We start from the raw sequence: 57,428 nt of genomic DNA on the forward strand, positions 1-57,428 counted from the left end.
CGTGCCGGCCTCCAAAGCAAGGCGCACCGTTGTCTCTTCCAGCGCCTTGCGGATCAGGATCGCCTCGAAGAGCACGCGCACCGGAATGCGCGAGACGAAGGTGCCTGACTGAGGAAAGATGTCCACGAGCTTCTCGTCTGCGAGACGCAGGATGGCTTCGCGGATCGGCGTGCGGCTGACCCCGAAACGCGTCTCGAGTTCGCGATCGTGGAGCGGCTCTCCAGGCTTCAGGCAGAGCGAAACGATGTCGGCGTGGAGCGCGCGGTAGACGAGGGTGGCAGCTCTAGGAGCGACGGCACGTAGTGCCGCGTCCCCGGTCCCTGCAATGCGAGCCATACGCTGCCTTGCCATTCGTTACCCTCGCTCTTCGCCCAGCAATCAAACCGTACGGTCGAACTCATCAACGCGGCGATACTAGTATATTAGTATTTATATTGCAATCGTTCGGTATGCACGAGTGCGAAAGTCGGTGCAGCAAGAGATCGGGCCGATCGGTGTCCGCGGCCGCATCGGTGGATTCAATCGACGTGTTGGGTCGGCCGCATTCCTTCCCCGGGGGCAGCGAAACCGCCTGCATCGCCCCCCGCAGTCCGTCCGAGACGGTTCACAGTTTGCTCGAACCGGTGGCGTTGCCGGCCTCACCATCGAAAGCTCAACGCTCGCTGCTCGACGAACTCCTCGGCGGAGGAACCTTCCCTCGCCGAAAGCCAGGATCATCGTCGAGGGCTGGCGCCGCCACTACAGCACCGTCTGCGCATTCCTCGCTCGGATACAGGCCATCGGCGCCCGAGGACTGAGGACCGGCACCTCCCGAAACGGCGCTGTTCACCGCTACTACGCCTGCTCAGCTTGTGCTCGCTCCGACAATGCCTCTTGCAAAGGCCGCTCGGTGCGCGCGGACTCCCTCGACGATTTCGTCGTCGAGCATCTACCGGAACAGCTGTTCACAACGGATCCTGCGGAAGTGCATCGGTGTTTTTCGCCTCGACCGTGAGCGCGCTTGGGCCGCACTCGATCGCGTCCGTACAAGGGTCATTCCCGCGATGCAGCTTCCGCCGGAAATCGTCGAGCGGTTCGGACGGCCCATGCGCGAGAACATCGCGACAGGGGGGATCCTGTCCCGGAAGGCTTATCTGACGCTCTGTCATCGAGCGCGTGGAAGTTGACGACTATGCCGTTCGCATAACAGGCGACAAGGCGACGCTGGAGCAGGCCATAGCCGTAAAGGCTGCACCATCGGCGTGCACGGTGTTCGCAGTTATGTATGAAAATGGCGCGCCCGAAAGGATTCGAACCTCTGACCCCCAGATTCGTAGTCTGGTATCACCGATACTGATTGACGTCCCTCTGCCGCCCTATTAACCCTGAAAGCCCTTAGTTAAAAGGGGTTTTCCTCCTAGGGGGACGTTAGGTGCATGTCGATATGGTCGCTACGACGTCCCTGTGAGCTAGGTACAATCTAGGTACAGGTGCAATCCAATGGCATCGAAGTCCGTAACTCTTGCTGGCCGCCATGTGGTCGAGGCGCTAGCGCTGGCCGACGTCGGAACCACATCTCTTATGGACTGGACCGATACGCGCGAAGTCGGTCTGCGCATCCGGGTCAGGGGGCGACGGGCCGTGTGGCTGCTGAAATTTCGGACGTCATCGCTCACACTTGGTCCGGCAAGTCGGTGGAACGTGCGGGAGGCGCGCGAGCTTGCATCCCAAGCGCGAGGAATGCTTCGCTCGGATATCGATCCTCGGCCTTGGCTCGACGCCCGCATGGCCGGAGCGGAAGCCGAGGAGGCGGAAGCTGTGGTTCTTCGTCGGCGGGGACGCGAGGCGAGCGAATGGACTGTTAAGGAGGTTGTCCGGCGATACGTTGACGAGCACCTGAAAGCCGGCCGCGTCGTCCGGGGAGAGCGTCGCCCCCCGTCCTCCCGGTCTGTGAGGGACGTCGAGACTTCGGTGCTCGGTGCCGACACGTTCGCCCCGATCGCGGAGCTTCTCGCTCGCGAATTCGATGCGCGGGACCTCGAACGCTATCGGGATGATGTTCTAGCCCGCAACGGCGGCTCGACCTCCCGCCGGACGCTTGCCAACGTCAAGGCTGCGCTGTCATGGGCGAAGAGACACCACGGCTCCGCATCCGGCCTCGGCGACGTGACTGGATGGTGGCGTGACGTCAACGCTACCTATACGGAGCGAGTACGATCGCGAATGCCATCCGTGCGCGACATCGGTCTCACGCTTGCGATCGCCGACGCGTTCGAGCGCATGCCCGGTCGCGCGATCGCTGCACGTGCCGGTCGCATGCACGTCCTAGCCCTGAAATTCCTCGTCCTGACTGCGCAGCGTCGGGAGACGGTCTGCACGATACGCCGCGAACAGGTTATCGCCGACGAGCGCGGCGACCGGGAGGGGTGGGGCATCCTCTACGTCCCTCCGGCGCGCATGAAGGGGCGTCGGGCGCATACGATTCCATTGTCCCCTGACGCGATGTCCGTCGTCTGGGAAGCGATCGAACTTGGGGGAGATTCCGAACACCTGTTTCCAGCTCGGCGTTCTGCGCAAGACGGCGCGGATGTTCCTATCGCACCGGCAGCGCTCAACCGACGACTCGCGCAACTTCGGGGTGCCGATCCGTTCGGGCGGAAGCTCAAGAGCCCGAATCTGCTGCGAGAGGTCGGTGTCCGAACTGAGGACTGGTCTCCTCACGACATTCGGCGGACGTTCGCGACGGAGATCGAGGACGCGACGACCCGCGGAGACGCCGTGTCCGCAGTTCTGGATCACTCGCAGAGCGGTGCGCGTTTCGTGGACGGGGTCAGCGTTCCGGACGCGGCGGCGATCACGCGTATCGCGTATTCGCAGGCGCAGCGCCTGCCGCTGAAGCGGATTGCGCTTGAGCCGTGGTCTCACCTCGTCACCCGTGCAATCGGGGATGCGGCTCCAGACGTTTTCAGGTTACAGCGTCAGATCGGCTACGGACCTCGGAGCTGAGTTGATCAGGTTTCGCCTACGCCGGAACCCTTCGCGCGTGTTCGTGGCCTGGATGCAAGTGGATCGCGTTCGAGCACCTGAATCATTCCCACCCACGCATGGCCGGGGCTGCAAGGACTAGAAGCGTGAAAACCCAAGCCGCAACGCAGAATGCCTTGCGCGTGTATCGTCGCGTCTCGTTGTATAGTCGCACTGCTTCAATCACAGGGGACATCGCGAGGGTTCGGTAATCTGCGCGTGTGAGGCTTTGGTGCAGCCGTGCGTGCCATCGCCGGAGGTGCCGCAGATCGGCGATCAACGAGCGCGTAGCGACGACTTCGTTCATCTTCAATCCGCACCACGTGACGAACAGAACTACCGTGCAGAAGGCGAGGGTGGCGATCGCCGAGCCCTCCGTACCAGCCAGAGTGGCGACGCGAACACCCAGCCCAGCGGCGAGCACTCCAAGCCCTCCAATGAATGCCTGAGACATTCGGTTGGTGCGCGCAACGATCTTGTCCACGTCCTCCGCAACGCCCTTCCGCACCTCAGTCATCGTCTTTAGAAGCTCTGCGGATTTCGATGTGACGAAAACGCGGTACTCGGTCCTGGCGCCGATCAACGCTTCCTTCAGATGCGGTGAGATCGCTCTCCACCAGCTCGTATCGTCTTGGTCGGAGACCAGCGGTTCCAAGCGGCGCACAAGCATCTGATGACGAGCTTCGGCATCGCGCGAAGGGATAAGAAGCCATCCTACGGTCTCCCGCAGCATTTCGAACTGAGCGGTGGTGACCCCTTCTGGCGTAGGTGCTTTGAAGACCCGCTTCCGGAGGCCATTCAGGACGACGCGGAGGGCTCCGATCGAATCGGTTTCTACCTCGCTTGCCACCGCAAGCATGAGGCGGGCTGCGGCGGCATCCATCCAAGCGATCGTGAAGTCGCTGCCTGCTGGGGCTGTGTTCGGCAGCCACCTGTAGAGGTCGCGCGGCATCTTGCCGCCCGAAAGATCGCGGACCAAACCCCGACGGATGTCGATGACGGCATCAGAGTGGGTGACCTCGTAGGATGCGTCCGTACTTGGGACGGCACCATCCCAAGAGCGAATCCAACGGTCGCCCGCCTGGAAGTCATCGAAGTCAGCCAGCACGAACACCACGTCAGCGTGGTCGACCGGCTCCTTCTCGAAGTTCTCGATCGCAGCAAGAGCACTTAGGAAGAATACTCTCCTTCCCGCGTTCGGCTTCCGAAGTTGGATATTGATATCATTCGGTAGCGGTCGCTCCGCGGAATCTTCGAACGGAACGAGTTCATACTCGCCATCCCGAATTTCGATGGACCATCCAGCGTCTGTCGCGAACGCATGCGCCTCTCTTAGAGCCTCGAATTCACCGCGAAGAGAGGCGCCGGCGTAGCGCCAGATCGAAGCGTCCTCGAACGTACCCTCACCGGCCGGGTGGAGATCAGCCAGTGACCTTAGGGAGGGTCTCGGTCTCATCATCCTGCACCAGCTTCGTCGTCTTCAGCGTGATCGTTGCCGACCCGTTATCAGCGCGTACGACATTCACGATCCCATCCTTCTCATGCTCCTCACGAAACCAAAGCGCGAAGCCTTCCTTTGCAACGAGCCGCTTATATTCTCTCTTCGGTAACGCCTTCCTGTCGAATTCAAACGACTCTGTTGCGATTGCGCGGTTGGCTAGTTCGCGGCCGAAGGTTTTCAACACGGCGTCTCTCCCAAGGCCGTCGATACCGCCTGCGATCGCCCCCCATAGCTCTTCCGGGTTGTCACTATCGAACCCATTCAGTCGTTCGAAGGTCTCACGCAGGCATCGGGTAGGAGCTCTGGCTACCTCAAGAGGCATGAGTTCCTTGTGCTTCTCGATCGTAGCCTTCGCTGCGGCAAAGAGCTTTCCGGTCAAGTCCTCTTTCGCGAACGTTCGACGGATATCGAGGAAATTCTCGAAATGCTGGGTAGCGTCTCGATATCTCGAAGAGGATCGGTCGATCACCAGGACACGATGACGGCGCCGATCAGGGTCGGTATGCGTGGGGTCCCCTAAGCGGATCACGACGGACTTCTGCATTGCCTTCCGGTCCTGCGAGAAGTTCTGCATCACGCTTTCCATAAGCGGCTTAGGGTCCGCGCCGTCTTTGGCCTCCAGGCTGTATGTGATCACAGCGTGATGGTCGAACTTGATCAACGCTGCAAGGGTGGTTTCGCTGGTTCTCATGGCGAGCAGCATGAGCGCGCCGGCCGCCATACGGTTGTCTCCCTTCACCTTGTCCTTGAAGCGCCGTGCTAAGCTCCGAGAGGTCTCGAGGAAGCCGTCTACGCCGCCGGGCTCAGGCTTCGCTAAAGCTGATGCAACCAGCGTCGGAATCCCGGACCCATCACTGAAGTCGTAGGAAGCACCTCGAAGGGTGTCTCGCACCCGCTTCACGAAGAACTCGGGGAACTGTGGCGGAACTGCCTCCGCCAGGAACAGCGGGTCGGGGCTATCAGGGCGGACTACATGGAAGATCATACGGTCGATCGAAAGGGTGTCGATCTCGTCAGCGCTCAGCATGAATCCTCCGACCTGAGTTGCGTAGAATCGTGTAGCAAGCGGTAGTTGAAACTCCAAACGCGGAAGGTTCGGTCGTCAGTGAAGTCTCCTCACGGTGCACCTGAAAGCTGCTGACGCTGTGGCACGCCGGGCCCCCCGGACTGCCATTGGCATCGGGATGTTGCGGCAAGCGCAGTGCATGGAAGCAGCTCGCCATGACTTCACCGAGCCGCAGGCCGTCCAGGGGCGGGGCGAGCGACCCGACCCGGCGCTCCGGGCGTCGTTCCGGGATAGGCGAGGGAAACCCCGCGCGGCCTCTCCGGGTGACCGAAACCCTGCCGGGAGGTCGCGACCGCGCTGAAAACGTCTCCGTGTTTGCCCGTACAGCGCGTCCAGCGACCTTCCCCGATACAAAGGTCGCCAGGAAAAGAGGATCACGAGAGAGGACGCTAGAGCCCTTGGAGAGAACGCCGGCCGTCCCCTCGACGGGCAAACCGGGCGGCGAGAGGGATGTCGGTCGGCACCGCCCCCTTGCTGACTGCAGACCGAATGCGACGTCCCTTCCGGGTCCACGTGTCCAGCGTCCGGGAAGGGTGCCGGTGCACATCCAGCCGCAGGCGCGACCACGCCGACAGGTCGTCCCCGACCGTCACGAAGTACGCCTGCAGGTCCCGGTCGGAGGCGATGCGGAGGTCGCGGCCGAGCCATCGACACCACGGCTCGCCGTCCGTCCGGAGTTGGCGAGCCTGTTTCGTCGCAGCGGCTTCGACGGCACCGGCCTCGCGCCACCATGCAGCGGAGTTGCCAGCCTCGTCCTCCGGCTCGATGTAGGCGACGACAGCCCACTCGGCAGCCGGCCGGCCAGCGGCCCGCCGGCGAGCGTACCGCTTGAGCGCGCGGACGAAATCGGGGTCGGCGGTCATGCCGTCAGCCCCGGTGCCGGTGCGACGGGAGCCGGGGCGGCTTCTGGCGTCGGCGAGGTCGGCTTGAGTGTCGCCGCAGTCGGGTCGCGGGCGAGATCATCGGCACCCATGCGCCGGAACGCGGGCAGCGCCGACAGCACCTCGTCGCGGTCGGCACGTAGGAGGTCGGCTCGCTGCTCGTCATCTAGGTGCCCGCTGACGAAAGCGCGGAGATCGTCGGGGAGCCGGCCGAGCGCGGCTACGTCGCCGGCAGCAGCCGCCAGCACGTCGTCGGCATCCAGCGCAGCGGATCGGACAGCGCGCAGGACGTCGGCCTCGCAGGCGGCGAGCGCGTTCGCAGCCTGCCAGGCGGCGAGCGCGGCCGGTGACGGCTCGACGCCATCCAGCGTCACGCCCTGTCGCTGGCACTCGGCCCACAGGCGGTCGGTCACTTCCTGCGACCAAGGGCCGTCGAGCGCGAGGCGTCCGCCCCAGTCCTCACGCGCCTTCGACGCGAGGGCGCGCAGGGTCTCGTCGGAGACAGGTCCGTGCACGTCGAGAGAGTCGCCGCGATCGACGATCCGGGAAGCGCCCACGCCGACGACGATGCCGGCCGGGGACTCCGTGACAGCCTCGTAGCCTCGACGCCGCCAGCGGTCGGCGAGGCTGATGGCCTCGGCCTCGGGAAGCGCAGCGGATCGGCGGGGAGCGCCTGGGCGACGGGAGGCGGCGCGGCGCTCTAGGCGTTCGATCGCGTGGCCGGTGTCGTCGCCAAGCGACGTCGCCAGCGCGTCGGCGACATCGGAGCGCGGCCCCCATGTCCTCACGAGCCGAGCGCGCGGGTCGTGCTCGACCCACGAGCCGTCTCGCAGCAAGACGCGCGTCCGGAACCGGTCGCGGACATCAACCATGTAGACCGATGCGGCAAGGGACGTCGGCAGGGCCGAGTCTGGGTATCGATCGCGCAAGAGCCCGAGCCTGTAGTCCTGCTGTCGGGTGGAGGAGGTCGTGCGCGGGAATCCGCGGGCGGTCAGGGCCATGTGCATCTCCAGGTTGGTCAGTTCTGTTTCGGCTTTCCGTGCCTCACGCTGGCGGATCACGGCCTCGGTTCGACGATCGTGCCGGCGACGCCGGGAAGCTGCAGCTTTGCGATCCTCGCCGATAGGCGGTTCCGGCGTCCGGGGGTCGCCGCGCGCGAGGTACGATCGGTGGTCGGCGCGGCGGCGGCTACCAGCCGCGCGGAGGTGTGCGTTCATCACCGTTGCGACCCGCTCGCGCTCGCGCTTGAGGGCGTCGCCGCGCGCGCCGCCGCCGTGGCTTCCGCCAGACGTCAGGAGCGCAGCGACGGCGGCGTTCCGGGTCGCGGCGAAACCGTTCTCCGTTTGACGGTCAAACCTGCGTGTCGTGATCAGGAGGTGAGCGTGGGGCTGCTCGCCGCCGTCGCCGGCCTTCGGCGTATGCACAGCGACGTCTACGGCTGCACCGGCCGCGAGGTACGGTGCGGCGACGTCAGCAAGGAACGCCCCCCATCGATCGCGCGGAAGATCGCGGGGAATGGCAACCTGGAGTTCGCGGGCGGTTTGCGCGTCGCGCCGTTTCTCGGCGAGCTCGACGCGCGACCAAAGGGCCTCGCGATCCTGCGCCCAGTCGGGGGCGCCGATCGGAAGCATCACGAAGGAATCCGTTACGTGGCGCTTGCGCGAATAGTCCCATGTCTGGCCGGTGCGAGCGTCGGTCAGGCGCGCTGCGGCACGATAGGCTGCGGCGGCGACAGCGGACTTGCCGCGGCTGCGCTGGATAACCGACGCGCGGACATGGCATAGCGCCTCATGGTCCGGGAGGGACGTCACGCAGTGCGGTCGTCCGTGTCAGAGCCAGCCGCAAGCCGCGCTTCTGCCCAAGCGAGACACGCTGCGTGGAAGTAGCGATCGATCGCAGCGCGCTCGACCGGGTGAGTGCGCCGACACGAAGCGTCTTCGCGGACCACGTAGGCGTCCCTCGCCGCTCGCCACGCAGCACGCTCGGCCATGGCCAGTGTACCCATGCTGATCTCTCCCTGCCTCAGGCGGGAGGCCCCGCAGGGAGCGATGTCACGCAGTGACATATAATCGCGCCCTTCGGGGAGGCTCCGCCGATCTCGATATGTTCCGCCGGTCGTTTGCGGGCCGCAAGCCGGTGACGGACACTGTTTGTTCCGGGGCCGGCTGTCGGCTCCGCCGGGGCCGCGATCGATCGCCCCCGGAAGCGGAGGGAGGCACACCGTGGACCTGACCAAACTCGAACAGCGGCGCGCTTCGCTGGAGGGGAAGCTCGCGAGCGCGAACGCGGCGCTCAAGCAGGCGCAACGGCGCGACGACACGCGGCGGAAAGTGGTCGTCGGTGCCGCGCTACTCGCGGCCGTCCAGAGCGGCCGGTTGGACGCGAAGATTATCGCGTTCCTCGCCGCCCGGATGCCCGAGCGGGACCGGGCGCTCGTCGCCGATCTCCTGCCACCGGTCGCGGCCGGTGAGACCGACCGGGAGCCACGCGCATGAGGCCCGCCGACCTTCTCGCTACGCCTCCCGATACGGACGTCGCGTGGCAACTTCTGACGACGCTCCTGCCGACCGACGACGGCGCGACCCCTTTCGCATCGGTGATCGGCACCCTCTCGACGGCGCTGGTTTTCGCTGCCGCTGTATGGCTCGGATTCCAGATCGTCCAAGCATTGGTCACCGCCGCCCGGACGGGCGAGCCGCTGACGCGCGAGCAGGCCGGCGCGAGCGCGATCGTCCGCGTCGTCGTCGGGATCGGACTACTCGTACCGGTCACGTCGGCGGGGCTCTCGACGGCCCACTATCTGCTGCGCGACTGGGTAGCGCTGCCAGGCATCAACATCGCCAACCTCGCCGCCGAGGGCGCAGCGACACTGGTCGTTCGTGACGGCCAGCCGCTTGCACCGGTGTCCGCCGGCGGACGGGACGTCGCACTCGCTATCCTTGAGTCCGAGGTCTGCGTCCGGGCGCACGATGTCGCGCGCGCGTGGCGGCACGTCGCGGCGAGCAACGTAGCGGTGCTTCCTCCGGTCGCGGGAACGCCGGTCGTGAGCCCTGCGCGATCGTCGTGGCTTCCGTGGGGCGAGGACACCCCCGAGAGCGTGACCGGATTCGCGTGGTCATGGGGTCCCGCCTGCGGCTCACTGACGGTCTCGGCCGCGACCGATTTCGGCGGCGGCGCATTCGGTGAGGCTCGCCGCGGGGCGGTCGGAGCGATCGTCGCCGGGGTCCGGGAGGCCGAATGGCTGAATGCCTTGGCGGAGGAGTTGCGGTCGGTCTCGTTAGTGCGAGGGCACGGTCCCGAGTACGCGGAGGTGCTGCGGGAAGCGGGCGCGCTGCCGACCGATCTCGCCGCCGATCTCCGTGCGGCAGGAGAGGCATACGACCGGGCGCTGTCGGCGGATGCGGTGCGGCTGACGGCGGCGGACGCTTCGACGGCGGACATGCGAGCCCTCGTCCTCGAGGACGTGCGGGAGCGCGGATGGTACGCCCTCGGTTCGTACTACCGCGTTATGGCGCACACCTCCCTCTCGGCAACGTCGGCGGTCGCCGAACGGGCGGAGCGCATGCGACCGAACCCGGATGCGTGGGAAACCCTGGCCGGGCCGGTCGGCTCGGCGCTCGCCGTGGTCGAGGCATACGGCGGCCGGTCGTCCGCTGCGGCGCGGCTCGCGCAGGGCGATGCCCTGACGGGACAGGCGGAGGCGGAGTCCGTGCTCGCGTCTGTAGTACAGACGGTCACGCTACCTGTCCTCGACTGGCTCACCGCTCACGAGGCCCCGCGTGTCGATCCGGTCTCGGATCTGATGTCGCTTGGGGCGATCCTGCTCGTCGGCGCGCAAGCCGCGTGGGCGGTGGCGCTCGCGGCCTACGGCGGAAGCGCACTCTTCGCCGGCGTCGGTGGCGGGCTGATCGATTTCCTCATGGTCGCCGGCTGGCCCTTGATCGGGCTCGCGTGGTTGGGTGGGGCGGTCCTCGCGTACCTTCTCCCCCTGCTCCCCTTCCTGTTCGCAACCTTCGCCTTGGCGGCATGGGCGTGGGAAGTGATCAAGGCGGCGATCGCCGTGGTCGTGTGGGCCTTCCTGCACGTTCGGCTGAATGGAACCGACTTCGTGGGCAAGGAGCAACGTCAGGGCTATGTGTCGCTGGTCATCGGCATTCTCCTGCGACCGGTCGTGACCGTTGCCGCTTTCGTCGCGATGAACGCCGTCAACGTCGCGGTCCTGAATGGCTTCCTCTTCGGCTACAACTCGGCGTTCAAGGCATCTCAGGTCGGCTACTCCATCGGGGTGACCGGCGTCGTGATCGCGGTCGCTGTCATGATCTACGTCCAATGGACTATCATCGTGTGGAGCTTCCGCATGGTCACCGAAATGCCGCAGAAGGTCGCCGAGTTCTTGGGCTACAGCGCGTCTGCATGGGGTGACGGGGACGCCGGCCGAGCCGTCGTCGGCGGGGTCGTGGGCGGTGGCAAAGGGACGCCGGTTCCCGGTGCCGGCCTCAAGAGCAAGGCGGAGACCGGTGGCGGAGGCGGCAGTGGCCTGCGAGCAACACCGGGCGCGGTCGCCGGGAAGCTCGTTGCGAAAGCTGGGAAGGGAGGTTGACGAGTCGGCGGCTCCGGGCGACCTTCTTCTCACGGCCTTCGGGTCGCATCCCTGAGGGATGTGGATTGAAGTACCGATACCGTCGAATAGATGGTGTTCACCGCCGAGCAGGCGGCTCTGAAGCATCGTGAGCGCGATCTTGTATCGCTCGCACAGTCATTATCGTGAACGCGATCCGTCGCCGAGCGTATAGTCACCCGCCGAACAGGCGGTTCAGAGAACGGAAAGGGTGTCCTCTCGGGGGCACCCTTTTCCGTTTCCGGAGTGGCCTGCGGGCGACGCCGGGCGCGGTCGCTGGGGGCATCGCGAAAGCTGGGAAAGGCAGTTGACGGTAGGCCGGTTTCTGGCGACCTTCCCCTTCGTCGGCGGTAACGCTGGCATGGTCTAGTTCCCCTTGAGGGTGGGGATTGCCGCTAGCAGCCGCGGCAATCCCTCAGTTCCGGTTCCCCCGTGTGGATACCTCAACGAGCTTCAAGGACGCCTGATGCGTATCATCAACACCCCCCACCCCCTCAATTCGTCGATGACGGTTAAGCGTGTTGAGGGCGCCCCCATTCGGGGCCTGGCCCCTTCCGAGGATTTCGGGACGGACTGGTACTATCACCGCATTCGCGGCGTCACCTCGCTCAGCGAATACGCCTACGTTTGCCAGCCGGATCACCCGAACGCCGACCCCGTGCTGGGGCTTCGCGAAATCATCATCAACGAGTTGGACAGCCTCCCGGAAGATCATCCCGCTCTCGCGACTGAGGCGATGCGCGACGTGTGTCGGCGTATACGAGCCGACGTTGAGCGTCGCCTACCCGACGACTTCTGAGCCGAGCATTCCTGGTCTAGAGAAGAAGGGGCATCCTCCGGGACGCCCCTTCTTCGTTTCCGGACAGCCTCACATGCCAGCCCGCCAGATGGCGACGACTACGAGCGGGGAGCCGAGGATGAGGAGAACCGGGCTCGCCCGGAGGAGGACTACGCCGATGAAAAGGGCGGTGGCGCGGAAGAAGCGAAACATGGTGACCTCCTGTGTGCGGTTCGTGGGCTCGAACATCGTCCCAGCCGCAGCGACAGTCCAGGCTCCCCACAGGGGACGCGATAGCGCTTGGCCATGGACGGTCGGTGGGCCGGGACGTAGAGGCCAACTACGAACCGCTGCGGTGGTCACACGCTGCGTGCTGCGGTGCGCCTCTGATGCTCGGCCGTCGCCATCATCAGCCCGATGCCGCCGACGAGCGGAAGGCCCGTCAGCAGCACCTGCTCCTGCGATAGGTCGGGGAGCCAGAAAAGGTACGTGCCGTAGCCCGCAAGGGCTGCGCCCCCGACGTAGCCTGCGGCGAGGGTGAGGAATCGGCTCACGCCGGTTAGTGCAGTCATCGGTGCCCCCTTTCGAGACAGTGCGGCTAGCGCGGTCGGTAGGCGCTCCGTAGGCGGAGCCGCGCATAGCGGAGCCGTAGGAGCGCCGGGTCCAGCATGGCCCGAGCGGGCGAGGTCCGACCAGCATCACCCGGCGGGGTGGATCACCTCAAGCGGCCGGTACGCCTCGCGCGCCGGCCACAGATCGATATCCCACACGCCCGGATCGATCTCCTCGACCTCGACCTCATCCACGCACCCGCGGCAGGCCGATAGCGCCAGCAGCTCGAATTCATCGGTTGTCGGAGCCGTGATCTCCGCCAGCCGCATCGCGTGGCCTGCCAACCCCTGCGCGATAGGGCATGTCTGGCACTTCCCTCCGCCGAGGATCGTCACCCATACGTCGGTTACGCTGTTCACTTCGCTCATTGCCGTTCCCCTCCGGAGGCTCCATCAGCCTCGGCTGGGTGCACATCGCAGATCGGCTCGCCGTTTCCCGGTGCAGCAGCGCCACACCGATGCAGCGTTCGTCCGAGGGACGTCGATCCAATCCGGTTGCCCCATCCGCCAAGGTCGAATAGACCACTGTAGTCTACGCGAAGGAGATAGCATGAGAGAGCTTCAACTGAAAGAGGCCAAGGCCACGCTGTCGGCGGTGGTCGAAGGGCTGACGGCCGGCGGCGAGGCCGTCACCATAACGCGCCACGGCCGGCCCGCCGCCGTCGTGCTGGGGTACGAAGAGTGGCGTCGGCTGGCGACCGTCCCGAGCCTCGGACGCCTACTCATGTCCGCCCCGGAGGGGATCGAGGAGCTTCCGGAGCGCAGCAAGGCGCCGCTGCGCGAACTGGACCTCTGACCCGTGTTCCTCGCCGACACCAACATCATCTCCGTCGCCTCGCCGTCCTCGAAGGCCGCGCCAGTGCATCTCGTCGCGTGGATGGATTCGGTGGGGCAAGCCGGGCGGCTCTACCTGTCGGCGGTCACCGCTGCCGAGGTCCGGGCCGGGGTTGCGAAGCTGCAACGGAAGGGCGCTACGCGGAAGGCTGCGGTCCTGCTCGACTGGTGGTCGGCGATCGAACACCTCTACGCCGACCGAATCCTCCCCTTCGATCTGAAGGCCGCTCATCATGCCGCCGTCATGGCCGACCGGGCGCTGGCGGCAGGCATCGAGCCCGGCTTCGCAGACGTCGCAATCGGATCGACGGCCGAGGCTCATGGTCTCGTCTGCCTGACGCGGAACGCGCGGCACTTCGCTCCGATGGGCGGTCGATGGCTGGACCCGTACACCGACCCTCTGCCTGAGGTTGTCTGAGAGCATCGTCTGGGGAGGGAGCGGTCTGTGAGTTCGGGGTTGGCCGGGAAGCATTGCTGCTTTTTTACTATACACTGAATTCCCCACCCTCATCCGATCGGTTCGGCCTCCGGCCAGTTTGCCCGAACCGTCTTGCGGTCCTTGCCAACGCGGCGCGCGATGCCGGATACGGTGACGGCCTCTCCTGCTGCTCGTGCGGCCTCGATCGCTTCCCGGATCGCATCGGCGGACCGGGAGCGTCGAACGGCGGCAGCGTAGCGTGCACCGACCGCCTGACGGGCAGCGACACCCTGCACGTCCTCGACGGCATCGGCGCAGGCCCCGCGATCGCGGGACCCGTCGCGGGAGGCGCGGGACGGGTCCCAGTGATCCGCAGCGTAGGAGGCCACTCGGTAGAGAATGGCCTGCGCCTGGCGCGGGTTGTCGGCAGCGGCGCTCAAGCGTCCGACCAGCGTCCCGAACAGCCGCTCCGCGAGCGCGTCACGATCTCGACGCAGGACCGCGCCCTTGTAGTCGGCGTCGTTCTCCCGGTGCCATTCCCCTAGCAACTGGAATGCCAGCGTCTGCGCTGCGGTGAACAAGGCGTTGGAGGCAGTGCGCTTCATACCGGACAAGGCGACGGCGGACTCCCGTATCATCCGATCGCGAGAGGTGGACGTATCCACCCAGCCGGCCCACTCCGATAGGGACGGGAACAAGCTCTCGTTCCACACCCTGAACGACCAGAAAGGGCTCAAGGGGTTCTTGATCTTGTCGGGGTTCGAGAGCGCGCCGGGGTCCGCTCCGAGCGGCATCAGGACGTTCGTCAGGCCGGCATGGACACCCCGCCAGAGGTTCATGATGTCTCGCCGGCAGCGCTGGTCCTTGTCCGAGAACCAGACGCCCTGATTGTACGGGAGGAGCCAGAGGAGGTGCGGGCGTTCGACACGACCGGTCTCGTCCTCGTAGCCGACAGCGATCGACGGCAGGCACGGCAGGGCGAGCTCGGCGAGTTCCTGACGAAGCGCCCCCCAGGACGGGAAGCAATGATCGAGGTCGATCCGGAACACGGATCGCACGACGGGGTTCAGGTGCACGTAGGGCTCGTCCAGCCCGAGCGTTTTCGAGTCCACCCCATACACCACGCCCTTGTCGCGTCCGACGAGCATTCCTCGCGCCCGAGGAACGGCATGCACGATGCGTCTCAACATGTGGCTTCTCGTCGATCGGAAGCCCGACTCGGTGAACGGTGCATGGTGCCGCCCAGCAACTGTCCCCCCGAAATGCTCGAACCCCTTCCAGAACCGGCGGTGGATGAGGTCGCGGCGGCTCGCCGCAGCGGCTACGAAAAGCTCCGATCCGGGCTTCATCGGCCGGCGCTTGGGCTGGGTCCCGTCGTTGAGGGCCGACCGCAGCCATGCCTCTTCCTTCCAGCGTGTCTCGAACTCGCGCACGGAGGCGGGGAGCGGCACGAGGGACGCGGACTCGTTGACATGATGGGGGCTGGCAGGCACGCTGGACCTCGTTCACACAGAGACCCCCGGGAGCGCCTGGCAGCGCGAAGATCGGGGGTCTTTCTGCGTTTAGGGTCCGGCGGATATCCGCGGGCGGCAATCGCAACAGGATGTGAACAAGGGTGACCGTTGCACCTCAGGATCATGTCTCCCGGGTGATCTGGCCGGCTCCGCCCCCCAGGGGGATCACGCCGCCTCGCGGGGCGACGGCGTTTCGTCTGGATCGCCGCACCTGCGGCGCACCGATCCGTTCGCGGGACGGAAGTTGGGCCCGAGAGGGACGTCGATCGAAGTGAGAGAGGGACGTCAGGTCCGAGCCGAGAGGGACGTCAACCTCGATTCGGAGGGACGTGCGGCACCTGGGGTAGGTACAGAGTAGGTACGAAAGCTGAAAACGGGCAAAACACCACTCGGCGCCATATCGGCACCGGACGAAAAGCCTATCCATTTCAGTGATTTAGTTGGCGCGCCCGAAAGGATTCGAACCTCTGACCCCCAGATTCGTAGTCTGGTGCTCTATCCAGCTGAGCTACGGGCGCCACCGGCGAGAACGGCTCGTCGGCGTCTCGCGAGGGGGTTCCTAGCCGCTCGCCTTCGTGATTGCAAGCGGCGTTCACGCACAATGTGCTCCTTCTCCCGGACCGCTCGAGCGGCTCAGGCGTCGCGAGCGGCGGAGTAGGGAATCTCGATCTCGAAGCGGGCGCCGGGGAAGATGTCGTCGCGGTAGCGGATACGCCCGCCGTGCGCCTCGACGATCTCGGCCGCGATCGCGAGACCGAGGCCCGTACCGCCAGCGCGCGTCGATCCGCGAAAAGCCTGGAAGAGGGTCGCGCGCGCCTGTTCGCTCAGGCCGGGCCCCGTGTCCTCGACGCCGATCGTCACGAAGCTCGACGCAAGGGTCGCCGAGATTTCCACCCGTCGCACCAACGCATCGCTGTCGTTCGATTCGACGGCCTCCATCGCATTTCGCACGAGGTTGGAGAGGGCGCGGTGGAATTGATCGGGATCGACATCGACTTCGAGAGTATCAGGCACCGCGTTGACGAGTTCGATTCGCGAATCGCCGCGCGTGGCCGCGGTGTCGAAAATCTCCTCGACGAGTAAGAACAGTCGCAGGCGTCGCTTCACCGGCGTCTCCTCCACCGCCCGTCCGTAGTTGAGGACCGAGCGGGTGTAGAAGAGCGCGCGGTCGAGCGAACGAATCAATGTCGGCGCGAAGCGCTGGACCTGCGGGTCCGGAATGTCGGACATGCGATCGGAAACGAGCTGTGCGGACGCCAGCGTGTTGCGAAGGTCGTGGTTGATCTTGGAGACCGCGAGGCCGAGATCGGCGAGATGTCGGCGCTCACGAAGGGTGCGTGCAAGGATCGCCTGCATGCGTGCAAGTTCCGCTTCCGCGATCCCGATCTCGTCGTCTCGCCCGCTCGTGGGGACGATGCGCGTCGGGTCTTCGGGCTGTTCAGCGAAGCGGATCATGGCCTGCGTCAGCCCGCGGATGGGCCGTAGCAGGAAGTGGTTGATCGCGATGTTCATCAACAGTCCGACGAAGCCGGCGATCAGCAGCGAGATGACGAGGAGCTCACGCGCATAGGCCAACATGTCCCGGCGCAGCGGGCGCTCCGAGATCACGGCCTCGGCACGCATCGAACCGTCGCCGATATCGCCGAGCACGCGCAGTGCCCGTCTCTCGCCGAAGGCCAGCGTGTCGAAGGCCTGCGCGATCGAGCCGAGAACGCTCTCGCGCTCGAGATCGACTTCGCGGTCGACCGTGCTGACCTCTGGCGAGCGCGCGAGAAGGCGCGAGGTGCCGCCCGCGTCCACCGCGATCAGTTCCGCATCGAGCGCACGCAGGAGTTGGGCTTCGCCTTCGGGCGTCAGCATGACGCCGTCTTCGTCGCCCTGGCCGGCCGCGAAGCTAGCGACCGCGACGGTCTCGATCTTGGAATGCAGCCATTCTTTGCGGAAATTCGCCAGAGAGGGAACGAAGATAAGGACCTCCGCGATCATGACGGAGATCATCGTGGCCCAGACGAGACGGGTCGACAGCCGCCGGGGCAGCTTCGGGCGCGTCTTCGCGGCCGCTTTGGCGGGCAGGCCACCAGCGTTCGAACCAGTTCTGTCTGCGTGCTGCGCCAATGCCCCGATCCGGCCTCTCGCCCTTCCGTCCAGAGCGCGCCATGCGTCCGTCCAAACGGCCCACATGGAGCATCCGGCCCATCGTTCCACGGATCGCAGCCATCGAAAGGTCGGATCCGCGCGCTGGTGCGATCTACGAGAACGCACGATCACACCTTTGCGATGCACGCGCGCGATGAAAAGCCTCGCGGCGGCGCGAACGCTCCTGCGGATTGACTTTTCGCAGTTTCCTTTCCTATAAGCGCGCGATCAGAGCGGAAGCACCCGCCCGGTACCGATGGTCCGTGGCCGGGTTTCGCCCGCTCTTCGTTCTTATCGTCACCCGATCCGAGGGATCCGTGGCCGGTCCGCGGAAGAGGCATCATGAAGCGCACTTATCAGCCGTCCAAGCTCGTCCGCAAACGCCGCCATGGCTTCCGCGCGCGCATGGAAACCACCGGTGGCCGCCGCGTGCTCGCCGCACGTCGCGCCAAGGGCCGCAAGCGCCTCTCCGCCTAGGGGCTTGAAGCCGGCCACGGGGGTCGGGCGGCTCACGGAGCGCGCTCAGTTCCTCGCCGCCCGGCGAGGCCGGCGCCTCAACGGGCCGCTCTTCTTCGTCGAGGCCCTGGACCGGGGTGATGACGGGATGCCGCGCATCGGCTTCACCATCACGCGCAAGGTCGGCAACGCGGTGGAACGCAACCGTATCCGCCGCCGTCTCCGCGAGGCTGTCCGACTGAACGCCGGGGCGGACATGACACGCGGCTTCGATTATGTCGTCGTGGCGCGGCGCGAGCTCCTCGAGGCGCCGTTCGAGACGATCGGCAAGGAACTTTCCCGGCGGTTCCGAAAGACCGCCGCTTCGAACGAAGGGCGAGGGGCGATCCCCCCGCGCTGAGGGCAAGCGAGACGTCATGGAAAACAACCGCAACTTCCTCCTCGCGATGGCCCTGTCGATCGCCGTGCTGGTCGGCTGGCAGTTCTTCGTCGTCAATCCGCGCGTGGACGCGCAGAACGGGGCGACGGTCGCCGAGCCCGGTTCGCTGCAGACGCCGACCGTACCGGCCGGCGAGCCGCAGGAGGAGGCGTTCGTGCCCTCGGGCACCGAGAGCGTCCCTCTGGCGGGAGAGACACCGCAAGACACTGCGCAACAGGAGGAGACCCCGGAGGCGGGCCGCCTGACGATCGAAACGCCGGAGCTTTCCGGCTCGATCAACCTTCAGGGCGCGCGGCTCGACGACCTTCACCTCAAGGGCTACCACGAGACGGTAGACGACAGTTCGCCAACGATCGTCCTTCTTTCACCCGAGGCGAACGCCAACGGCTATTTCGCCGAGTTCGGCTATTCGGGCCAGAACGTCGGCACGTTGCCGGGGCCCGCGACTGTCTGGGAAGCCGCCGAAGGGCAGACGCTGACGCCCGAGACGCCGGTCGAGCTGACCTACACCAACGAGCAGGGCATCACCTTCGCGCGCGAGATCTCGGTCGACGCGAACTATATGTTCCAAGTGCGCGACAGCGTCACCAACACGGGCGCCGCGCCGGTCTCGATCACGCCCTACGGCCGCGTCACGCGCTTCTCCAAGCCCGAAGTCGCCGCCGCCTTCGTGGTTTTCGAGGGGCTCATCGGCGTTCTGGGTGAAGACGGGCTGAACGAGATCAGCTACTCCTCGATCGAGGATGACGGCAGGGTCGCGCCGCCGGCATCGCAGTCCGGCTGGCTCGGTATCACGGACAAGTACTGGGCGACGGCGCTTATCCCGGGCGAGGGCAACGGCACCTTCCAGCCGAACTTCCGCTACGCCTCACAAGGCCGCGCCTTCTACCAGTCGGACTATCTCAGCCAGGCGGTCACGCTGGAGCCGGGCGCGACGAGCGAGGTGACGAGCCGTCTCTTCGCCGGCGCCAAGGTCGTCAGCCTCGTGCGCGGCTACGAGGAGGCCGGCATCGACCGGTTCACCCAGCTCATCGACTGGGGCTGGTTCTTCTTCATCACCCGGCCGATGTTCACGGTGATCGACTGGCTCTACGTCCTCACCGGCAATTTCGGCGTGGCGATCCTGCTCGTCACGGTCCTCGTGAAGCTCATCTTCTTCCCGCTCGCCAACAAGTCGTACAAATCGATGGCGAACATGAAGCGCGTGCAACCGCGCCTCATGGAGCTGCGCGAGAAGTATGCCGACGACCGGATGAAGCAGCAGCAGGAAATGATGCGCATCTACAAGGAGGAAAAGATCAACCCCGCCGCCGGCTGCTGGCCGGTACTGGTGCAGATCCCCGTCTTCTTCGCGCTCTACAAGGTGCTCTACGTCACGATCGAGATGCGGCACGCGCCGTTCTTCGGCTGGATCCAAGATCTCGCCGCGCCCGATCCGACCTCGATCTTCAATCTCTTCGGCCTCATCCCGATCGATCTCCCGATGTTCCTGATGATCGGTGTGTGGCCGATCCTGATGGGCATCTCGATGTTCATTCAGATGAAGCTGAATCCGCTGCCGCCGGACCCGACGCAGCAGATGATCTTCACCTGGATGCCGGTGATCTTCACGTTCATGCTGGCGACGTTCCCGGCTGGTCTCGTCATCTACTGGACCTGGAACAACACGCTTTCAATCATCCAGCAGAGCGTTATCATGAAGCGCCACGGCGCCAAGATCGAGCTGTTCGACAACATCCGAGCGATGTTCAAGCGAAAGAAAAAGGAGGCCTGAGCCTCCTCCGCCCTCGGGCGATTGGATAGAGGGCGAGCCGTCGGCTCGCCCTTTCTCGTTCGGGCTCACGCAAGAAGGACACCGCCATGCTCGGACCGGACCCCAAGGCCATTCATCCGTTGCCGCATCTCCCGCGCCTCGTCTTCCTCAAGCCGCTGGTCACGCGGCCGAACATCGAGGTGGGCGAGTACACCTATTACGACGATCCGGCAGACGCGCTCGCTTTCGAGAATCGCAACGTCACCCATCACTATGAGTTTCTCGGCGACCGGCTGGTGATCGGACGCTTCTGTGCCATCGCGGCCGGTGCGACCTTCGTGATGAACGGAGCGAACCACGTCATGGGCGGGCTCTCGACCTTCCCGTTCAATATCTTCGGCAATGGCTGGGAGGAGGGGTTCGACGTCGACAGTGTGCTCGGGCAGACGCGCGGCGACACGGTGATCGGCAGCGACGTCTGGATCGGCGAAGGCGCGACGATCCTGCCGGGCGTCACGATCGGGTCAGGTGCGGTGATTGGAGCGCGCGCGGTCGTCGCGCGCGACGTGCCGCCCTACGCGATCGTCGCGGGCAATCCCGCTCGCCTGAAGCGCTCCCGTTTCGAGGCGCAGCAAGTCGAGCGTCTCCTCGCCCTTGCGTGGTGGGACTGGAGCGCCGAAAAGATCGGCCGGAACATCGCCGCCATTCGCGGCGCGGACGTCGAGACACTGGAGCAGGCGGCATGAGCGGAGCGATCGATCCCATCGCAGGCGAGGAGACGCGGCTTTTCTTCGCGCGGCCCTGGGTCTTCATCCGCGGTGTGCCGGCGATGAAGTTCCTGCCGCCCGAAGGTCCGCCGGAGATCGCCTTCGCGGGGCGCTCGAATGTCGGCAAGTCCTCGCTGATCAACGCGGTGGTCTCGCAGAAGGGTCTCGCACGCACCTCGAATACGCCGGGCCGCACGCAGGAGCTGAATTACTTCGTGCCGGACGGATTCTCGGGCGAGGGCGGCGATCTGCCGCCGATCGCGGTGGTGGACATGCCTGGCTACGGTTACGCGAAGGCTCCGAAGGAACAGGTGGACGCGTGGACGAAGCTCGTCTTCGACTATCTGCGCGGCCGCTCGACGCTGAAGCGCGTCTTCGTCCTGATCGATGCCCGCCACGGCATCAAGAAGAACGACGCCGACGTCCTGTCGTTGCTGGACAAGGCGGCGGTCTCCTACCAGATCGTTCTGACCAAGGCCGACAAGATTTCCGAGCTGGCTCTGCCCAAGCTCGAGGCCGCGACGCTGGAGGCGATCCGCAAGCGCCCGGCCGCCTATCCGCAGATCATCTCGACGTCGTCGGAGAAGGGCAGGGGGGTGGACGATCTGAGAACCGCCATCGCCACGCTGTCGGACTGAGGGATCGGCCCCAATCCAGAATCGGTTTCGGAAAAGTTTCGGGCGAGGATTGAACGGCCGCTCTGCCTTTAGCGCGCCTTCAGTTCCTCGATCTTCTCCTCGATGCGACGATAGACGTCGCGATAGGCGTCGAGGATCTGTCCTCGCGAACCGGCGACGACGGACGGGTCGGGCATCGGCCAGAACTCCACCGCTACCGAATCGGTGCCGGTGCGGTCGAGCGCCACGTGATGCGCCTCCGGTGACATGGTCACGATGAGGTCGAAATAGCCGTCGGCAAGCTCTTCCAGCGCGCGGGGCCGGAAGTCGCCGAGCGACAGGCCGTTCTCGGCGAGGATCACGTCCACGAACGGATCGCGCTCGCCGCATTTCACGCCGGCGGAGGCGACGTAGACGGACGGCGGCAGGATGGAGTGGGCGATGGCCTCGGCCATCGGCGAGCGGATGGCGTTCATGCCGCAGACGAAGAGGACGGAGCCCGGCCGCGCGCCGTTCTGGCCGACCACCGCTTCGCCCGCGCCGCTCAAGGGCGCACCGTGGACGGCCGGGCGGCGGCGGTGGCAGGCTTGAGCGGCTTTGCGAAGCGCGTCATCGTCTCAGTTCCGCCAGTGGAGGGCGCAGATGAGGGTAAACAGCCGGCGCGCGGTGTCCTGGTCGATGCTGATCTTGCCGGCCAGACGCTCGCGCAGGAGCTGCGAGCCGTCGTTGTGGACGCCGCGCCGTCCCATGTCGATCGCCTCGATCTGCGAGGGCGTCGCCGAGCGGATGGCGGCATAGTAGCTGTCGCAGATGAGGAAATAGTCTCGGATGATCCGCCGGAAGGGCGTCAGCGACAGGATGTGCGTCGCCACGGCGCCGCCGGCCTCGTCGGTGATCTCGAAGACGAGCCGCTTGTCCGCGAGCAGAAGGCGCAGCTTGAAGCGTCCCCCTTCGGCCCCGACCGGGTCGAAGGAGTTCTCCTCGATCAGATCGAAGATCGCGACGGCGCGCTCATGCTCGATGTCGCTCGTCGCGCGCCCGATCGTCTCGTCGAGATCGATGGCGACGAGGCGCCCGTGCTCGCTCATGCCGCCTCGCTGCGACGGTCGAGCCGCACCCCGACCGAGCGGGCGTGGGCGCCAAGGCCCTCGGCCTCAGCGATCGTGATCGCGGCCGGGCCGAGCGCGGCCAGGCCCTCCGGCGTCAGCTTCAGGACCGAGGTGCGCTTGACGAAATCCAGCACCGAAAGCCCGGACGAGAAGCGCGCCGAGCGTGCGGTCGGCAGGACGTGGTTCGAGCCGCCGACATAGTCACCGATCACCTCCGGCGTGTGGCGGCCGAGGAAGGCCGCGCCCGCGTCGCGAATGCGTGAAAAGAGCACCTCGGGCTCGTCCGTGGCGATCTCCAGATGTTCGGCCGCGATGCGGTCGGCGAGCGGCGGCGCCTGCTCTAGAAGGTTCTCGACAAGGACGATCGCGCCGAAGTCGCTCCAGCTCGCGCGGGCAGTCTCTTCGCGCGGCAGCGTACGAAGCTGGCGTTCGACGGCCTCCTCCACCGCATCCGCGAAGCCCGCATCGTCTGTGATGAGGATCGACTGCGCCGCCGCGTCGTGTTCGGCCTGGGCAAGGAGATCGGCTGCGATCCAGTCCGGGTCGTTGGCGCCGTCCGCGATGACCAGAACCTCGGACGGGCCTGCGATCATGTCGATGCCGACCGTACCGAACACCTGGCGCTTGGCCGCCGCGACATAGGCGTTGCCGGGGCCGACGATTTTGGCGACGGGCGCGATGGTCTGTGTGCCGAAGGCGAGGGCGGCCACGGCCTGCGCCCCGCCGATACGCCAGATCTCATCGACGCCGGCGATCCGGGCCGCCGCCAGGACTAGCGGATTGAGCTTGCCCGCGCGGGCGGGTACGGCCATGGCGATGCGCGGCACGCCCGCGACCTTGGCCGGCACCGCGTTCATCAGGACGGAAGAGGGATAGCTCGCCGCGCCGCCGGGCACGTAGAGACCGACCGCGCCGATCGCCGTCCAGCGGTGGCCGAGCTCGGCGCCGGCGCCGTCGTCGTAGCGCTCGTCCATCGGGCGCTGGCGCTCGTGGTGGCGCAGAATGCGGTCGTGCGCGAACTGCAGGGCATCGCGGATTTCGGCGGGCGCTCCCTCGTAGGCGGCCTCGATAGCATCCTGCGGAACGCGCAGCGTCTCGGGCGTCAACTCCAGCGCGTCGAAGCGCGCGGTCAGCTCGACGAGCGCCGTGTCGCCTTCGGCTCGCACCTTCGCGACGATCGCACGCACGGCGTCGTCGACGTCTTGGGAGACTTCACGTTTGGCGGCGAGGAGGTCGCGAAAGCCGGCCTCGAAGCCTTCGTCCCTGATGTCGAGCCTGACGGGCAAAATACGCTGTCCTCTTCCCCGCCACCGTGGCGTCTCACTCGATGAGGCCCGGCTCCTCCCGGTCGTGGTCCGGCCGGTTCTGCGTGCTCCAGGCGGCGCCGAGGTCGGTGAGCTGGGCCTCGATGCATTCCACGTCGAGCCTTATCGCGGAGCCCCCGGCAAAGACAAGCTCGACGGTGCCGGAGGGCGCCTCGTCCTCCGCGAAACGCAGGGCCAGAAGCGCCAAGACCTGGTCGGGGTCGCCGATGAGGACCCCCGTCTGGCGCACGGCGCGGACGCGATCGAAATGCAGGACGGCGCGGCGGCGCTCGTAGTCGCGCCTGCGCGTGAAGGCGAAGCGGCGCCCCTTGCCGGCTTCTTCCCAGGCGAAGCGATTCATCACCAGGACGAACCGGCCTTCGGCGGGAAGGAAGGAAATCTCGGCCGTGCGCACCACCGCGTCCTGACAATGCGCCGAGACTATCGCCAGATCCTCTTCGTCTATCGCCAGAAGTCTCAATTCGCTCATCTCAGACCGCCTTCCGAATCGCCTCTGCCTACCTAGCGCATCGGCGCGAAAGGCGAGAGGGGCTTATGGGCCGGTGGCGCTCAGCCCGTGGCGCCCCTGCAGTCGCAGGCCCACGACCGCCATCCACAGGGTCACCCAGATCGGGTTGGCGCGCTCGAACAGGAAGCTTTCGAGGAAGGCGTTGAGAAGCCCGAAGGCGAGAATCATCAGGAAAAGGTCGGCGAGCCGACGGCTTTCGTCGTCGCGCCCGCTGCGCAGGAAGTCGGCGAAGGGAAGGACGACGAGGATCAGCACCACAAGGGCGAGGCCCGGCCAGCCCGTGGCGATGGCAATGTCGAGATAGCCGTTGTGCGCGTTCGTGGCTCCGCGCGGGTCCCAGGCAAGTTCGCGGCTCGCCTCCACCGAGGTGACGAAGCCGTCGCGCCAGAAGGATTCAAAACCGAAGCCGGTCGACAGATGCCCGTCTGCGGCCGCAAGCGCGAAGCGCCACAGATCGGTGCGGCCGGTGAAGGTCGTGCCCGGCATGACGAGCTGCAGGAGGTCGTTGATGGCGGGGATCATCACCGAGCCCAGCGTGGCGAGCGCGGTCACGATCAGCGCCAGCGACAGGACGAGGACCGGGACGATCCGCCCGCCGATAAGGCGCCCGCCCATGACGAGGAGGACGACGGCCGGAAGCAGGGCGGCGGCCGTCTTCGAGCCCGTCTGGAGGACGAAGACCAGTGAGAGCGCGGCGAGCGCGCCACCGATGAGCCACTGGCGGGCGCGCATCAGGTAGATGCCGATGAAGAAGAAGGACGCCATCACCGCGCCGGCCACGTTCTTGTGGCTGTAGACGCCGCGCCACAGGCCGACATGCATGCCCTCCGGCCCGGCATCGGAGTGAATGGCGCCAGCAGGCATGAAGACGATGCCGAAATAGGAAAGCGCCACCGCGATGCAGGCGGCCGCGCCCAGCGCGAAGCGGAAGGCGCGCACGTTCGGCGGCAGGCAGAGTGCGCCCGTGGCCGCGACCATCGCGAACAGCGTGAAGGCGAGAGCGCGTGCCGCATTGCCGGCGTCGAGCGACTGCGCCGTGGAGAAGAAGATCCACAGCAGCGTCACGATCCACGCCGGGCGCAGGAGCGAAAGCGCCACCCGGCGCTCGGTGAAGGCCAAATGGCAGAGAAGCGCGATTCCAGCAAGGACGGTGTAGCCGAGCTGGTTGACGAGGTTGCCCGCGTCGACGTTGCCCTCGAAGCTCGCCTGGAAGGGCGTCAGCGTGACGAAAAGAGCGGTGAGGACGAGGGTCGCAAGGACGGTGCGGACGAACGCGACGAATTCGGCGCGCGCGCCTGCGTCAATTGCCTTCGGGGCGGCGGTACTGCTCATTGGCGCCTCCGAGATGGCCCTGGAGCCGGCCGAGCGCGACCTGCACCGGATAAAGGCCGATCACCGCCGAGCGCGAGCGGGCGGCGAGCGCGGCGCCCCGCAGCGGCGAAGCCGCGAGAAGCGCGACGCTCTTGGCCAGCGATTTCACCCGGCCCGCCGCAGTCGTGGCGCGGCGTTGCTCGATGATCGTGGAGATCGCGCCGTTGCGCAAGGCGCGTGCGTTGACCCACGAAAATTCCGTGCGCCGTGCAGGCGTCGTCTCGTCGACGCGCGCCTCGGCACACCAGCCGAAACGGAAGCCCCGCAACCGGCAGCGCGAATAGAAGTCGCTGTCGCCGCCGCCGAGGAAGTTGAACATCGGATCCAGGAACGGGAAGGGCATCGCCTCCAGCACGTCGCGCCGGATCGCGACGTTGCCGGACGAGTAGAGGATCGGCACGCGACCCGTCTCGGCGTAATGTGGGGTGAAGACCGGATGGCGGCGGTAGTGCTCGCCGTTCTCGCCCTCGAACACCGGCACCTGCGGGCCGCCGACGAGATCGGCGGGCAGGACCTCGGCGGTGTCGACCAGAGCCTGCGCCCAGCCGGGCGCGGCGAGTTCGTCGTCGTCGATGACGATGATGAAGCGTGCGTTCGGAAACTCGGCGAGCGCGCTGCGCCAGCCGGAATTGTAGGCGTTGCAATTGCCCCGCTCGGGCACGACGAGGATGTGCCCGGCGATCTCGCCCGTCTCGAAGAGAGACCGCGCGGCCTCCAGCCCCTCGCGTCGCTCCGCGTCGTTCTCCATCACCAGGACGGCCATCGGCCCTCTCATGGCCTGCGTCTTCACGGAGGCAAGGGTTCGCAGGAGATGCTCGGGGCGGCGAAAGGTCGGCAGCGTGACGACGTACTCGATCCCCCGCCGGTCGAGGCCGGGCGAGCTCGCTTCGATGGTGTCGGCTGCGATCATAGCGTCGATCTCCGCGGTCAACGCTCCATATGCAGGCTTTACGCCGAAGGGAAGCTGAAGGTTGGTGGCATTCGCGCCGGTTCTTCAAGAAAACGTAAAAGCTGAACGGGCAGGATCAGCGGATCGGTCACGGGATCGGCCATCGGATCGGATCGCATGCACTGCCTTTTCGTCACTTCGCTCCTGCCGGAGCCCGAGCCGAAGACCGGCTTCGAGATCGCCAATCGCGCGATCGTGGCGGCGTATCGCGAAGCGGGGGCACGGCTGACGCTGGCGGGCTTTCGCAGGCCGGGGGGCGCGACGCTCGGCGCAGACGAAATCCTCCTCAGCGAGATGGAGATCGAGAACGCCGCCGTCGGTCGCGCGCAAAAGGGCGCCTGGGTTGGGAAGGCGATCGCGAGCGGCCTGCCGGTCTCGGTCGCCAAGCTGCGTGTTCTGACCGATGCGGATCTACGCGAGCAGCTTCTGGCCGCGGGGCCTTTCGACGCGGTGATCGTCAATGGCGTCCATATCGCCGGGGCGTATCCCTCTCTTCTCGACATCGCGCCGGTGATCTTCGTCGCCCACAATGTCGAGTATCTTTCCGCGCGGCAGAACGCGGCGGCGGCCGGCAATGCCGGGGCGAAAGCGCTGTTCCGGCGCGAGGCGAAGCTTCTGGAGCGCATCGAGCGCCGCGTCTGCGCGCGGGCCCGCGTCGTCCACACCCTCGCGCTCGACGACGCAGCACCCCTCGGGCTGGCCGGCGATCGGCGCGTCGTCCCCCTGTCCCTGTGGATCGGGCGCGAGCCGAAGGCCGACGATGGCCGGCGCGATCACGACGTCGGGCTCATCGGCACGTGGAGCTGGGCGCCGAACCGGGCCGGGCTCGACTGGTTCCTCAAGGATGTCGTGCCGCTCCTGCCGGCGGATATCAGCGTGGCGATCGCCGGCAGCATCGGAGGGCAGCCGCCTGCGGTTCGGTCCAACGTCACCTTCGCCGGCCGCGTGCCGGACGCGCAGGCCTTCGTGCAGGCCAGCCGGGTGATGGCGCTCGCCACCACCGGCGGCACGGGTGTGCAGCTCAAGACGATCGAGACCTTGGAAGAAGGCCTGGCGGCTGTCGCAACGCCCGCCGCGCTGCGCGGCATCGGCGGCGACCTGCCGGGCAACGTCCAGCGCGCGGGGGACGCGAAGCCGTTCGCGCACGCCCTTGCCGAACTCGTCACGGCCGAGCGTGCCGGCCGCCTGCCGCGACAGGACGGAAGCGCATTTCGAAACGCCCAGCGCGAGGCGAGCGTTACGGCCGCCCGCAAGGGGCTCGATCTCGTGGGGCGGGAGGCTGCACCTCGCACCATGCGCATCGGCCCGCTCGACGTTCTGGCGGTCTCGCGCGAGGCGGCCGTGGCGCTCTGCGTCGAGGCGCTCGAAGGACCGGGCCTGACGCGTCTCGCCTTCGCCAACGCCCATTGCGTGAACATTGCCCATTCCGATCCGGCCTATCGGGCGGCGATGCAGACCTTCGCGATCCTGCCGGATGGCGTCGGCCTCGACATCGCGGGCCGGCTCGTCTACGGCGAGCGTTTCCCGGCCAATCTCAACGGCACCGACTTCGTGCCGCATCTCCTGAATGTCATCGAGCGACCCTTGCGCGTCGCGCTGATCGGCGGGGCGCCCGGCGTGCCGCAGGATGCTGCGGATGCCTTCTCGCGCCTCGCGCCTCGCCACGCGTACCTGCCCGTTTCGGACGGCTTCTTCGCGCCAGGCGATGAGCCGAGCGTGCTCTCCGCCCTGCGCGAGACGCAGGCCGACATCGTGCTGGTGGCGATGGGAGTGCCGGCGCAGGAGCGCTTCATTGCCGAAAAGCTCGCCGACGGCGACGCGCGTCTCGCGATCGGCGTCGGGGCGCTGTTCGATTTCGTCGCCGGGCGCGTGCCGCGAGCGCCCGAAGCCTGGCGTCGCGCCCGGCTGGAATGGGCCTATCGCCTCTCGCGCGAGCCGCGCCGGCTGGCGAGGCGCTATCTCCTCGGCAATCCCGTCTTCATCGCGCACGCGCTGCGCCAACGCCGCGAAAGGAACCGATGAGCCAGGCCGATCCGACCGTCGCCATCGTGACCGCGAGCTACAAGGGCGACTTCGAGCGCTGCCGGCTCCTGTGCGAGTCGATCGACCGTCATGTCACGGGCTTCACGCGCCACTACCTCCTCGTCGAGGAGGCCGATCGCGAGCTTTTCAGGGTACTGCAGGGCGAAAAACGCAAGGTCGTCGGCGAGCGCGAGCTGCTGCCGTCATGGCTGCGAGCGGTGCCGGACCCGACGAACCTCAAGCGGCGTCTCTGGATCCACCCGTTCGGCCTCCCTTTGCGCGGCTGGCACGCACAGCAGCTCCGGCGGATCGCTTTCGGCCTGCAGATGCCCGAGGACGCCATGCTCTCCTCGGATTCCGATGTCGTCTTCCTGCGCTCCTTCGATGTGCGGTCGTTGATTGAGGACGGTCGCACACGTTATCAGCGTGTCGAGGACGGTCTCGACGAGATCATCCCGGAACTTCTGGACGATCACCTCTCCTGGTCACGCGCCGCCGGGCGCCTCCTCGGCATCGCGTCGCCGGCTGAGACGCGCACCGCCTACATCTCGCCGCTGGTGCCGTGGCGCGGCGCCTCCGTGAAGGCGATGGGCCGGCGCATCGAAGCGGCGACGGGCCGCTCCGCTCTTCGGGCCCTCGTGGCCACGCGTGCGCTTTCGGAATGTACGATTTACGGCCGCTTCGTCGACGAGGTGGAGGGCCAGCCGGACGTCCATGCCGTCACGCCCGAGCCGCTCATCGATGTCTACTGGGCGGGCGAGGCGATGGGCCGCGCGGAGGTGGAAACCTTCATCGAAAGGCTCGCGCCGGGGCGCGTCGGCATCGGCGTGCAATCCTTCACCGCCACCGACCCGGATCTCATCCGGGCAGCTGCCGGCTTCGCCTGAAGCGCGGCGCGGCGAGGGGGCGTCCGTCGAGGGCGATGTAGGTCGTCGTCATCGAGGCGAGCCACAAGACGGCGAAAACGCCGTTCAACCCAACGACCCAGTGGCTGGCGCCGAAATCGTTGGTCAGGAGCAGCGACAGGAAACCCGCCTTCATCACACCGAGCATGAGCAGGATGAGCACCCGCACCCCGGTGCGTCCGCGCGCGTACAGAAGATCGCTCTGATACTCGATCACATTGCGGAACGCCGGAACCAGAAGCGCCAGCAGAACGAGGGGCGCGATATCGGCGACGTTGCGTCCAAGCGCGGTGGGGAAGAAGTGCAGGACCGTTCCAAGGAAGCCGAGCCCGCCGATCGAGACGGCTGCGATCGCCGCCTCCAGACCCCAGCGCTTCTTCCAGGATGACAGCCAGCCTGGCTTGCGCATCAGGCGCTGGACGACCATCGTGTTGAAGGAGCGCACGGGCAAGGCGGTGAGGTCTACGAGCCGCATCAGGATGGCGTAGAGGCCCGCCGTCTGCGCGCCGGCGAGCGCCAGCACGAGAAGCTTGTCCAGATCCGACTGGACGTAGAACGAAACCTCCGCCGCCGCGACCGTGACGGAATCGCGCCAGCGCGCGAGGTAGACACGCGGCACGAAGCGCAGCCGCACGCGTGGATAGAAGAGGGCGATGGCGAGCACCGTCGCGACGGCATTGGCCGCGAGATAGACGAGCGACCAGGTGAGCAGCGAGCCGTCCGAGGAGAGTGCGAAGCCGAAGGCGGCAAGCGCACGCACCGCCGAGCCGAGGATCACCGTGACGGCGCCGCGCCCGAAGCGGTGAAGCCCGTTGTTGACGATGCACACGACCTCGAGCGCGCGCCACAGCGCCACCTCGGCGACGATGATCGCGGCGAAGGCGACAGGGGCCATCTGCCCCTCGAAGAAGAGGAGGAAGAGAACGAGTGCAACGAGGGCGACGAACGGGAGCGATGCCGCAAAGGCGGCCAGGAGCCCGGCGGTGTAGGTGCCGACGAGATGCGGCTTGCGCGTCGAGATGCGATAGAGCGGCGAGACGAAGCCGAAGGCGCCGATACGAGAAAGTGTGATGCCGACCGCCGAGGCGGTGGCGAAGAGGCCGAAGTCGCCGACGCTCAACGTATTGGCGACGCTGATGAAATAGACGAGCGAGATGACGAGGCGTCCGACAGAGCCGCCCAGCAGTTGCGCGTAACCCGTTACCGTTGCGCGATCGACCTTGAGACCGCTCTGCAAAATCGCGTTAACTCGCATTCCCGCCCGCTCTCGAAGGGTCTCTTGCCATGCCTGATACACATGATTCCGCCGCCGCACACGGCGCGAGCGAGGGAGACCGGCATGGTATCCATGCCACGCTCAACTTAACGCGCCGTTCCTTCATGGCGACAGGCGCGGGTGCGGCGATCGCCGCGACAGCACGCATTCCTCCCGCCCGCGCCGCGCCGACCGGCATCCCCTTCGGGGGCGCGATCCAGTTCGAGTATTTCGACGATCGGCCCTACCGGCAGGCGTTTCTCGATCATTGCGACATCGTGATGCCGATGAACGAGCTGAAGTTCGGGCTTCTCCAGCGGGAGCGCGGGCAGTTCGACTTTTCCCGTTCCGACACTCTCGTCGACTTCGCACGCGACAACGGCAAGGCCTCGCGGGGGCATGCGTTCCTCTGGCACTCGACCAATCCGCCCTGGGTGGACGCCCTGAACGACGAGCGCGATACAGAAAGCGTCGTGATCGACCATATAGAGCGCGTGGCCGATCACTATCGTGGACGGCTCGCGAGCTGGGACGTGGTCAACGAGGTGATCGCCCATGAGCCACGCGAGGCGGGTGGCCCGCTGCGCGACACGATCTGGCGGCGCAATCTCGGGCCCCGCTACATCCCGCTCGCCTTCGAGACGGCGGCGCGCGCCGACCCGGACGCGCTCCTCGTCATCAACGACTACGACCTCGAATTCGCCGGCGACCGCTACGATGCGAGGCGCGCGGTGATGCTCGACCTCGTGCGACAGCTTCAGGACGGCGGGCTGCACGTCGATGCGGTCGGCTGCCAGGCCCATCTCTACGCGCACTTCAAGGTGGACGTGGACGCGCTCGCCCGTTTCAAGGAGGAGCTGGAGGGTATGGGGGTCGCGTTCATCGTCACCGAACTCGACGTCATCGACTTCCAGATTCGCGGCGGCGTGGAGGAGCAGGACGCGGCAGCGACGGTCGTCGTCTCCGATCTTCTCGACGGCGTGCTTTCGGGCCGCCCGCCGCTCGCGGTCGTCGCGTGGGGCATCACCGACCGTTACTCCTGGGTGGACGACGCCATGCCGCATGAGGACGGCAAACCCTCGCGGCCGCTCCCGCTCGACGTGGATTTGCGGCCGAAGCCTTGGTACGATGCTATGAAGGCGCGCCTCCTCGCCGCCTCGTGAGCGGACAAGCTTCGGTAGAGAGGTTAACGGTTTCTTTGCCATGAGCGGACAAGAGTGCCGTCTCATCGGGACTTCGGCCGCAGTTCGGGGCAGACGCCACATGTTCACATCCGACGAGCCCCGGGCGCATGCAGCACGGGCCGGCGCAGCATCCGCAGCGTCCTCGGGCGGCGCGACGTCGCTGGTCGATCCCGCCTATGTGGCCGGCCGCGTGTGGCGCGGTCGCTGGTTCATCATCCTGTTGAGCATCCTCGGCGCGGCGCTGGGCGTCTTCATCGCGCTCGCGACACCCAACGTGTATCGCGCCGCGACGCAACTCATCATCGACCCGCGCGGGCTCAACCTCGTCCAGAACGAGGTGACCCAGACCCCGCTCGGCCTCGCCTCGGATGCCGCGCTCGCGCTCATCCAGAGCCAGATCGCGGTGGCGACGTCCTACGGCGTGCTGGAACAGGTTGTCGATCGCGCGAACCTCACTCAGGATCCCGAGTTCAACGGGACGGCGGAAGGCCCCTTCGACCGCTATATCCCGGCCCTGCCGTTCTTCGAAGACGAGACGCCGGAAGCCGGGATCGAGGACCGACGCCTCGTGACGCTGAGCAATCTGAGTCGCGCGGTGGGCGCGGAGCGTAGCGCCAACAGCTTCGTCATCAATGTCAGCGTCGAGAGCCGGGACCCGCAGAAGGCGGCAGACCTTGCCAATCTCGTTTCGGAGGTCTTCGTCGAGGAGCAGCGCCGCGCGCAGGTGGAAACCGCACGCGACGCGACGGCGGCGCTGACCTCTCGCCTTGCAGAACTTCGCACACGCGTTTCGCAGGCCGAGGAGGCGGTGGAGCGCTACAAAGCCGAGAACCAGCTCGTCGGCGTCGGCGGGCGGCTGATCGACGACGAATACATCGTGCGCATCAACGAGCAACTCGCCGACATACGCGGGCAGATTCCGGTCCTGCGCGTGCGCGCCGAGTCCATGCAAAGCACGACGGTGGACGACGTCGTCACCGGCGCCTTCCCGGAAGAGCTCAGCTCTCAGGCACTGGTGCGTCTTCGTCAGACCTATGCGGAAGCGCAACAGGAGAACGCGGTGCTGGCCGCGCGGCTCGGCCCGCGCCATCCGCAATACATCGCCAGCCAGGAAGCTCTCGGCACGGCGCGGCGCGCCATCGCGAGCGAGCTCGAACGCGTCGCGGCGGCTGCGCGCACCGAACTGGAGCGCGCTCAGCAGACCGAGCGCGATCTTTCGACCGAGATCACGACGCTGCGCCAACGCCAGATCGAGACGAGTGAGGCCTTCGTGCCGCTGCGCGAGCTGGAGCGCAATGCCGACGCCTCGCGCGCCGTCTACGAGGCGACGCTTCTGCGCTCGCGCGAGGTCGGCGAGCAGGAGAGCCTCAACACGATCAACATGCGCACGATCTCGGCCGCGACGCGCCCGCTGGATCCGTCCGGTCTCTCGCGTCGCGTGATCGTGGCGGCAGGCGGCATCGGCGGCTTCGCCATCGGTTTCGCGATCGTCCTCGCGCTGGCGCTCTATTCGTCGATCCGCTCGCGCCTTACGGTGGCGCCGACGCAGCCGGCTTTCGACCGCCCTGTCTGGACCGCGCTGCCGCCACCCCAGCATCCCGGCCGCAGGCGCGCCGACCGTGCCAACCGGACCTATCGCAAGTTCCGCGCCGCACCGGGCGCCGCCGTCGCGGCGAGCGATGCGGCAAGTCCTCGAGCGTCGTCTGGGGGGAAAGACGCCGATTCGTCGAAGGGTGAGGTCGAGAACGCGGACGAGATGGACAAGCGGCAGAGCGCGCCGCGAACCGTGTCGCTGGCACAAGCTTCGATGACTGCGGGGGCGGCCGCGCGCCGCGAGGCTAGCGCGACAGACCAGGCACCGAATGCGACCGGGGAAGCACCGGCAGGCGAAGGCGAACCAACCGAACCGGCGGACGCGGCGGCGCAGGAGCGCCGCGAGATGCTGCGTCGTCGCATCCGCGAGATCGGCGCGCGCCGTCGCGGCGAAGCGCTGCCGGACGGAACGCCAGGGGCCGTGCAGCGGCTCGCCGGCTCACAGCGCGCAACCATTGCGGACATCAAGCGGCGCCGCGCTGCCCGGCACGACAAGAACTAGAAGACGCTGGCGCCTTCGTCGGCCGGGCGTACGGCCCGGCGGAAGACGCCGAAGAGTTCACGTCCCAGCCCGAACTCGTTGCGCGAGAGATCTTCGACCGCAAGCGGGCGCGCAGCGAACTCCTCTTGCGGTACCAGCACCGATAACTCGCCGGTCTCGCCATCGAGGCGGATCATGTCGCCGTCGCGGATGCGGCCGATCGCACCGCCTTCCTTCGCCTCCGGCGTGACATGGATCGCGGCCGGCACCTTGCCGGAGGCGCCCGACATGCGCCCGTCGGTCACCAGCGCCACCTTCTGCCCGCGATCCTGCAGGACGCCGAGCGAGGGCGTCAGCTTGTGCAGTTCCGGCATGCCATTGGAGCGCGGACCCTGGAAGCGCACTACGGCAACGAAGTCGCCCGTCAACTCGCCCGCCTTGAAAGCGGCCTGCAGATCGTCCTGGTCGGAGAAGACGCGCGCGGGCGCTTCCACGACCCGCCGCTCGGGCTTGACGGCCGAGACCTTGATGACCGCCTTGCCCATGTTGCCTGTGAGCATGCGCAGGCCGCCATTGGCGGAGAAGGGTGCGTCGGCCGTCGTCAGGACCTTCGTGTCGCCGCTCTCCAGCGGAACCGGACGGCGCTCGACGGTCTTGCCGTCCGCTGCCAGATGCGCCTCCACCGTGTAGGCGCCGAGGCCCGTGCCCCAGGCGGTGCGCACATCGTCGTGCAGGAGGCCGGCCGACAGGAGCTCCCGGATCAGGAAGCCCATGCCGCCGGCCGCGTTGAAGTGGTTCACATCCGCAAGGCCATTCGGATAGACGCGCGCCAGAAGCGGCGTCGCGTCGGACAGCTCCGAGATGTCGGCCCAGGTCAGCTGTACGCCGGCGGCCGCCGCGATGGCGACGAGATGCATGACGTGGTTGGTAGAGCCGCCCGTCGCGTGGAGGCCGACGACGCCGTTCACCACCGCCCGTTCGTCCACGACGAGGCCGGCGGGCGTGTATTCGTTGCCGAGCGCGGTGATGGAGAGCGCACGCTTTGCGGCCTCGCGGGTCAGCGCCTCGCGCAGCGGCGTTCCCGGATTGACGAAGGAGGAGCCGGGCGTGTGCAGGCCCATGATCTCCATCAGCATCTGGTTGGAGTTGGCCGTGCCGTAGAAGGTACAGGTGCCCGGCCCGTGATAGCTCTTCGATTCGGCTTCGAGTAGAACGTCGCGCCCGACTTTGCCTTCGGCATAAAGCTGACGGATGCGCGATTTCTCGTCGTTCGGCAGGCCGCTCGTCATCGGTCCCGCCGGCACGAAGATCGCCGGCAGGTGGCCGAAGGTCAGGGCGGCGATGGCAAGCCCCGGCACGATCTTGTCGCAGATGCCGAGATAGACGGCCGCATCGTACATGTCGTGGGAGAGGCCGACGGCGGCGGCCATGGCGATGACGTCTCGCGAGAAGAGCGAGAGCTCCATGCCACCCTGGCCCTGCGTGACGCCGTCGCACATCGCGGGCACGCCCGAGGCGACCTGCGCCGTCGCTCCCACCTCTCGCGCGGCCTGACGGATCAATTCCGGATAGGTCTCGTAGGGCTGATGGGCCGAGAGCATGTCGTTGTAGGCGGTGATGATGCCGAGATTGGGCGCGACATCACCGGACAGCATCGCCTTGTCGCCCGGGCCGCAGGCCGCGAACGCATGGGCGAGGTTGCCGCAATTGAGACGCGAACGCTTCGGCCCCTCGGCACCCTTGGCGGCAATGCGCTCCAGATAGGCTTCGCGCGTGGCGCGCGAGCGCTCCCGGATGCGATCGGTGATGGTCTCGATGCGCCGGTCTGCGGCCATCCCAGCCTCCGTTGGTTTAAGGCGCCTCAGGGCGCCCAGAAGATCTCGATCGGCTCTTGCCGCTCGCCGCGCAGCACCGCGCGCACGGGCATCTCTTCCGCAGGCCCCTCCTGCACCGCCTTATCGAGCACGCCGCGCTTCTCCTCGCCTTCGATATGAAGGGCAAGAAAGCGGGCAGCGAGAATCGGCGGCAGGGTCAGCGTGACGCGGGGCTCGCCGGAGCCCGGCGCTTCGATCGCCTCGAACATCGCCGAACTCGCGGGGTCGATCGCCTCGGCGAGCCGGTCTCCACCCGGGAAGAACGACGCCGTGTGGCCGTCGGTGCCCATGCCAAGGACGAGTGCATCGATGGGCCGCTCGAGGCGATGAGCTGCGCCCAGCGACGAAGCCTCCTCGCGCGCCGTCGTGCCTTCCCGGTAGTATGGCGCGAAGGATGCGGCAGCGGCCGGACCTTGCAGGAGATTGCTGCGCAGGAAGGCGGCGTTGGAGCGATCGCTTGCTTCCGGCACCCAACGCTCGTCTACGAGCAGGACGGTCACGCCCGACCAGTCGATCCCGGCCGCGGAGAGCTTGCGCAGGAACAGCGCCGGCGTCGAGCCGCCCGAAACGGCGAGCGTCGCCGCGCCATGCGTCGCGAGCCCGCCCGCCAGCACAGCCGCGACGCCTGCCGCCAGCGCCTCGGCAAGTGCCTCGCGGGTTTCGTAGGCGTGCAGGTTCATCGCGGCCATCTCAGATCACTCGGGTTCGTGCCACGTCCGCCCATCGCGCTCGATCAGCGCGATCGAGCCGGACGGGCCCCAGGTGCCTGCGGTGTAGCCCTGCGGCTTCATTTCCGCGTCCGCCCAGGCGTTCAAGATCGGGTCGATCCATTCCCAGGCGGCCTCCACCTCGTCCTTGCGCATGAAGAGCGTCTGGTTGCCGCGGATCACGTCCATCAGGAGGCGTTCGTAAGCATCCGGGTTGCGCACGCCGAAGCTCTCGGCGAAGCTCATGTCGAGCGGAACATGGCGCAGGCGCATGCCGCCGGGGCCAGGGTCCTTGATCATCAGCCACTGCTTCACGCCCTCGTCCGGCTGCAGGCGCAGGACAAGCTGGTTCTGTGCCACCGAGCCCACGCCCTCGCCGAAGATCGAATGTGGAATCTTGCGGAAGGTGACGACGATCTCGCTCATCCGCTGGGCGAGGCGCTTGCCCGTGCGCAGGTAGAAGGGCACGCCGGCCCAACGCCAATTGTCGATCTCCGCCTTGATGGCGACGAAGGTCTCGGTATCGCTCGTCGGCGCGCCGAGATCATCGAGATAGCCCTTGACCGGGCCTCCGGCCGAGGCGCCCGCGCGATACTGCCCGCGCACCGTCAGATGCTCGACATTGGAGCCGTCGATCGGCTTCAGCGAGCGCAGGACCTTCAGCTTCTCGTCGCGCAGGGCATCTGAGTCGAGCGCGAAGGGCGGCTCAAGCGCCACGAGGCAAAGCAGCTGGACGATATGGTTCTGGACCATGTCGCGCAGCGCACCGGCCTTGTCGTAATAGCCCGCGCGCCCTTCCAGCCCGACGCTTTCGGCGACGGTGATCTGGACGTGGTCCACATAGGCCGCATTCCAGACCGGCTCGTAGAGCATGTTGGCAAAGCGCAGCGCCATCAGGTTCTGCACGGTCTCCTTGCCGAGATAGTGGTCGATGCGGAAGACCTGCTCCTCGGCGAAATGCTCGCCGATTACGGTGTTCAGCGCGCGGGCGGATTCCAGATCGCGTCCGACGGGCTTCTCGACGACGATGCGGCTGTTGTCGTGGGCGAGGCCCTTTTCGCGGATGCGCGAGGCAAGGTCGCCGAACAGGCCGGGGCCGACTGCCAGATAGAAGGCTCGGATGCGATCGCCGTTCTTCTCGTCCAGAAGGCTTTTCAGATCATCCCATCCGTCATCGGACTGGGCGTCCACCTGTCGATAGAACAGACGATCGAGGAAGCGCTTCGTCGCCGCGTCCTCACGCTCGTCGTCGGGCACGTGCGCCTCCAGCGCCTTCAAAGCGAAGGCGCGGTAGTCCTCATCGGAAAGCTCGGAGCGCGAGGCGCCGATGATGCGCGCGCCGTCCGGCAACTGGCCGTCGAGATCGCGATGATAGAGCGCGGGCAGGAGCTTGCGTTCGGCGAGGTCGCCGCTGCCGCCGAAGACGACGTAATCGAACAGTTCGACGGGTATGATCTGGCTGGACACGGGGTGCGGGCCCTCGAATCGAAGAGCGGCGCGGCCGCCCGGACGCTGCCGCAAGGCAGCACGAATCTCGCCCGGAAGATAGGATTTAATCGATTAGCGTCAACTTGTTTTCCCGCGGGCGACTGTAGCGATGGCGGCGAGGAGTTCATCGGCCGCGAAGGGCTTCCTGATCGCCACGACCCTGCCGGCGGCCGGCGGGAAATCGATATGCTCCCCATAGCCGGTCACGAAGACATAGGGCACGCCCTTCGCATTGAGATCGGGCAGGAGGGCGAAACTCGTTTCCGTACCCAGATTGACGTCGAGGACGGCGACGTCCACGGCCTGCGCCTCAATCACCTTGCGCGCCTCGGCGATGCTCGCGGCCACGAAGACGTTCGCCATGCCGTTGTCGTCCATCACCTGCTCGGCATCAAGCGAGATGATCATGTTGTCCTCGACGATCAGACCGTTCAGGCCATCAAGCGCGCCTGGCGCGAACGGCGCGGGTGCCATCGGCCCGCCGGCTGGCGCGATATGATGCGCGACCGCCTTGGCCGGAACGTGGAACGTGCCGGCCGGCAGGGTGAAGCGTGCCTCGAGGCCCGAGAGCCTGTAGTCCACGCGCGCCTCTCCACCGAGATCATGTGGGATGGAGCGTTCGATGATGGTCGATCCGAAACCGCGCCGCGTGGGCGCCTGGACGGGCGGGCCGTCGCTCTCGCGCCATTCGATCGCGCAGTTCTCGTTCTCGTCGACGCGCCAGGTGATGTCGACCGCACCGGAGGAATCCGACAAAGCGCCGTATTTCGCCGAGTTGGTGACGAGTTCGTGCAGGACGAGGGCGAGCGTAGAGAAGGCGCGGGCCTCGACGCGCACCGGGGGCCCTGAAACGCGAACGCGCGAGGCCTTCGGCCCGATATAGGCCGAGACCTCGGTCTCGATGATTTCCGTCAGCGGCACCGCAGCGAAGTTCTCGCGGGTGATCTGGTCATGCGCGCGCGCCAAAGCCTGAATGCGTCCGCCGATGATCCGTGCAAAGTCGTCCACGTCGCTCGCGCCGGGCTTGGACTGGACGATGAGCGCGCGGATCAGGCTGAGGACGTTCCTCACGCGGTGATTCAGTTCGGCGATCAGGAGTTCCTGGCGCTGGTTGGCCAGCGCCTGCTGGCGCTCCGATTCCTCGTTGAAGCGCAGCAGCACTTCGAGGATCGACACGCGCAGCGCCTCGGCGGCCTGCTTCTCGCTCTCGTTCCACTCGACGGAACGACCGCGCACGGTCTCCTGCCAGGTCTCGAAGCTCTTGCGCGGCGTCAGGCGAGCCCCGTTCGGACCGAACCCGGTCTCCTTGGTGTGTGGATCGCCCGCCCAGGAGACCGTGCGAATCATCTCCTGGCGGAAGAAGAGGATGTAGTCGCGCGGGGCGCGCGAGACGGGAATGGCAAGCACGCCCGCCACCTTTTCCAGATAGTCGAGCGCTGGCTGGTGGACCGCCCCGAGTTCGCTGTTGGCGTAGACGCGGCTTGCGCCGGTCCGGTTGAGGAAACGCGACAGAGCCTCGACCTCTTCGAAGCTCGGGCAGGTGCCGAAGGCCCGCAATTGGCCCTTGGCGTAGACGGCGAAGCCATCCGAGGGAATGATCTCGCGCAGCTCCTCGGAGAAGTCCGCGATAGCTTCGACCGAGGGCGTGGCCGCCACGATCCGGGCCACGAAGCGATCGTGCATGGTGCGGGCCAGTTCTTCGGCCTGTCGGCGCTCCTTGTAGAGGCGCCCCTCGATGATGAGGGAAACCATCTGGCCGAACAGTTCGACGGCCGAGCGCAGGTCCAGCGGCAGGTGGCGTGCCGCGTAATGGTGGAGCGCGAAAAGGCCCCAGAGCTTGCCGTCGATCACGATCGACACCGACATAGACGCGCCGACGCCCATGTTGCGCAGATATTCCAGATGGATCGGTGAGACGGCGCGCATCACCGAGAGCGAGAGGTCGAGCGGTTTGCCGTGCGGATCGAGCGACGGCAGGATGTCGGCCGCCGTGCCGTCGACATCGAAGATCGAGCGGATCTGGTTGCGGACGTAGAGCGCCCGCGCCTGAATGGGGATGTCGCTCGCCGGATAGTGCAAGCCAAGGAACGAGCCGATGCCGCTGCGGGCCGACTCCGCGATGACGTGACCCGAGCCGCTCTCTGCGAACTGGTACAGCATCACCCGGTCGAAGCCGGTGACACCGCGAAGCTGGCGCACCGCCTCGCGATAGAGGGTCTGAAGGTCCGGTGCCTTCTGCACGCGCGTGATCATGCTCTTGACGAGGGAGCCTTGGTTGACCTCGCCTTCGCTCGTCGCCGGTTCAGCCTCGATCACCACCGAGCCGCCCGAGATGTGAACCGCCACGTCGAAACGGCGCCCGTCGCCCATCAGGTCGAGGCCGAAGACGCGCTCGGATCCCTCGTTGGAGGCAAGCACCTGCAGGCGGCCGCGAATGGCGTGGACGGAGTTCTGCGGAAGGATCGAGGTCAGGGGCTCGCCGAGAAGGTCCTTGGCAGAACGTCCGATGAAGCGCTCGACATTGGCGGAGGCGCGCTCGATCAGCCAGTCCATCGAGACGACGAGAAGGAAGCCCACGTCCTGGATGCGGCCGAGCAGATGGATCGGCTCGCGGTCGCAATTGGTGAGGTCGACCTGGAATTGCGTGGGATCGTCTTCGTTCACGAGAGGGGCTGGCCGCTGAGGTCGGCCACGCGGGCGTAGAAGTCGAAGGTCGCACGCGCTGCTTCCACCGCTCGCGTCGTGCGCGCAGGCGACCATTCGAGCGTCGATGCGGCCCTCATCAGTTCCAAGAAACGGTCTCCGTCGCGGGCGCCCTGAAGGTAGCGCCGTGCCTTCAGCCGGCTGTCACCGGCGATTGCTTCCTCGATGCGTCGATGAATGAGAGTTGCTCCCAGGCGCGAGCCTTCCACCACATATGAAACGCCGATGGCCTGCGGCAAGTCCAGCTGGCGCAACGGAAATTCGGGAACCTGCAGTTCCACGACCTGCATAGACTCCAGATCGAGTCGAAGTTGCGGCAGGCGCGACCATTGCGGCCAGTCGGGCAGAAGATCGAGAAGTGGGCTCGCCGCCACCACGGGTTCGATCGCCTCGTGGCAGGCGTGGTTCATCGCGATGAAGCGCGCATAGGCATCGCCGTCGAGATGATCGAGGATCGCGGCGAACCGCGCGTCGAGGCGCTCATGGTTCTCGGCGGTCCCCTCACGAAGTGCGCGCCGCAGATCGAGCCTGCGCGACCTCGGGTCGTCCTTGGAGTTCTGCATCGGTCCCTTCGAGTGGCCTCTGCGTCCTTCAGAAGCGATCCCGGAGGGAGAACCACGTCATCGCCATGAAAAGCAAGGGCGCCCGCAACGCGGCACCGCCCGGAAAGGCCGGTATATTCAACTCCTTGAGGATATTCAGCCTGTCCGGCCCTCCGGTGACCTGCTCGGCGTAGAGGCGCCCACAATAGTTCGACAGCATCACGCCATGACCGGAAAAGCCCGCGATCGCCGTCACGCCGGGCCGGACGTCGGCGACATAGGGCATGCGGGTCATCGTGACGGCGACCGAACCGCCCCAGGCATGATCGATCGGCACGCCCTTCAGGTGCGGCCAGACGCTCTCGATCTGCTTTCGGATCGCCGGTTCGATGGAGCTGTCGCCGCCGTTCGAATAGGCCTCCCGGCCGCCGAACAGCAGGCGGTTGTCCGGCGTGCGGCGGAAATAGCGCACGACGAAGCGCGAATCGTCGACCGATTCGCCGCCCGGGATGACGCGCTGCGGCTGCTGCAGCGGCGCGGTCGCGGCGATGAAGGAGCGGATCGGCATGACGTGCGCGGCGGTGCGCCGATCAAGATCGCCGCCGTGCGCGTTGGTCGCGATGAGCACGCGATCGGCCGTCAGCGTACCTCGATCGGTCTCGACGGCGACCTTGCCACCATCCTTTCCCAGGCTGAGTGCGCGCGTTTCCTCGAAGATCGCCGCGCCGGCGCGGGCCGCTACGCCCGCGGTGCCGACGAGGATCCGCAGCGGCTGGACATGACCGGTGCCCGTGTCGCGGATGCCGCCATGATAGACGTTCGAGCCCAGCCGTTCGGCGGTTTCTGCCGCGTTCAGGAAAGTGGCGTGCGGGTAGCCGTAGCGCTCGGCGAGGTTCCCGGCGTGCTCGCGATAGTCGTCGACCAGCCGCTTCCTGTGCGCGACGGAGATCTGGCCGGGCACGTAGCCGGCATCGATGCCGTGAGCTTGCGCGAAGGCGAGAAGATGCGCCTTGGCGTCCTCGGCCATGTCGAACAGCGCTTTGGAGCGCTCGAAGCCGAGGCTCGGCTCCAGTTCGTCAGGCCAGAGGCGGTGGCCGGTGCCGAGCTGGCCGCCGTTGCGTCCGGAGGCGCCGTCGCCGAGGCGGGCAGCCTCCACAAGCGCGACGCGCACGCCGGCGAGCGCCAGATGCGCAGCCGCCGACACGCCGGTGAAGCCGCCGCCCACGATGACAACGTCATAGGCGGCCGAGCCGTCCAGCGCGGCGTAGCGTGGGCGCTCTTCGAGCAGGGCCTCGTAGGCCGAGACGCCCGGCGATATGGGAGACTGGTAGGGCGCGGCCTCAGACATTGAGCAGCAGGAACTCGCGCTCCCAGGGGCTGATGACCTGCATGAAGGTCTCGTGCTCGCCGCGCTTGACGCCGGCGAAGGTCGCTACGAACTCGCGCGACAGGACGTCCTGGAACGGGTCTTCCGCCTCGAAGGCGGCGACCGCTTCCAGAAGGCCGCGCGGCAGCGAGATCACCCCGTCCTCGTTGACGGTGCGGTCGGTTGGCTGGTCCGGGTCGATGCCCTCCGTCATGCCGAGCCAGCCGGCGGCGAGAGAGCCCGCCAGCGCCAGATACGGGTTGGCGTCGGAGGAGGGCAGGCGGTTCTCGACGCGCCGCGCGACGGCGTCGGAGGTCGGCACCCGGAAGGCCGTCGTGCGGTTGTCGAAGCCCCAGGCGTTGTTCGTCGGGGCGGACATGCCATGCGTCAGGCGACGGTAGGAATTGACGTAGGGCGCCATCATGATGAGCGCGGCCGGCACGTAGCGCTGCATGCCGCCGATGAAGTGGTAGAAGAGCTGCGACGGCTCGCCATCCGCCTTCGAGAATATGTTGGCACCTGTCTCGCGATCCACCACTGATTGGTGGATGTGCATGGCCGAGCCCGGCTGGCCCTGGATCGGCTTGGCCATGAAGGTGGCGTAGATGCCGTGCTTGAGCGCGGCTTCCCGGATGGTGCGCTTGAACATGAAGACCTGGTCGGCCAGCTCGATCGGATCGCCGTGCCGCAGATTGATCTCCAGCTGGGCCGCGCCCTCCTCGTGGATCAGCGTATCGATCTCCAGCCCCTGTCGGTCGGAGAAGTCGTAGATGTCGTCGATCAGCTCGTCGAACTCGTTGACGCCGCCGATGGAGTAAGCCTGCCCGCCCTGGATCTGACGCCCTGAACGGCCGATGGGCGGGGTGAGCGGATAGTCGGGGTCGATGTTCTTGGAGACGAGGTAGAACTCGATTTCGGGGGCGACGACGGCCTTCCAGCCCTTGTCCTCGTATAGCTTCAGGACGCGCTTCAGGACGTTGCGAGGGGTGTAGGGCACGGCGTTGCCCGAAACGTCCACGACGTCGCAGATGATCTGCGCGGTCGGATCGCTCTCCCAAGGCACTTCGGAGAGCGTCGACAGGTCCGGCATCAGTTTGAGGTCACCGTCGTTCGGCGAATAGCGGAAGTCGCCCGTCTCCTCCGGATAGTCGCCCGAGATCGTATGCATGAAGAGCGCGGAGGGCAGCGCCAGCGAGGTGTTGGCGGTGAACTTCTTGGCCGGCATCATCTTGCCGCGCGCAACGCCCGCCAGATCGGGCGTGATGCATTCGATGTCGTCGATGCCGCGCCAGCGTAGCCACTGGGCGGCCTCCTCCATCGACTTCACGCCCCGAGGTCGGTCGATGAAGGGGGGGCGCGAAGGCTCCACGTCGAGGAAGCCCGCAGGCTCTCGGCCCTGATCGCGCGCCACCTCCCGTGCCTGTCGCCCCTGCTTTCGCGCCTCGTCGCCGTCTCGTTGGAAGTGCGAGGGGGCGGCGGCTTCTGACTTCGGGGCCTTGATACGCTCGACCATGCGATCCTTCGACATGCGGGTGGGGCGCGCGGATGATAGCCCGCGCGCCCCCATTTCTCAAAGCCGGCCTTGCGGCATTCTCAGCCGCGTGCGTGCAGGACGACGGGCGTCAGCAGATCGCCCCAGCAGCCATTGCCGGAGTGATGGCGGGCCGAGCGGACGAGCTCGACGCTGACGCCGCTCTCCACCGCCTTCATCACCGACTGGTTGAGGCGATGAAGATCGTTGGCGAGGCTGCGGATCGCGGCCTGCTGGTTTTCGCTCATCGCGCTGGATTGTTCCTCGGCCCGCTCTCGGACGCGGGTGCGGGGACGTTCGATCTCGGCAACTGCGCTCATGACACTTCTCCCTTGATGTGCTGGTCAATACCGCGCGGTCACTCTGCCGCCGCGGGAAAGCTTTGTGCGGGGCGGAACTGGTCGTGCTCGGTCGAGCCGCCCATCGCGGTGGTCGAGGAGGCGCCCCCTGTGATCGCCAACGACACGGCGTCGAAATAGCCGGTGCCCACCTCCCGCTGGTGCTTGGTGGCGGTGTAGCCCTTGGCCTCGGCCGCGAACTCTGCCTCCTGAAGCTCGCAATAGGCCGCCATCTGCCGATCGCGATAACCGCTCGCCAGTTCGAACATGCCGTGGTTCAACTGGTGGAAGCCGGCGAGCGTGATGAACTGGAACTTGTAGCCCATCGCGCCCAGCTCGCGCTGGAATTTGGCGATGGTCGCGTCGTCGAGGTGCTTTCTCCAGTTGAAGGAGGGCGAGCAATTGTAGGCCAGAAGCTGGTCCGGATGCTCGCGCCGCACCCCCTCGGCGAACTTCCGTGCCTGCTCCAGATCGGGCTTGGATGTTTCGCACCAGATGAGGTCCGCGTGCGGGGCGTAGGCGATGGCGCGCGCGATGCACGGCTCCAGCCCGTTGCGGATATGGTAGAAGCCCTCCGGCGTGCGCCCTGCCTCGTAATCGACGAAGGGGCGGTCGCGTTCGTCGATGTCTGAGGTCAGAAGCTTGGCGGCCTCCGCGTCGGTGCGCGCGATGACGAGTGTCGGCGTGCCCATCACGTCGGCGGCGAGGCGCGCGGCCGTGAGGTTGCGGATGTGCGCGGCCGTCGGGATCAGCACCTTGCCGCCCAGATGTCCGCACTTCTTCTCCGATGCGAGCTGATCCTCGAAGTGGACGCCCGCAGCGCCTGCCTCGATGAAGGCTTTCATGATCTCGAAGGCGTTGAGCGGGCCGCCGAACCCGGCCTCGGCGTCGGCGACGATTGGCGCGAACCAGGTGTCGACGGAGAGCCCTTCGCCCTCGGAGCACTCGATCTGGTCGGCCCGCTGGAGCGTTCGGTTGATACGGCGGCATAGTTCGGGCGCCGCGTTCGCCGGGTAGAGCGACTGGTCGGGATACATGGCCGAGGCCGTGTTGGCGTCTGCCGCAACCTGCCAGCCCGAAAGGTAGATCGCCTTCAGGCCCGCGCGAACCTGCTGCATGGCCTGATTGCCGGTGACGGCACCCAGCGCGTTGACGAAGCCATCCTCGTGAATGAGCTGCCATAGGCGGTTGGCGCCCTGTTCGGCCAAGGTGTGGCGGATGGCGATCGAGCCACGAAGGCGCTCGACCTCGGCGGCCGTGTAGTTGCGCTCCACCCGATCATAGCGTCCGTGCGGCGCGGCGGGAACGAGCTTGTAAAAATCTGTCACGGCTAAACTCCCTCTTGCTTCATGAGCACTCGACCTATCGTGGCTGATGCGCCCGTCACTTGAAGCTGTGACAATCAGACGAGGATTGCATCGGGAAATCCTGCAGATGGACGACTGAGGGCGGTCACCCGGTCGGTGAATTGACAATTCAAGGCAGTAAAGATGTAATATTTGTCACGATCAGCGCCGTCAGTGTTGTCGAAGCGTTGTCAAGGCGAGGCCGGATGTCCGAGAGCAAGATCTTCGCGGGGCCGCGCATCAGGCGCCTGCGGCAGGGGCTGAAGCTGACCCAGACGGCGATGGCGCAGGAACTCGCCATCTCGCCCTCCTATCTGAACCTCATCGAGCGCAACCAGCGCCCGCTGACGGTGCAGATCATCCTCAAGCTCGCCGAGACCTACCGTATCGATCTGGCCGGCCTGAAGGCGACGGGCGACAGCGCGAACGTGCTGGCGCAGCTCAAGGCCGTCTTTGCCGAACCGCTGATCTCGGACGAACTGCCGGGCGACGGCGAACTGGTCGAGGTCGCGGAAGCGGCACCGAACGCGGCGGCCGGCATCGTGCGCCTGCATCGCGCCTACAAGGAACTGGAGGAGCGGCTGTCCGATCTGTCCGGACTTCTGGCTGCCGGAGGCCGTGCGGTCGAGGCCGCGCCGCGTCTGCCGAGTGACGAAGTGCGGGAGACGTTCGAGACACGGCCGAACCATTTTCCCGCGCTCGACAGGGCAGCCGAGACGCTGCACGAGTCTCTCGCGGCCGGCGACGATCCGGCCGGCGCGCTGCGGCGTTGGCTGCGCGAGCGCCACGACATCGCCGTGCGCGTGCTTCCGGCAGACACGATGCCGTCCTGGCGGCGTCGGTTCGACCGTCATTCTCGGCGGCTCTTTCTCTCAGAGCGCCTGCCGCAGGCGGAACGGCTGCACGAGATGGCCGCCGAAGCGATGGCACTGGAAGCGCGCGAAGCGGTGGATGCCGAGATCGCCACCTTCGCCTTCACGACGCCGGAAGCGAGCCGGCTCGCCCGCACCGAGCTTCTGGCCTATGCCGCCGACGCGCTGACGATGCCCTATGCATCGTTCCAGAGCGCCGCGCTCCGACTGCGCTACGACGCCGGGCTTCTGGCGCAGCGCTTTCAGGTCTCGTTCCTGCGTGCGGCCTTCCGGCTGACCAGCCTGCAGCGCGCTGCCGCCCCCGGCCTGCCGTTCTTCGCGATGGAGGTCGATCAGGCCGGCAACCGTATCCGCAGGGCCGGCGCGCGCGGCTTTCCGCACCAGCGCTTCGGCGGTGCCTGCGTCAAGCTGCCGGTCCACGAGGTCTTCGCGATGCCCGAGCGTGTCCTTGCCGAAGCCGCCCAGACGCCGGACGGCACGGCCTATCTCCTCGTCGCGCGAAGCTGCGCGGGACTGGCGGCCGGCATCGGCGAGCGCCCGCGCCGCACGGCCGTGCTCCTCGGCCTTGATCTGGCGCAGGCCGGCGAGACGGTCTATGCCGCGATGCTTCCACAAGGTGTCGCGCCGGTTCCGATCGGCCCGGCCTGCCGCCTTTGCGAACGCGCGGCATGTCCGGCGCGCGCCGAACCACCCTTGACGCGCCCGCTGGCGCTCGACCCGCATGTCGCCGGGCTGTCGCCCTACGATTTTCACTGAAGGGAGAAGCGATGAGCGCCGAAAGCCCGGTCTGGCGGATCATGCGGGACGAGGACCTCACGGCGGTGATGCGACTGGCCGCGCGCGTTCATCCGGCCCTGCCGGAGGCCGAAGCGGTCTTCGCCGAACGCGTGCGGCTGTTTCCGGCCGGCTGCCTCGTCCTCGACGGGGCGGGAACTGTCAGCGGCTATGCCGTCTCACACCCTTCGATGCGCTTTGCTCCACCACCGCTCGACACGCTGCTCGGCGCACTGCCGGAGGCGCCAGACGATTATTACCTCCACGACTTCGTGCTGGCGCCGGAAACGCGGGGCGCCGGGCACGCCCAGCGCGGCGTCGAGATCCTTCTGGGCGAGGCGGCAGCCTACCCCTCCACCTCGCTCGTCTCGGTCTACGGCACGGGCGGTTTCTGGTCGCGCTTCGGCTTTCGTCCCGCGATCCGGGGTGGATTACAGGCGAAGCTCGCGCCTTACGGGCAGGACGCTGTCTACATGCTTCGGGAAAACCGATGATCGGGCGGGAATTTTCTAAGCTTACGCCTTTCCTTTGCGAAAACGCTCCGAAATAGTGGGCAAAGTTTCTGTTGCGGCGCACACAAGTCGCGACGGCCCGTCCGACTGAACGAAAGGTTGCCCGCCATGACAGCCCGTTTCGCCGCTCTCGCCGCGCTGCTCTTCATCCCTGCCGCCGCGAGTGCGCAGGAGAATGTCGTCAACGTCTTCAACTGGTCGGATTATATCGACGAATCGATCCTCGCCGATTTCACCGAGGAGACCGGCATCCGCGTCGTCTACGACGTCTACGATTCCAACGAGATTCTCGAAACGCGGCTCTTGGCCGGCTCGTCCGGCTACGACGTGGTGGTGCCGTCCGCCGAGTATCTCGGCCGCCAGATCGAGGCGGGCGTCTTTCAGGAACTCGACAAGTCGAAGCTGCCGAACCTTTCCAACATGTGGCCTCTGATCGACGAGCGCACGGCGGTCTACGATCCGGACAACGCCCATTCGATCAACTACATGTGGGGCACCACCGGCATCGGCTACAATTCCGACCGCGTTGCCGAACTCCTGCCCGACGCGCCGACCGATTCCTGGGCGCTCGTCTTCGATCCGGCGAATGCCGAGGTGCTGAGCCAGTGCGGCATCGACTTCCTCGATTCACCCGGCGAGATCTTCCCGCCCGCGCTCGCCTATCTCGGCCTCGACCCGGATTCGCGCGAGCCCGCCGATATCGAGGCGGCGACCGAACTCCTGATGAGCGTGCGCCCCTTCATCCGCCGCTTCCACTCGTCGGAGTACATCAATGCGCTTGCCAACGGCGACATCTGCGTCGCCATCGGCTTCTCGGGTGACGTTTTCCAGGCGCGCGACCGCGCGGACGAGGCCGGCAACGGCGTGTCGATCGACTATTCGATCCCGAAAGAAGGCGCGCTGATGTGGTTCGACCAGATGGCGATCCCGGCCGACGCGCCGCATGTCGATGCCGCGCACCAGTTCATCAACTTCATGATGCGGCCCGACATCATCGCCCGCGCGACGGACTATGTCGTCTACGCCAACGGCAACCTCGCCTCGCAGGAACTCATCGACCCGGAGATCCTGAACGATCCCGCCGTCTACCCGGACGAGGCGACGCTCGAGACGCTGTTCATCAAGCTGCCCTACGATGCGCGCACCCAACGTCTCGTGACCCGCGCCTTCACGACCATCAAGACCGGCCGCTGAGGCGGGCGGCAAGCAGGGCAGGGGGTAGCGCGCGATGGCGACGGCGCTGAAATCGCTGGGCAACATCCGGCGCAACTTCGAGCCATGGAACGACCCGGCGCAGAAGCCGGTGATCGAGTTCGATGCCGTCACCAAACGCTTCGGCGATGTCGCGGCCGTCGACAATCTCTCCCTGAAAATCTTCGAGCGGGAGTTCTTCGCGCTGCTCGGGCCCTCCGGCTGCGGAAAGTCGACGCTCCTGCGTATGCTGGCCGGCTTCGAAACGCCGACGAGCGGCGACATCCGGCTGAACGGCGAGAGCATCACGGGCATGCCGCCGCACCGGCGCCCGCTCAACATGATGTTCCAGTCCTACGCGCTTTTCCCGCATATGAGCGTTGCGAAGAATATCGCCTTCGGCCTGAAGCAGGACGGGATGGGGCGCGCGGAGATCGAGGCACGCGTCGCCGAGATGCTGAAGCTCGTGAAGCTCGAGCGCTTCGCCGGGCGCAAGCCACAGCAGCTCTCGGGCGGCCAGCAGCAGCGCGTCGCACTGGCCCGCTCGCTCGCCAAGCGGCCGAAAGTGCTGCTCCTCGACGAGCCGCTCGGCGCGCTCGACAAGAAGCTGCGCGAAGAGACGCAGTTCGAGCTGATGGACCTTCAGCAGGATCTCGGTCTCACCTTCGTGGTCGTCACACATGACCAGGAGGAGGCGATGACGATGTCCGACCGGATCGCCGTGATGAGCGAAGGGCACATCAGCCAGGTCGCGACGCCGGCCATCCTCTACGAGGCACCGACGAGCCGCTACGTCGCCGACTTCGTCGGCAACGTCTCGATCCTCACCGGCACGGTTTCCTCCGTCGACGGCGGGCGCGTGCGCCTGCAGGCCGATGGGCATGCGATCGAGGTGGAAAGCGAACTGCGGCCCAGGGCTGGAGAGGAGATCGCCTTCGCGATCCGCCCCGAGAAGTTGCGCCTTTCGCGGCAGGCTCCGGCGGATACGAGCGTCAACGCGATCCAGGGCACCGTCTGGGACATCGCCTATCTCGGCGATGTGACGCTCTTCAACGTCAAGCTCGACACGGGCGCGATCGTCCGCGCCACCGTGGTCAACTCGGTTCGCGCCGCCGCCGAGCAGATCACCTGGGAAGAGCGCGTCTGGCTCACCTTCGCGCCCGATGCGGGCGTGCTCCTGAAGGACTGAGCGATGGCGCAGAAAGCCAGGGCCAAGCGAGCGAGGGCGAGCGGTGAGGGCGGCGCGTTCCGGGCGCTCGTCATCGCCGTGCCCTATCTCTGGCTGCTGGCGCTCTTCCTGGTCCCCTTCGCCATTGTCCTGAAGATCTCGTTCTCGGTCGCGGCGATCGCCCAGCCGCCCTACACGCCGGTCTTCACCTTCGAGAGCCTGTCGGGCTTCCTCGCGAACGTGCGCGAGCTGACCCTCGAGAGCTATCTCTGGGTCGCGGGCGACGCTCTCTATTTCGACGCCTATCTCTCGAGCCTGCGCATTGCCGCGATCTCGACTGTTTTCGCCCTCCTGATCGGCTATCCGCTGGCCTACGCGATGGCGCGCGCGCCGCAGGGCTGGCGGCCGGTCCTTCTCATGCTGATCATCCTGCCGTTCTGGACGAGCTTCCTGATCCGTGTCTACGCCTGGATCGGCATCTTGCGCTCGGAGGGCTATCTCAACCAGTTCCTCCTCTGGACGGGGCTGATTTCCCAGCCGCTCGCCATCCTCAACACCGAGACGGCGGTCTATATCGGCATCGTCTATTCCTATCTGCCCTTCATGGTTCTGCCGATCTATGCCGGGCTCGAGCGCATGGACTACCGGCTGATCGAAGCGGCGAGCGACCTCGGCTGCCCGCCATTGCGCGCCTTCTGGTCGATCACGCTGCCGATCTCGATCCCTGCCGTGATCGCGGGTTGTTTCCTCGTCTTCATTCCGGCCGTTGGCGAGTTCGTCATTCCCGACCTTCTCGGCGGCTCGCAGACGCTGATGGTCGGCAAGGTCCTGTGGGACGAATTCTTCGCCAATCGTGACTGGCCGATCGCATCGGCCGTGGCAATCATCCTGCTGCTCGTCCTCGTCCTGCCGATGGTGGCCTTCCAGCGATACCGGGAGCGCGCGCTGTGAACCGCCTGTCTCCGTTCAACATCGTCTCGCTGGTGGTGGGCTTCGCCTTCCTCTATCTGCCGATCGTCCTGCTCGTCGTCTATTCGTTCAACGCCTCCCGGCTCGTCACGGTCTGGGGCGGCTTCTCGACGCAGTGGTACGGCGCGCTGTGGAACAACCAGATGTTCCTGGACGCTGCCTGGGTCACGCTACGGGTGGCTTTCGTCTCAGCGAGTGCGGCGACGGTCCTCGGCACGCTGGCGGCGCTGGCGCTCGTGCGCTACGCGAACTTCCGCGGCAAGCTTCTGTTCTCGGGCATGATCTACGCCCCGCTCGTCATGCCCGAGGTCATCACCGGCCTCTCGCTGCTGCTTCTGTTCGTCGCCGTCGGCATCGATCGCAGCTTCTGGACGATCGCGCTCGCGCACATCACCTTCTCGATGTGCTTCGTGGCCGTGGTCGTGCAGTCGCGCCTGCTCTCCTTCGACCGGAGCCTGGAGGAGGCCGCTCAGGATCTCGGCTGCCCGCCCTTCAAAGCGTTCCTCCTCGTGACGCTGCCAGTGATCTGGCCGGCGGTCGCGGCCGGATGGATGCTCGCCTTCACCCTGTCGCTGGACGACCTCGTGATCGCGAGCTTCACCTCGGGACCGGGCGCGACAACACTGCCCATGCGCATCTACAGTCAGGTGCGGCTTGGCGTGACGCCGGAGATCAACGCGATCTCCACCATCCTGATCGGGGTCGTCGCCACAGGTGTCATCGCCGCGACGCTGGTGACCAAGCGCCGCGAGGTGCGGCGCCTGCGGGACGAGCGGCTGGCGGCCGAGGCCGGCTGAAGCCGGTCAGTCGGCGCAGGTGCAGGTCTCGGCCCGCGCCGCCTCGATCGCGTCCATCGTCGCGTGGAGCGCGCCGCTCATCGGATCGGCGGTACCGTTCTGCGCCGCCTGGAGGTAGTCGAGGATCTCAAGGTCCGAGAGAGCGGTCTCGAGCGCCGGGCGTACGAGCGGATCGGCGATCGGATGCGCTTTCAGATGTCGATCGAGAGCGGCGAGGCGCGCGAGGACGGGCCGCGGCGTTTCGCTGACGTCGATTTCGGCGGCCTCGATCGGGGCGAGGTGTCCTTCGTGCAACGTGCGGCGCACGAGCACTTCGAGCGCGCGTACGATGTCGCTTTCGGAGTCCAGACGCCGTCCGGGCAGTTGCGTGAGCGGCGGCAGGTCGGGGTCGATCTGCCCTTCGGAAATGCGGGTGTCGCCCTCGCGCGACGCGACGCGAACGGCTGGGCTCGTCGCCTCGCGCAGATTGGTGTCGAGCGCCATGCGCAGGCCTTCAATGGCCAGGAGGCCCGGCCTGTCGGCCGGCGCGAAGCGGGGCAGGGGAGCGGGACGCATCGCGGCATAGACGGCGTCGATGCTCCGCGCGGTGGTCTCGCGCTGGACCGCAAGGTCTTCCGCGATGCGCGCGGGCGAGGGCGCGCCCTGCGCGGCGTAGTCACGCAGCACGGTCAGATAGGCGGCGGTGCCGGCGCACAGATAGGGCGTCGGCTTCTGGCGCAGATAGTCGCCGAGGTCTTCGCGGATGCGCTCGGCGATCCAGCGCGTATTGGCGTCGCGCGCAAAGCTCGTGCGACCCTGCCGGCGCGCCAGCGTCTCGCCCGCGCCGCGGGCGCGCTGCACGTCCTGTCCGTCGCCGCGAACCCGCGCGAAGATCAGACGGCCGGGCAAGGCGGCATCGACGTCGCCAATGGTGCTCGCTGCCGCCTTCAGTGTCTCGAATTCGCGATCACGGATCGTGCCCAGCCGAGAATGATAGTCCGCGGCGCAGGTCTCGGCGCGCTGTATGGCCTGAGAGGGGTGCGCCTCATCCTGCGCGCTTGCAGCGGGAGCTCCGGCGAAAAAGGTGGTGGCGCACGCCGCCAGAAGAGCGGTTCGAAGAGAGGATCGGGCGTTCGGCAACGGGCGGCTCCTGCCTTTGGCGCCGCTGTGTGGAGCGCCTAGATGGGCCTTTCGCTCGATCCGACGAAGATCGTCGGGGCGGGCCATTCACCCCGCATGGTGAACCCGATCTCTTGCGATGAGGTGAACGGCTCGGATGCACCGACATTGGCGGCGGCGCTCGTCGCGGCAGGCTCGAAGGTCCCGTCCACCATCATCTGGTCGTCCATCACGGACAGGAAGCCCGAAGCCTCAACGACGCCCTGCGGCACGGTGATGCGCACGCTCTCCAGATTGGCGTAGGGGCCTTTGGTCGTCAGTTCCGCGCTCATCGCACTGAAGGCAGTGGGCGGCGCTTGCGGATCGACCTCGAATTTCCGTTCGCCGGCGGTGCGGAAAACGTCGGCCGAAAGCCCCGTCACGGAACCGGAAGCCATCGAGACGCGTATGCGCGTCTCGTTCTGGCGCAGGATGTCGGACCAGTTGCCCGCTGGTCCCGCGAGTTCGGCGGTGAGGTTCATCGGGCCGGCGAGGCGCACGGAATCGATCCCGGCCAGAGCAGCGATATCGCCCGACGACACACCGGAAAGGTCGATACGCGCGCTCGCGACCGGCCGGGGCTGACGGGTGTCGATCGAGAGGCGCCCCTGTGCCCGTCCGCCCAGGATCTCGGCGTCGCCGACATCGAGCGTCGCGCGGCCGTCCTGGAAGATGACGGCCGCCGCGAACTGACGGACGGAGAAGCCGGCGAAGCTCGCCGCGGAGGCCGAAAGACGCAGGTCGAGGTCGAATTCGTCGATGAAAGAGAGAGCCAGCGGGCGCTGCAGATCAAGCGCATGACGCGGCAGAGGTGCGACGGCGCGCGCGAAGCGATCAAGGTCGAGCTGCGGGAACGCCAGCGTTCCCGTGATGGCGGTCGAGCCGCCATTGCGGAAGAGCGCTTCGAGCGCGCCCTCGCCCTCCTGGCCATCGAAGCCGAGGCGAGCGCCTTCCAGTGCCGCGCGGTCGTTTCGCAGAACGAGCCGGGTGACGATCGAAGCCGCGCCGAAGTCCGGCAAGGTCGATCCTCCGCGGCCGAGCCAGCGCGCCGCACGGGTGACCGAGGGCGTTGCGATCCGCAGGCTGCCATCGAGGCCGATCGCGTCACCACCCTGCGCGACGCCTTCGAAGCTCAGGTCGAGCGGCGGCGCCTCGAGGAGGAGGCGCACGGCGCTGCTCTCCCCGTCGAGGAAGGCGACGGGGCGCTCCGCATGCGTCGTGACAGTCGTCGGCTGGCCGTTCCAGACGAAGTTGCCGGCAATGGTGGCGGGCGCGGATCGGGAGGGCCAATCGAGCGTCAGATTGGCGTTCGAAAAGCCGAGAGAACCGTCGTTCGGGCGGAACACGCCATCGCGAATCTCGACCGCACGCACGCCCTCGAAGCGCGTGAAGAAAGAGCGTAGATAGAGAAGCGCTGCTCCGTAGGCGCCGTCCTCGGCTGCTTCTGCCCCGGCAGGCGGAGGCGATGGAGCTGTCGCGGGTGCCCGATCCTGCACAGGCGCCGAAGCCGACTCGTTCGACGCGAGTTCCGGCCGTATCAACGTCAGCCGCGCGACGTCCGTGCGGCCGAGAACGGCATCCAGGAAGTCGAGCTCGGCGACGATCCTGTCGACCGAGAGGCCCAGCCCCGGCTCGACGCCGCCGATCCGCACGTCGGCGAGCGTCAGAACCGGACGCGGCAGGAACTCGAAATCCATCTCACCGCCGACGAAGACGGGCTGGCCGGTCAGATCGCCGAGCCGGGCCTCGATGTCATCGCGGGCGGCGGCCGCATTGAGGGCGATGGTCGAGTTGGCCGCGAACCAGACGCCCGCGATCACCAGCACCAAGACCCCAGCCAGAAGGAAGCGTCGCCTGGGGCGCCGCCTGCGCTTCTGTCGGTCGCCGGACGGCGGCCCGGCCTGTGGGGTGGTGGCGAAAGACAACGGCTCTTCCAGACCTTTCGAAACCTAGCTTGCCCGGCCTTGTGCGACGCGGGAGGGTTGCCGAATCGCAATGGCGGCGTCATGGCGCCGGGCGGAACCTGCCATGACTGTCTTCGATGGCGCGAGCAAGCCTTCGGGGGCGCGCGCTCGACTCAAGCTGCGATCATCAATGCGCGAGCACCCGCTGCGCTGGAAAGGTAATCTCGATCAGCGTGCCCTCGCCCGGCGTGGAGGCGATGCGGAAGAGCGCGCGGTTGGCTTCCACCATCGCCTTGGTCAGCGGCAGCCCGAGACCGGTGCCGTCACCGCGCTCCTTGCCGGCGGCGTTCACCTGCTGGAAGGGCGTCAGCGCGATCTCGATCTCGCGATCCGTCATGCCGATGCCGGAATCGCGGAAGCGCAGTGCTACCTCGCCGTTCTCGCCGTAGCTCGTGGAGGCGATGATCTGCCCTCCGGCCGGCGTGAAGCGGATGGCATTGGACACGAGGTTGAGGGCGATCTGGCGAAGCGTGCGCCGATCGGCGACCACCGGGGGAATACCGCCGGGCAGGTTGGAGCGCACGATCACCCGCTCGCGATTGGCCTGCGGCTGCATCAAGGACACAACCTCGCTGACGACGTCGTTCAGGGCGACGGCCTCGAAGGCGAGTTCCACCTTGCCGGCTTCGATCTTGGAGATGTCGAGGAGGTCGTTGACGAGATCGAGGACATGATGGCCCGAGCGCTTGATGTCGCCGAGATACTCCATGTAGCGCTCGTGGCCGATCGGCCCGTAGGTCTCGGAGGTCATCACGTCGGCGAAGCCGATGATGGCGTTGAGCGGCGTGCGCAACTCGTGGCTGATATTGGCCAGGAACCGGCTCTTGTGCAGGCTCGCATCCTCGGCCTGGCGGCGCGCGGCGACGAGTTCCTCTTCGGCGCGCTTCCAATGGGCGATGTCGCGAAGGACGACGCACCACCCGCGCTCGCCCGGCAGGCGCCCGATGGTGATGAAAAGCGGGATCGTGCCCCCGCCGGCGACCTGCGCGTCCACCTCGCGCCCGTCGTTCAGGATGCCCGCCAGGCCCTCCTCGCGCAGCGTCTCCAGATAGTTCTGCGTCGGCCGGCGGCTGTCGGCGGCCAGAAGCTCGGTGAAATCACGCCCGCGATAGTCCTCGGCCGAGAGGCCGAACAAGGCTTCTGCCGCGCCGTTCATGGAGCGCACCGCGCCGGGCGTATCGAGAAGGACGATGCCGTCAGTCGCCGTGTCTAGAACGGCCCGCAGTTCCTCGACCTCCGAGCGCAATGCTTCCGCCGCCTCGCGCGCGGTCGGCTGGTGGGTCGCGGCATCGTCTTCCGGCGCGGCCGGCTCGAGATCCCCTTCCGGGGTGAAATAGAAGGTGAGGCAGGAGCGGCCCGAAAGGCTGACGCGCTGGATCTGCACGCGCGCCAGCGTGACGGAACCGTCCGCCCGGCGGATCGGCACCTGTCGCCTCTCGCCGGTGCCGTCGCTGTCCTGCGGCTCCTCCGCCTCGGCAAACAGCGCGTCGAGCCCGCCCGCTTCGCGGAAGGCGGCGAGATCACGATAGCCGGTCAGCTTCCAGAAGCCGGCATTGGCGAAGACGGGGCGCGTGCGCATCTCCACCAGAACCGGCAGCGGAAGGCCCGAGAACAGCGCGGAAAGCTCCGGGTCGAGGCTCGCGCGCTCCGGATCGACGGGGGCTTCACGCTTCTCCGGTTCGGACGCCGGTTCCTCGCCCGTCTGGAGGGGGCGGGCCGTCTGGTCCGTCGGTGAAAGCTCGGCGCCGATCGCGCGGAAGGCGTCGGCCTCGGCGGGCGACAGCAGCGGTTCGCGGCGACGCCGCTCTTCCAGCCGCACCACCGTTCCGGCCGCGTCCCCACCGCCTTCGTCTTCGATGGCAGCGCTCTCCTGCGCGGGCGTCCGGCGGCCGAAGGCCGGCATCTCCTCGGAATCATCGGCAAGGCCGCCCCGCGGGACGGCTTCGCCCGCGTCTTCGGCCTCCGGCTCCTCGGCGACGAGCATCATGCCGATCGCCTCCAGGTCGTTCACCGTCTCTTCCGGCCGCACGACGCCAAAGCCACGGAAGCCCTCGA

General features: G+C 66.8%; 51 protein-coding genes and 1 tRNA gene (2 of these 52 only partly in view). 22 read left to right on the plus strand and 30 right to left on the minus strand.

The window, feature by feature from the left end; all coding sequences use genetic code 11:
* Positions 1–336, minus strand: partial view of a GntR family transcriptional regulator gene (locus tag H1343_RS04935; RefSeq protein ID WP_246333342.1) — the 5' portion only. The gene continues 432 nt to the left of window position 1, outside the view; 336 of the gene's 768 nt are visible here — the first part of the coding sequence; the start codon lies at positions 334–336; its stop codon lies beyond the left edge, outside the window.
* A 133-nt stretch (positions 337–469) separates the two neighbouring features.
* On the opposite strand from H1343_RS04935, the gene H1343_RS17185 reads away from it, so the two are divergent.
* A complete protein-coding gene (locus tag H1343_RS17185; RefSeq protein ID WP_185984816.1) occupies positions 470–994 on the plus strand; it encodes a recombinase zinc beta ribbon domain-containing protein in 525 nt (174 codons plus the stop codon).
* A gap of 485 nt (positions 995–1,479) precedes the next feature.
* On the plus strand, positions 1,480–2,985 hold the full coding sequence (locus tag H1343_RS04945) for a tyrosine-type recombinase/integrase (RefSeq protein ID WP_185984817.1): 1,506 nt from the start codon (positions 1,480–1,482) through the stop codon (positions 2,983–2,985).
* An 82-nt stretch (positions 2,986–3,067) separates the two neighbouring features.
* Here the strand turns inward: H1343_RS04945 and H1343_RS04950 are convergent, their stop codons facing one another.
* From H1343_RS04950 to H1343_RS04965, 4 genes are all read right to left on the minus strand, one after another.
* Complete coding sequence (locus H1343_RS04950; RefSeq protein WP_185984818.1) at positions 3,068–4,462, minus strand: hypothetical protein; 1,395 nt, start codon at positions 4,460–4,462, stop codon at positions 3,068–3,070.
* On the minus strand, positions 4,425–5,531 hold the full coding sequence (locus H1343_RS04955) for a nucleoid-associated protein (RefSeq protein ID WP_185984819.1): 1,107 nt from the start codon (positions 5,529–5,531) through the stop codon (positions 4,425–4,427). Before H1343_RS04955 ends, H1343_RS04950 begins: the two co-directional genes overlap by 38 nt.
* 428 nt (positions 5,532–5,959) lie before the next feature.
* Positions 5,960–6,433, minus strand: coding sequence for a hypothetical protein (locus tag H1343_RS04960; RefSeq protein WP_185984820.1), 474 nt, complete (start codon positions 6,431–6,433; stop codon positions 5,960–5,962).
* Positions 6,430–8,262, minus strand: a complete 1,833-nt coding sequence (locus tag H1343_RS04965) for a MobA/MobL family protein (protein ID WP_185984821.1) — start codon at positions 8,260–8,262, stop codon at positions 6,430–6,432. The genes H1343_RS04960 and H1343_RS04965 overlap by 4 nt, the downstream gene beginning before the upstream one ends.
* A gap of 411 nt (positions 8,263–8,673) precedes the next feature.
* On the opposite strand from H1343_RS04965, the gene H1343_RS04970 reads away from it, so the two are divergent.
* The 3 genes from H1343_RS04970 to H1343_RS04980 all read left to right on the plus strand — a co-directional run bounded on the left by H1343_RS04970 (position 8,674) and on the right by H1343_RS04980 (position 11,868).
* Positions 8,674–8,946: a hypothetical protein gene (locus H1343_RS04970; RefSeq protein ID WP_185984822.1), complete on the plus strand. Its 273-nt coding sequence runs from the start codon at positions 8,674–8,676 to the stop codon at positions 8,944–8,946.
* Positions 8,943–11,051, plus strand: coding sequence for a DotA/TraY family protein (locus tag H1343_RS04975; RefSeq protein ID WP_185984823.1), 2,109 nt, complete (start codon positions 8,943–8,945; stop codon positions 11,049–11,051). Before H1343_RS04970 ends, H1343_RS04975 begins: the two co-directional genes overlap by 4 nt.
* Positions 11,052–11,535: 484 nt before the next feature.
* Entirely contained in the window at positions 11,536–11,868 is a 333-nt protein-coding gene (locus tag H1343_RS04980) for a hypothetical protein (protein WP_185984824.1), read from the plus strand.
* A 69-nt stretch (positions 11,869–11,937) separates the two neighbouring features.
* On the opposite strand, the gene H1343_RS17075 is transcribed toward H1343_RS04980, so the two are convergent.
* The 3 genes from H1343_RS17075 to H1343_RS04990 form a co-directional block, all read right to left on the minus strand.
* Entirely contained in the window at positions 11,938–12,060 is a 123-nt protein-coding gene (locus H1343_RS17075; protein WP_281374748.1) for a hypothetical protein, read from the minus strand.
* Between the two features lie 146 nt (positions 12,061–12,206).
* Positions 12,207–12,419, minus strand: a complete 213-nt coding sequence (locus H1343_RS04985; RefSeq protein WP_185984825.1) for a hypothetical protein — start codon at positions 12,417–12,419, stop codon at positions 12,207–12,209.
* Between the two features lie 126 nt (positions 12,420–12,545).
* Positions 12,546–12,827, minus strand: coding sequence for a hypothetical protein (locus H1343_RS04990; protein ID WP_185984826.1), 282 nt, complete (start codon positions 12,825–12,827; stop codon positions 12,546–12,548).
* Between the two features lie 181 nt (positions 12,828–13,008).
* Here H1343_RS04990 and H1343_RS04995 point away from each other — a divergent pair, with 181 nt between their 5' ends.
* Positions 13,009–13,254 (plus strand): type II toxin-antitoxin system Phd/YefM family antitoxin, encoded by a 246-nt coding sequence (locus H1343_RS04995; RefSeq protein WP_185984827.1) that lies wholly within the window; start codon positions 13,009–13,011, stop codon positions 13,252–13,254.
* A 3-nt stretch (positions 13,255–13,257) separates the two neighbouring features.
* Positions 13,258–13,710 (plus strand): PIN domain-containing protein, encoded by a 453-nt coding sequence (locus H1343_RS05000; RefSeq protein ID WP_185984828.1) that lies wholly within the window; start codon positions 13,258–13,260, stop codon positions 13,708–13,710.
* Between the two features lie 89 nt (positions 13,711–13,799).
* Here the strand turns inward: H1343_RS05000 and H1343_RS05005 are convergent, their stop codons facing one another.
* From H1343_RS05005 to H1343_RS05015, 3 genes are all read right to left on the minus strand, one after another.
* Positions 13,800–14,858 carry a hypothetical protein gene (locus H1343_RS05005; protein ID WP_185984829.1) on the minus strand — a complete coding sequence of 353 codons (1,059 nt, stop codon included), beginning with the start codon at positions 14,856–14,858 and terminating at the stop codon, positions 13,800–13,802.
* A gap of 807 nt (positions 14,859–15,665) precedes the next feature.
* A tRNA-Arg gene (locus H1343_RS05010) sits at positions 15,666–15,742 on the minus strand.
* A gap of 115 nt (positions 15,743–15,857) precedes the next feature.
* Positions 15,858–17,507, minus strand: coding sequence for a sensor histidine kinase (locus H1343_RS05015; RefSeq protein WP_246333344.1), 1,650 nt, complete (start codon positions 17,505–17,507; stop codon positions 15,858–15,860).
* Between the two features lie 195 nt (positions 17,508–17,702).
* On the opposite strand from H1343_RS05015, the gene rpmH reads away from it, so the two are divergent.
* The 5 genes from rpmH (at position 17,703) to yihA (ending at position 21,413) form a co-directional block, all read left to right on the plus strand.
* Positions 17,703–17,837 carry a 50S ribosomal protein L34 gene (rpmH, locus tag H1343_RS05020; RefSeq protein WP_185984830.1) on the plus strand — a complete coding sequence of 45 codons (135 nt, stop codon included), beginning with the start codon at positions 17,703–17,705 and terminating at the stop codon, positions 17,835–17,837.
* 4 nt (positions 17,838–17,841) lie between these two features.
* Positions 17,842–18,216: a ribonuclease P protein component gene (gene rnpA / locus H1343_RS05025; RefSeq protein WP_185985741.1), complete on the plus strand. Its 375-nt coding sequence runs from the start codon at positions 17,842–17,844 to the stop codon at positions 18,214–18,216.
* A gap of 16 nt (positions 18,217–18,232) precedes the next feature.
* Complete coding sequence (yidC, locus tag H1343_RS05030) at positions 18,233–20,029, plus strand: membrane protein insertase YidC (RefSeq protein ID WP_185984831.1); 1,797 nt, start codon at positions 18,233–18,235, stop codon at positions 20,027–20,029.
* A gap of 86 nt (positions 20,030–20,115) precedes the next feature.
* Complete coding sequence (locus H1343_RS05035) at positions 20,116–20,754, plus strand: CatB-related O-acetyltransferase (RefSeq protein WP_185984832.1); 639 nt, start codon at positions 20,116–20,118, stop codon at positions 20,752–20,754.
* Complete coding sequence (yihA, locus tag H1343_RS05040) at positions 20,751–21,413, plus strand: ribosome biogenesis GTP-binding protein YihA/YsxC (protein ID WP_185984833.1); 663 nt, start codon at positions 20,751–20,753, stop codon at positions 21,411–21,413. Before H1343_RS05035 ends, yihA begins: the two co-directional genes overlap by 4 nt.
* 68 nt (positions 21,414–21,481) lie before the next feature.
* Here yihA and H1343_RS05045 read toward each other — a convergent pair whose 3' ends face one another.
* The 6 genes from H1343_RS05045 to H1343_RS05070 form a co-directional block, all read right to left on the minus strand.
* Complete coding sequence (locus H1343_RS05045) at positions 21,482–21,868, minus strand: arsenate-mycothiol transferase ArsC (protein WP_246333542.1); 387 nt, start codon at positions 21,866–21,868, stop codon at positions 21,482–21,484.
* 141 nt (positions 21,869–22,009) lie between these two features.
* Positions 22,010–22,480, minus strand: coding sequence for a UPF0262 family protein (locus H1343_RS05050; RefSeq protein ID WP_185984834.1), 471 nt, complete (start codon positions 22,478–22,480; stop codon positions 22,010–22,012).
* On the minus strand, positions 22,477–23,787 hold the full coding sequence (hisD, locus tag H1343_RS05055) for a histidinol dehydrogenase (protein ID WP_185984835.1): 1,311 nt from the start codon (positions 23,785–23,787) through the stop codon (positions 22,477–22,479). The genes H1343_RS05050 and hisD overlap by 4 nt, the downstream gene beginning before the upstream one ends.
* 34 nt (positions 23,788–23,821) lie before the next feature.
* Positions 23,822–24,295: a DUF2948 family protein gene (locus H1343_RS05060; protein ID WP_185984836.1), complete on the minus strand. Its 474-nt coding sequence runs from the start codon at positions 24,293–24,295 to the stop codon at positions 23,822–23,824.
* Between the two features lie 63 nt (positions 24,296–24,358).
* Positions 24,359–25,666: an O-antigen ligase family protein gene (locus H1343_RS05065; RefSeq protein ID WP_185984837.1), complete on the minus strand. Its 1,308-nt coding sequence runs from the start codon at positions 25,664–25,666 to the stop codon at positions 24,359–24,361.
* Positions 25,635–26,615: a glycosyltransferase family 2 protein gene (locus H1343_RS05070; RefSeq protein WP_185984838.1), complete on the minus strand. Its 981-nt coding sequence runs from the start codon at positions 26,613–26,615 to the stop codon at positions 25,635–25,637. Before H1343_RS05070 ends, H1343_RS05065 begins: the two co-directional genes overlap by 32 nt.
* Positions 26,616–26,771: 156 nt before the next feature.
* Here H1343_RS05070 and H1343_RS05075 point away from each other — a divergent pair, with 156 nt between their 5' ends.
* Positions 26,772–28,676: a WecB/TagA/CpsF family glycosyltransferase gene (locus tag H1343_RS05075; RefSeq protein WP_185984839.1), complete on the plus strand. Its 1,905-nt coding sequence runs from the start codon at positions 26,772–26,774 to the stop codon at positions 28,674–28,676.
* On the plus strand, positions 28,673–29,563 hold the full coding sequence (locus H1343_RS05080) for a DUF6492 family protein (RefSeq protein WP_185984840.1): 891 nt from the start codon (positions 28,673–28,675) through the stop codon (positions 29,561–29,563). Before H1343_RS05075 ends, H1343_RS05080 begins: the two co-directional genes overlap by 4 nt.
* On the opposite strand, the gene H1343_RS05085 is transcribed toward H1343_RS05080, so the two are convergent.
* Positions 29,535–30,836, minus strand: coding sequence for a lipopolysaccharide biosynthesis protein (locus H1343_RS05085; RefSeq protein ID WP_185984841.1), 1,302 nt, complete (start codon positions 30,834–30,836; stop codon positions 29,535–29,537). The genes H1343_RS05080 and H1343_RS05085 overlap by 29 nt on opposite strands.
* A gap of 29 nt (positions 30,837–30,865) precedes the next feature.
* On the opposite strand from H1343_RS05085, the gene H1343_RS05090 reads away from it, so the two are divergent.
* A complete protein-coding gene (locus tag H1343_RS05090) occupies positions 30,866–31,999 on the plus strand; it encodes an endo-1,4-beta-xylanase (RefSeq protein WP_185984842.1) in 1,134 nt (377 codons plus the stop codon).
* Positions 32,000–32,099: 100 nt separating this feature from the next.
* Positions 32,100–34,115, plus strand: a complete 2,016-nt coding sequence (locus H1343_RS05095) for a GumC family protein (RefSeq protein WP_185984843.1) — start codon at positions 32,100–32,102, stop codon at positions 34,113–34,115.
* Here the strand turns inward: H1343_RS05095 and edd are convergent.
* The 9 genes from edd to aceA form a co-directional block, all read right to left on the minus strand.
* Positions 34,112–35,929, minus strand: a complete 1,818-nt coding sequence (edd, locus tag H1343_RS05100) for a phosphogluconate dehydratase (RefSeq protein ID WP_185984844.1) — start codon at positions 35,927–35,929, stop codon at positions 34,112–34,114. The genes H1343_RS05095 and edd overlap by 4 nt on opposite strands.
* A 26-nt stretch (positions 35,930–35,955) precedes the next feature.
* Positions 35,956–36,657 (minus strand): 6-phosphogluconolactonase, encoded by a 702-nt coding sequence (pgl, locus tag H1343_RS05105; protein ID WP_185984845.1) that lies wholly within the window; start codon positions 36,655–36,657, stop codon positions 35,956–35,958.
* Positions 36,658–36,663: 6 nt separating this feature from the next.
* Positions 36,664–38,142 carry a glucose-6-phosphate dehydrogenase gene (gene zwf, locus H1343_RS05110; RefSeq protein WP_185984846.1) on the minus strand — a complete coding sequence of 493 codons (1,479 nt, stop codon included), beginning with the start codon at positions 38,140–38,142 and terminating at the stop codon, positions 36,664–36,666.
* A 99-nt stretch (positions 38,143–38,241) separates the two neighbouring features.
* A complete protein-coding gene (locus tag H1343_RS05115) occupies positions 38,242–40,827 on the minus strand; it encodes an HWE histidine kinase domain-containing protein (RefSeq protein ID WP_246333346.1) in 2,586 nt (861 codons plus the stop codon).
* Complete coding sequence (locus tag H1343_RS05120) at positions 40,824–41,429, minus strand: biliverdin-producing heme oxygenase (RefSeq protein ID WP_185984848.1); 606 nt, start codon at positions 41,427–41,429, stop codon at positions 40,824–40,826. Before H1343_RS05120 ends, H1343_RS05115 begins: the two co-directional genes overlap by 4 nt.
* Positions 41,430–41,457: 28 nt before the next feature.
* Entirely contained in the window at positions 41,458–42,756 is a 1,299-nt protein-coding gene (locus H1343_RS05125; protein ID WP_185984849.1) for an NAD(P)/FAD-dependent oxidoreductase, read from the minus strand.
* Entirely contained in the window at positions 42,749–44,287 is a 1,539-nt protein-coding gene (locus tag H1343_RS05130) for a glutamine synthetase family protein (protein WP_185984850.1), read from the minus strand. The genes H1343_RS05125 and H1343_RS05130 overlap by 8 nt, the downstream gene beginning before the upstream one ends.
* Before the next feature lie 80 nt (positions 44,288–44,367).
* On the minus strand, positions 44,368–44,625 hold the full coding sequence (locus H1343_RS05135) for an SMc00767 family acetate metabolism repressor (RefSeq protein WP_185984851.1): 258 nt from the start codon (positions 44,623–44,625) through the stop codon (positions 44,368–44,370).
* Positions 44,626–44,663: 38 nt separating this feature from the next.
* Positions 44,664–45,971: an isocitrate lyase gene (gene aceA / locus H1343_RS05140; RefSeq protein WP_185984852.1), complete on the minus strand. Its 1,308-nt coding sequence runs from the start codon at positions 45,969–45,971 to the stop codon at positions 44,664–44,666.
* 224 nt (positions 45,972–46,195) lie between these two features.
* On the opposite strand from aceA, the gene H1343_RS05145 reads away from it, so the two are divergent.
* From H1343_RS05145 to H1343_RS05170, 6 genes are all read left to right on the plus strand, one after another.
* Positions 46,196–47,617 carry a helix-turn-helix domain-containing protein gene (locus tag H1343_RS05145; RefSeq protein ID WP_185984853.1) on the plus strand — a complete coding sequence of 474 codons (1,422 nt, stop codon included), beginning with the start codon at positions 46,196–46,198 and terminating at the stop codon, positions 47,615–47,617.
* 11 nt (positions 47,618–47,628) lie between these two features.
* Positions 47,629–48,129 (plus strand): GNAT family N-acetyltransferase, encoded by a 501-nt coding sequence (locus tag H1343_RS05150; protein ID WP_185984854.1) that lies wholly within the window; start codon positions 47,629–47,631, stop codon positions 48,127–48,129.
* 126 nt (positions 48,130–48,255) lie between these two features.
* Positions 48,256–49,341, plus strand: coding sequence for a polyamine ABC transporter substrate-binding protein (locus H1343_RS05155; protein WP_185984855.1), 1,086 nt, complete (start codon positions 48,256–48,258; stop codon positions 49,339–49,341).
* A 46-nt stretch (positions 49,342–49,387) separates the two neighbouring features.
* Entirely contained in the window at positions 49,388–50,527 is a 1,140-nt protein-coding gene (locus tag H1343_RS05160; RefSeq protein WP_185985494.1) for an ABC transporter ATP-binding protein, read from the plus strand.
* A 3-nt stretch (positions 50,528–50,530) separates the two neighbouring features.
* On the plus strand, positions 50,531–51,457 hold the full coding sequence (locus tag H1343_RS05165) for an ABC transporter permease subunit (RefSeq protein ID WP_185984856.1): 927 nt from the start codon (positions 50,531–50,533) through the stop codon (positions 51,455–51,457).
* Positions 51,454–52,272, plus strand: coding sequence for an ABC transporter permease (locus H1343_RS05170; protein WP_185984857.1), 819 nt, complete (start codon positions 51,454–51,456; stop codon positions 52,270–52,272). The genes H1343_RS05165 and H1343_RS05170 overlap by 4 nt, the downstream gene beginning before the upstream one ends.
* A gap of 6 nt (positions 52,273–52,278) precedes the next feature.
* Here H1343_RS05170 and H1343_RS05175 read toward each other — a convergent pair whose 3' ends face one another.
* The 3 genes from H1343_RS05175 to H1343_RS05185 all read right to left on the minus strand — a co-directional run.
* Complete coding sequence (locus tag H1343_RS05175) at positions 52,279–53,391, minus strand: hypothetical protein (RefSeq protein ID WP_185984858.1); 1,113 nt, start codon at positions 53,389–53,391, stop codon at positions 52,279–52,281.
* Between the two features lie 38 nt (positions 53,392–53,429).
* Positions 53,430–55,334: an AsmA family protein gene (locus H1343_RS05180; RefSeq protein ID WP_185984859.1), complete on the minus strand. Its 1,905-nt coding sequence runs from the start codon at positions 55,332–55,334 to the stop codon at positions 53,430–53,432.
* A 166-nt stretch (positions 55,335–55,500) separates the two neighbouring features.
* Positions 55,501–57,428, minus strand: partial view of a PAS domain-containing sensor histidine kinase gene (locus H1343_RS05185; protein ID WP_185984860.1) — the 3' portion only. 1,177 nt of this gene lie beyond the right edge of the window; 1,928 of the gene's 3,105 nt are visible here — the last part of the coding sequence; the start codon falls outside the window, past its right edge; its stop codon occupies positions 55,501–55,503.

The organism is Aureimonas mangrovi, from assembly GCF_014058705.1.
Taxonomy (GTDB): Bacteria; Pseudomonadota; Alphaproteobacteria; order Rhizobiales; family Rhizobiaceae; genus Aureimonas; species Aureimonas mangrovi.

Coding starts and splice junctions, on each gene's coding strand:
- H1343_RS04945 (WP_185984817.1), top strand. CDS start 1,480: ATGGCATCGAAGTCCGTAACTCTTGCTGGCCGCCATGTGGTCGAGGCG.
- H1343_RS04950 (WP_185984818.1), bottom strand. CDS start 4,462: ATGATGAGACCGAGACCCTCCCTAAGGTCACTGGCTGATCTCCACCCG.
- H1343_RS04955 (WP_185984819.1), bottom strand. CDS start 5,531: ATGCTGAGCGCTGACGAGATCGACACCCTTTCGATCGACCGTATGATC.
- H1343_RS04960 (WP_185984820.1), bottom strand. CDS start 6,433: ATGACCGCCGACCCCGATTTCGTCCGCGCGCTCAAGCGGTACGCTCGC.
- H1343_RS04975 (WP_185984823.1), top strand. CDS start 8,943: ATGAGGCCCGCCGACCTTCTCGCTACGCCTCCCGATACGGACGTCGCG.
- H1343_RS04980 (WP_185984824.1), top strand. CDS start 11,536: ATGCGTATCATCAACACCCCCCACCCCCTCAATTCGTCGATGACGGTT.
- H1343_RS17075 (WP_281374748.1), bottom strand. CDS start 12,060: ATGTTTCGCTTCTTCCGCGCCACCGCCCTTTTCATCGGCGTAGTCCTC.
- H1343_RS04985 (WP_185984825.1), bottom strand. CDS start 12,419: ATGACTGCACTAACCGGCGTGAGCCGATTCCTCACCCTCGCCGCAGGC.
- H1343_RS04990 (WP_185984826.1), bottom strand. CDS start 12,827: ATGAGCGAAGTGAACAGCGTAACCGACGTATGGGTGACGATCCTCGGC.
- H1343_RS04995 (WP_185984827.1), top strand. CDS start 13,009: ATGAGAGAGCTTCAACTGAAAGAGGCCAAGGCCACGCTGTCGGCGGTG.
- H1343_RS05005 (WP_185984829.1), bottom strand. CDS start 14,858: ATGCTCGTCGGACGCGACAAGGGCGTGGTGTATGGGGTGGACTCGAAA.
- rpmH (WP_185984830.1), top strand. CDS start 17,703: ATGAAGCGCACTTATCAGCCGTCCAAGCTCGTCCGCAAACGCCGCCAT.
- yidC (WP_185984831.1), top strand. CDS start 18,233: ATGGAAAACAACCGCAACTTCCTCCTCGCGATGGCCCTGTCGATCGCC.
- H1343_RS05035 (WP_185984832.1), top strand. CDS start 20,116: ATGCTCGGACCGGACCCCAAGGCCATTCATCCGTTGCCGCATCTCCCG.
- yihA (WP_185984833.1), top strand. CDS start 20,751: ATGAGCGGAGCGATCGATCCCATCGCAGGCGAGGAGACGCGGCTTTTC.
- H1343_RS05045 (WP_246333542.1), bottom strand. CDS start 21,868: ATGAACGCCATCCGCTCGCCGATGGCCGAGGCCATCGCCCACTCCATC.
- H1343_RS05050 (WP_185984834.1), bottom strand. CDS start 22,480: ATGAGCGAGCACGGGCGCCTCGTCGCCATCGATCTCGACGAGACGATC.
- H1343_RS05060 (WP_185984836.1), bottom strand. CDS start 24,295: ATGAGCGAATTGAGACTTCTGGCGATAGACGAAGAGGATCTGGCGATA.
- H1343_RS05065 (WP_185984837.1), bottom strand. CDS start 25,666: ATGAGCAGTACCGCCGCCCCGAAGGCAATTGACGCAGGCGCGCGCGCC.
- H1343_RS05070 (WP_185984838.1), bottom strand. CDS start 26,615: ATGATCGCAGCCGACACCATCGAAGCGAGCTCGCCCGGCCTCGACCGG.
- H1343_RS05075 (WP_185984839.1), top strand. CDS start 26,772: ATGCACTGCCTTTTCGTCACTTCGCTCCTGCCGGAGCCCGAGCCGAAG.
- H1343_RS05080 (WP_185984840.1), top strand. CDS start 28,673: ATGAGCCAGGCCGATCCGACCGTCGCCATCGTGACCGCGAGCTACAAG.
- H1343_RS05085 (WP_185984841.1), bottom strand. CDS start 30,836: ATGCGAGTTAACGCGATTTTGCAGAGCGGTCTCAAGGTCGATCGCGCA.
- H1343_RS05090 (WP_185984842.1), top strand. CDS start 30,866: ATGCCTGATACACATGATTCCGCCGCCGCACACGGCGCGAGCGAGGGA.
- H1343_RS05095 (WP_185984843.1), top strand. CDS start 32,100: ATGTTCACATCCGACGAGCCCCGGGCGCATGCAGCACGGGCCGGCGCA.
- edd (WP_185984844.1), bottom strand. CDS start 35,929: ATGGCCGCAGACCGGCGCATCGAGACCATCACCGATCGCATCCGGGAG.
- pgl (WP_185984845.1), bottom strand. CDS start 36,657: ATGGCCGCGATGAACCTGCACGCCTACGAAACCCGCGAGGCACTTGCC.
- H1343_RS05120 (WP_185984848.1), bottom strand. CDS start 41,429: ATGCAGAACTCCAAGGACGACCCGAGGTCGCGCAGGCTCGATCTGCGG.
- H1343_RS05125 (WP_185984849.1), bottom strand. CDS start 42,756: ATGTCTGAGGCCGCGCCCTACCAGTCTCCCATATCGCCGGGCGTCTCG.
- H1343_RS05130 (WP_185984850.1), bottom strand. CDS start 44,287: ATGGTCGAGCGTATCAAGGCCCCGAAGTCAGAAGCCGCCGCCCCCTCG.
- H1343_RS05135 (WP_185984851.1), bottom strand. CDS start 44,625: ATGAGCGCAGTTGCCGAGATCGAACGTCCCCGCACCCGCGTCCGAGAG.
- H1343_RS05145 (WP_185984853.1), top strand. CDS start 46,196: ATGTCCGAGAGCAAGATCTTCGCGGGGCCGCGCATCAGGCGCCTGCGG.
- H1343_RS05150 (WP_185984854.1), top strand. CDS start 47,629: ATGAGCGCCGAAAGCCCGGTCTGGCGGATCATGCGGGACGAGGACCTC.
- H1343_RS05155 (WP_185984855.1), top strand. CDS start 48,256: ATGACAGCCCGTTTCGCCGCTCTCGCCGCGCTGCTCTTCATCCCTGCC.
- H1343_RS05165 (WP_185984856.1), top strand. CDS start 50,531: ATGGCGCAGAAAGCCAGGGCCAAGCGAGCGAGGGCGAGCGGTGAGGGC.